Genomic DNA, 57,671 nt, shown 5'->3' with positions numbered 1-57,671 from the left:
GCTACTGGCGTCCGCCCCCGATACGGCGGAGCAGACCACCCTGCTGTGAGGACGCGTCGGCCCGGGACGGTTCACCGTCCCGGGCCGACGCGAGGCTCAGCTGCCCAGGGGGCATTCGATCGCCGGAGTGGCGATGTGCAAGCCGCATTTCAAAATATCGCCGCTCAGGTCGATGACCTCGGTCACCACTCCGCCGCCGGCTTCCTCGGCGCGCTCACCGGCTTCCTCGGTGCGCTTACCGAGATCGTTCTCCGGGGTGCGGCTCTCCGGTTCGTTCTCCGAATCACCCTGGTCGGCGAGCGGGAACTCACCCGGCGCCGCCGAGGCCACCGGCGCCGACAGCACCGCCGGGCCGACGGACAGGGCCACGGCTGCGGACACGGCGAAGAACGCGGTGCGCACAGATTTGCGCGGGGACATATCGCATCACATCCTCGGGTCGGACGATCGGTCGTACCAAGTAACGCACACGAACAGGTCTGACCTGGGGAATTGCCCCTCGGCACGCGGGAGCGAGCCGATCCGGCGGCGGCGCCTCCCGGCTCAGGCGGTGACCGGGGCGGTGACCGCGCCGGTCAACCGCATCAGATCGGTGGGCGCGACCTCGATCTCCAGGCCCCGCCGCCCCGCACTGCACAGCACCCGATCCCAGCCGAGCGCGGAGTCGTCGATCACCGTGGGATGACGTTTGCGCTGTCCCAGGGGAGAGATACCGCCCAGAACGTAACCGGTCCCGCGCTCGGCCCGGGTCCGGTCGGCCAGTGCCGCCCTGGGCGCTCCCAGCGCCGCCGCCGCGGCCTTCAGAGACAGCGTGCCGGGAACCGGCAGCACCGCGACCGCCAGCGCGCCGGTGGACAACTCCAGCACCAGCGTCTTGAAGATCTGCCCCGGTTCGACGCCGAGACGGGCGACCAGCACATCGACCGCTTCGCCACCGTAGGTGCCGGCGCGCGGGTCGTGGTCGTAGCTGTGCACGGTGTGCGCGGCACCGGCGGTGACCAGTGCCCGGATCGCCGGAGTGGCGGCTGCTGCCATGGGCCGGACCCTACCCGGGCGGCGCCGACCCGGTCTGTGAGGTGACTTTCCCATGGTCGGGGAACACTTCGCGGGCGCAGTGAGTTGTACGCGGCAGAAACAGCGCATCGGACGGAACAGGCGGTTCCGCTGGTGCGGCCCCGCGCACGAGTGAAGGAGTGACGGTGCCCGTTCTCGTCGAACCACGCCCGGTCCACCATGATCCGGCTCCGGCGCGCACGCGGTTCTTCCCGCAGTTCACGCTCCCGGTAGATTTGGCAGGTAAGCCGATCGAAGGGACACGTGTGACGAGCGAGGACGACGTGGCGACCGACACCGGCGCCGACGCGCGGCCTGCCGGGCAGCCGGAGACCGACGCCGAACTGGTTCAGCGGTTCGAGCGGGACGCGCTACCCATGCTGGACCAGCTCTACGGCGCTGCCCTGCGGATGACGCGTAACCCCGCCGACGCCGAAGACCTGGTCCAGGAGACCTATGTCAAGGCCTATGCCGGTTTCAAGTCCTTCAAAGAAGGCACCAACCTGCGGGCCTGGCTCTACCGGATCCTCACCAACACCTACATCAACTCGTATCGGAAGAAACAGCGCCAGCCCGCGCAGTACCCCACCGACGAGATCACCGACTGGCAGCTCGCCGCCACCGCCGAACACAGCTCCACGGGTCTGCGCTCGGCCGAGGTCGAAGCCCTCGACGCCCTCCCCGACGACGACATCAAGGCCGCCCTCGTGCAACTGCCCGAGGAGTTCCGGATGGCGGTGTACTACGCGGATGTCGAAGGGTTCCCGTACAAGGAAATCGCCGACATCATGGGCACTCCTATCGGTACGGTGATGTCCCGGCTGCATCGCGGACGGAAACAACTGAAGGGTTTGCTCGCCGATGTGGCGCGCGAACGCGGCTTCAACCGCAACGCGTCCGAGTCCGGCGATGCCGATACCGCCGCGGCGGTGCGCCAGGAGGTCAAGCAGTGAGCACCGAGCACGACCCCGATATGGAGCTCGACTGCACGGCGGTACTGGCCGACGTCTGGCTCATGCTCGACGGCGAATGTGACGACCGCACCCGCGAACGGCTCCAGCACCATATGGACCACTGCGCGCCCTGCATCGAGGCCTACGGCATCGAAGAGAAGATCAAGAGCATGCTGCACCGCAAATGCGGCGGCGACAAGGCCCCCGATTCGCTACGCGAACGGCTCACCGTGGAGATCCGCGCGGTGACCTTCCGGGCCGGCGATCTCCCCGCCGACCCGAACCGGGCCTGATCCCGGTCCACCACCCGAACGCCGAGCGGCCCGCACTTCCTGGGAAGTGCGGGCCGCTCGTGGTCTGTGCCCGGCCTCAGCCGGTCGGCTCAGGCGTTGGGACGCTTGCCGTGATTGGCGGCATTTCCCTTACGGCTGCGCTTCTTGCGGCCACGCTTACCCATCGGTAGCTCCCTCCTGGGGACATATCCCGCGACTGCGGGGAGTACATGTTGATCCCGGCCATTCTTCCATGTGTGGTTGGCTGTACCGACGGCGGTACAGCGGGCACGGCCCCGATACCGGAACGAACCGAGCGAACGGGGTGTCATGGCGGAAGAAGTACGGGCGGAGATGGTGTCCACGGTGCTCACCGTCGAGGTCGAAGTCGGAGACCAGGTGGCGATCGATCAGACCCTCGTTCTGCTCGAATCCATGAAGATGGAGATACCCGTGATCACCGAGATCGGTGGCGAAGTCGCTTCCATCGCGGTCACCCCGGGCCAGGTACTCCAGCAGGGCGACCTCATCGCCGTCGTGCAGTAGTTTCGGCGCCGCCGACTGCGGTGCGGGTGGGGGCTCGGGAAAGGTTTCGTGGGGGTGAGGCACGGTTCGCGACGGTGACGTTCGGGCTCACCTGTGAAGTGAGTAGTTGGCTTGCTCGCGAAGGTGAGTGGTGGGCTTGCTTGCGGGGGTGAGTGGTGGGCTTGCTCACGGACGTAGGAAATGTGAACTCACTCGCGAAGGTGCTGTGTTTTTTGGCGGCGCCTTCGGCGCCGCGGGGTCGAGGCCCCCTTGGTCTCGCCGTTTCGGCCTCGAGACTCGCGGCTTCGCCGCATGCGCTTTCGAGGCCGAAACGGCGAGACGGGCCTCAACCCTTTGAGGTGTCTCGTAAGACTCGACGCATGGGGTTGTGTCGGCATTCGAGGTCCAGACACACATGCGGACCTGTACGCACCATGAAGGTCGTTGCCGGAATGCATCTCTCGGGCCGGCGCTCGATGCCGGCCAAGGGGTCACACCCGAACCTCTTGAATGCTCGGCCAACGCTGCGTCTCTGTTTGCCCTTCGCTGATTGCCTCGCCGCCAGTTCGCCGGGCCCGGGCTCTCGTATGGCCGGCGAAACCCCGGTCTGATCACCTTTATGAACAGTCCACGCTGCTCGGCGCCGAGTCTTACGAGGCCCTGAAAGGGTCGAGGCCCGTCCCGTCGTTCAGGCCTCGAAGTGCATGCGCCGCAGGCGCGAGTCTCGAGGCCTGAACGACGGGACCGAGGGGGCCTCGACCCCGCGCGCCGAAGGCGCGCCAAAATTACAGTATGTCGACACTGAGTGATCTGCTGGCCGAGCACACCGATCTGCCCGGGGTGGGGGTGGATCATCTGCAGCGGGTGGTCGGGGACTGGCAGTTGCTCGCCGACCTGTCGTTTTCGGATCTGCTGCTGTGGGTGGGGGCGGGGCCGGTCGGTGACGGCGCCGATATCGTATGTGTCGCCCAGTGCCGGCCGACCACCGCGCCGACCGTGCATCTGGAGGATCTGGTCGGGACCACGGCCCGGTATTCCGAGCATTCGCAGGTGTTCGAGGCGCTCACCCGTGGGGAGATCGTGCGCACCGATACCGAGGGGGAGGCGCAGGGGGTTTACCATCCGCATCCGGTGCACGCGATCCGGGAGGCGATTCCGGTGCGGTGCGGCGACGATGTGATCGCGGTGCTCAGCCGGGATACCGACCGGCAGCGTTCGCGGGTGCGCAGTGGGCTCGAGATCGCCTATGTCGCCTGTGCCGACGATCTGTGCCAGATGATCGCCGACGGGACGTTCCCGACCACGGAGGACCGCGCTGCCACCCATTCCAGTCCGCGGGCGGGCGACGGGTTCATCCGGCTCGATACGGAGGGGATCGTCACCTATGCGAGCCCGAACGCGCTGTCGGCGTATCACCGCATGGGGTTGCAGGCCGATCTGGCGGGCCAGGATCTGGCCGTCACCACCCGGTCGCTGATCACCGACCCGTTCGACGCGCAGGAGGTGGTGGGGGATATCCAGGCCGCCCTGGCGGGTCGTACCGGGCGCCGGATGGAGGTGGAGGCGCGGGGGGCCACTGTGCTGCTACGCACCCTGGTATTGCGGCCGCACGGGCAACTGGCGGGCGCGGCGGTGCTGGTCCGTGATGTCACCGAGGTCAAACGCCGGGACCGGGCGCTGCTCAGCAAAGACGCCACCATCCGCGAGATCCACCACCGGGTGAAGAACAACCTGCAGACGGTGGCCGCGCTGCTACGGCTGCAGGCCCGTCGTACCGAGAACGAGGAGGCGCGGGTGGCGCTCACCGAATCGGTGCGCCGGGTCACCTCCATCGCGTCGGTGCACGAGATGTTGTCCATGTCGGTCGACGAGGAAGTCGATCTGGACGAGGTCGTCGACCGGCTGCTGCCGATCATGGCCGATGTCGCCACGGTGCACACGGCCCGAATCACGGTGCGGCGGGCCGGTTCTCTGGGTGTCTTCTCCGCGGAACGGGCGACTCCGCTGGTCATGGTGCTCACCGAATTGGTGCAGAACGCCATCGAGCACGCCTTCGACGGCGGGCAGAACGGCACGGTGACCATCCGCGCGGAGCGTTCGGCACGCTGGCTGGACGTGATCATCAGCGATGACGGGCGCGGGCTGCCGGAAGGATTCAACCTGCAGTCCTCGGACAGTCTCGGCCTGCAGATCGTGCGCACGCTGGTGACGGCGGAACTGGGCGGAACCATCGGCCTGCATCCGGGGGCCGATATCGGCACCGACGCGGTACTGCGTGTGCCACTGGGGCGCCGCTCGGCACGGTGATACCTGACGGAAACTCGCCGGTATCAATTATGCACACCCGTGATCATCTGTGGTCGAAAACACCCCGAGGATTTCCGGGGCTGTATTCCGGCAAAGTCCGGTGCCCGTGCCGGCGGGCCGTAGAAAAGATTCAGCCCGGCACCAGAATGCTGGTGCCGGGCACTCGCGACTCCCCGGACCGGGCTGGGTCCGGTAATCGCTTCCCTGCGCTCTAGACGGCGGTCCGAGTGCGGGTGCGCGCATTGCGGCGCTTGAGCGCACGCCGCTCGTCTTCACTCATTCCGCCCCATACGCCGGCGTCCTGCCCGGATCCCAGAGCCCAGGACAGGCATTCGGCGGTAACAGGGCAGCGAGCGCAGACCAGCTTGGCATCGGCAATCTGCGCGAGCGCAGGACCACTGTTGCCCACCGGGAAAAACAGCTCAGGGTCCTCGTCGCGACAGATGGCCTTATGGCGCCAGTCCATTCCTTCTGCTCCTTAGTAGGGCGCCGCTGCCGGGCGCCGATTCGGTTGGTGGGTCGTTCACTTGTGCGAACTGAATGTTTCCGCACGGTTGCTTGTGAATGCTTTCACGAACACCGTAGATGTCAATAGGTATCCGATGCACCGTGGGGAAGCTCACGCACTGAAGTCCCGCATCGGGGACCTGCCGCAGTCCTTTGTACTCGCCTACGCCGGTTTCTGCAGCACAACGAGATGTATTTCCCGAATGCGTCAGTTCAAACCGGTCGCGGGGCGACCACGTCCAGGACGTTGGGTACAGCGGTGAAATCCACCACGTCACGTTCGCCGATGAAGTCGCCGTCGATTTGCAGACCGATGGGATCGGTGCTGGTGATGCGTACCGACGGCACGTCGTCGTCCCGGAACAATTTCCGCGACTTCGGCTCGGAGTGCGGCGACAGCAGTTGTGTCGCCAGGCGCAGTGTAGGCAGTAACGCCAAGGTTCGCACGGCGAACACACCGAGTCCGGTTTCGAACCGGGTACCCGGATTGGTACACACCGGAGTCGCGTTCAGATAAGTCCAGGGACTGGTATTGGTCACAAAGGCGTAATGAACACCGGAAACGGGTTCGTGGCCGGGCACGTGCACCGTGACTTCGGGCCGGTCATGTTTGACGCGGAAGAATTGACGGACGGTCGTGCGCACATAACGCGCCGGTGTCGCGGCATGCCCCTTGGCCCGCGCCGTGTCGATCGCGGCACACACATCGGCGTCCAAACCGACGCCCGCACTGAAACAGAACCAGCGATCATCGGTGAGTCCCAACCCGATTCGGCGGTCGGAGTCACCGGCCTTGAGCAGATCGATCAACTGATTGGTGGCCGCCACCGGATCCGGCCGGATAGCGAGCGACCGCGCGAACACATTGGCCGAACCGCCGGGAATTATGCCGAGCCGCGGCCGCCACACCTGCCCGTCGTCGACCTGCGGCAGCGGTACGAAACCGTTGATGGTCTCGTTGACCGTCCCGTCCCCGCCGTGCACCACGATCAGATCCATCTCATTGGTCGCCGCCCACTGCGCCAGCTCCGCGGCATGCCCGCGATGCTGGGTGTGCGCCACCGTCAGCTGGGTCCGGCTCTCGAGCGCGTGCGCGAGCAGATCTCGCGTGGCCGCCGTGGTAGAGGTCGCATTGGGGTTGACGATCAACAACGTCCGCACCTACGCACCTTAATGGAACGAGGTGTGCTCATGGCGCCGCCTCCGGCGCCGCGGGGTCGAGGCCCCCTCGGTCCCGCCGTTCGGCGCCCGGGACTCGCGGCTTCGCCGCATGCGATGTGTGGTGGGCCGTCCATAGAGCACGACCGTTGAGCACCTTCGGCCGAAGGCGGGACGAGCCTCGACCCTTTGTCGGCCTCGCTGAACTCGGCGCAGGCGGGCGCGGCGGGTCGTCGAGGGTCTTTGATGCCGGGTGCTCGCCGTGGTGGGTCGGGGAGCGATCACGTGACGCTGCGGCGGGTGTGGCGGAATGTCCGCCTAAGCTGGCCGGGTGGTCGAGCGAAAAGACGTCGGTGGTGTGCCCGGGACGGTCCGTGGAGCCGGGGGGTTGGTGACGCTGGAGGGCGCGGTCGCGGTGATCGTGGCGGTGGTGCTGATCGTGCGGGCGCTGCTGGGGCATCGGGAGGACGAGATCAGCGGCTACGGCACGGCCATGTGGTTCGGGATTCTGGGCGGTGCGGTGCTGGCTTCCGGGATCGGCCTGCTCTTCGGGCAGCGCTGGGGACGGGCGATCGCGGTGATCACCCAGCTGCTGCTGTTGCCGGTGGTGTGGTCGCTGCTGTTCGGATCGGGACAGCCGCTGTACGGGACCGTGCTGGGAGTGGTGGCGCTGGGAGCGCTCGGCCTGTTGTTCGCGCCGCCGACCTCGCGCTGGGCAGCACAGGAGTACGGGGTGACCGGCGAGGAATGAGCGGCGCCGCGATTCACCGGTCCGCGGCGGTCTCCGCGGTATCGGCCAGTGCGGTGAGTGCTTCGCCGGCGAGCCGGTAGCCCACCCAGTCGTCCTGGACGCGCGCGCCGAGTGATTCGTAGAACCCGATCGAGGGCGTGTTCCAGGTGAGCACCGACCAGCTCACTCTGCTGTAGCCGTGGGTCCGCGCCTCGTGGGCGAGCGCCGCGAGCAGCGCCCGGCCCAGACCACTACCGCGGGCCGCGGGGGTGACGTACAGATCCTCGAGATAGATCCCGTGCACGCCGTCCCAGGTGGAAAAGTTGCGGAACCAGATGGCGCAGCCGCTGATCACGCCGTCCAGCAGCGCCACATGGGCGAAAACCGCGGGCTCGGGACCGAACAGCGCGGTGTGCAATTGTTCGGCCGTGAGCGTGCATTCGGCCCGGGCCTTCTCGTATTCGGCCAGGCCGTAGACCAGATCGACCAGGGCGGGCACGTCGGCGGGAGCGGCACGGCGGATGAGCGGGGCGGAGGTCACGGGCGCGGAATCCTTGTCTGATCGCGGGCCGGGGGCCCGGCGGGGAAGCGTGGCGGGCAGGCTGCCCGCGCGGAATCATTCGAGGGCGTCGGCATGCAGATTGTGCGCCCACAACGTCGGGTCCTCGTGTTCGTGGCCCAGGACGCTCACCGCGGCGGTGGTGAGCGCGAACCGGCGTCCTTCCCGGACCTCGAACCCCAGCCAGCGGGCGATGAGGGCCCGGGAGAAATGCCCGTGCCCGACCAGGACCACATCCCTGGAGCCGAGAGCGGCGGCCGCCCGGCGCAGCACCCGGTCGGCGCGGGCGCCGACCTGTTCGGCGGATTCGCCACCGGGGATCGTGCCGGTCCACACCGTCCAGCCCGGGTCCCGGGTGCGGATCTCGGCGGTGGTGCGGCCCTCGTAGTCGCCGTAGTCCCATTCGGCGAGGTCGGGATCGATCTCCGGATCGGGTAGCCCGGCCAATTCGGCGGTGCGCCGGGCGCGCACGCGGGGACTGACGTATACCAGCGGATCGCGCAACCGCAGCGCGGCCAGCACCCGGCCGGCGGCGGTGGCCTGCCGGGCGCCGGTATCGGTGAGCGGTAGCTCGGTGCGGCCGGTGTGACGGTGCCGCACCGACCAATCGGTTTCACCGTGGCGCACCAGCACCACACGGGCGTCGTCGGAGCCGGGCATACGGTCCATCATGCCCGGCCGCCGGGCGATCGCGGCGATCCGGGACCCCGCCGGTGCTCGGCGTCAGGTGGCCAGGGTGAGCACCACCAGCGGCACCGGATGGTCGGTGGTGGCCTGAAAGTCGGCGAGCAACGGATTGTTCGCCAGTACCCAGGCCGCGAATTCGTCGTATTCGGCGCCGGTGAGCACCCGGGCGGTGCCGTGGTACACGTGATCGCCCAGTTCCACGATCACCGCCGGATCCGCGCGCACATTGTGGTACCAGGCGGGATAGCCGCCCTCGATAAACGAACTGATGTACAGGGTTTCACCGCGGTACAGCGCACCCAGCGGGACCACATGTCGTTTACCGGTCCGCGCGCCGGTGGTGGTGAGCAACAGCAGTTCGGCCTCCGCATAGGCTCCGCCGACCCGTCCGCCGTTGGCCCGGAACTCCCGGATCACCTCGGTGTTCCAGTCGGCCGGGCTTTGCTCGGAGTACTGGTTCCACGGGGCGTCGGGATCGTCGTAACGGAGACGGTCGGCCACGGGGGCCGCGTCGAGAGGTCGCGCTGCTTCGGTCATGGCGCGCAGTCTGCCGGAGGGCACCGACAGAAAGCGGTTCACCGCAATGGTTTTGCGGGCCGCTCGGTATCGCTGCGCGGTGCGTCGACGGTCGCGGGGTCGGCGAGGGCCACGAGTTGACCGTCGCGGTGTTCGAGCACTGTGGTGCCGAGCACGCCGAGCGAGATCGGGCCGCCGCCGTAATCGGGCCGCGCCACCGGAATGCGGTTCGTCTGGGCGCCGGTGGCCGGGTCGAGGGCGGCGATCGCGCCCGGCACCGGGAGGAGCAGTTTCCCGGCCATCGGTACCGGTGTACCGAGGGCGTCCGCCGCGGTCCACATCGGTTCGAAGGTAGTCGCCTGCAGGGCGATCACGCTGTTGCCGGTGAACACCAGGAACGCCGAGGCGGTGCGTACGGTCGCGGCGGTCCGGTCGAGCGGGGCCGAGAGTTCCTGCACCACCAGGGGATTGCCCTTGGCGTCGAGGATCGTCAGTCGCGGCGCCTCGGGTTCGGGTCCGTCGGTGCCGGGCTGGTAGACCGCGATCCGGTTGTCCGACACCGCGATCACCCGCGCGTCGGCGGATGCGGCGCCTGCGCCCTCCAACAGTCGTGACCCGTACTCCTCCGGCACATTGTCGTCCTTGGGGGCCGGCGCCAGCACGGTGATCCGGTCCGCCGGCTCGCCCGGGCAGCGTTCCAGTACGACCAGCCGGGACGGGCTGGAGGCGGCCGACAGCAGCGCGCAACCCTTCCGTGGCTGGGTCTTCCAGTTCTCCTTGGCGTCCACATGGCCGTACTCGAGGGTGCGCACCAGATCCGACCGCCAGACCTCCAGCCGATCGGGACCCTGGGCGAGGACGTAGGTGCCGTCGACCGACAGTCGCACCTGACCGTCCATATAGCTGCTGCGGGCGGTCCGGCGTTGCCCGTCGGCACCGGAGACCATGGTCGTCTCGCTACAGCCGCGGTCGGTGCGGTAGACGGCGACGACCATGCCGAACTGGGATTCCACTCCGCACAGCGGCAGCTCGCGGGTATACCGCCACACCTGTTCGCCGGTCCGCGGATCGTGCCCGGTCACACTGCCGTCCGCCCCGGTGACCGCGACGCCCTCGGCGGTGAGCGCCCGGCCGGTCGCCGTATCGGGCGCGCGCCACATCTCCTGGAGCTTCCCGGGTAGTTTCGCGGCGGGCTGCGGCGGCCGGGCCGGCTCGTCGGCGACGACCGACTCGGTGTTCGCCACCCCGCTGGTCGCCCACGCCACGATCACCGCGACCACCACGAATACGGCGATCGCGGCTGCGGTGATGACGTCGGCGCGCGTTCGCCGCTCGGGTGCGAGCACGTAGGCGAGCGTAACGGATGGCAGGTACCGCACCCCACGGTGCTCGGGAGCCCCCGGGCCGGTATCCCGACTCCGGATACACCACGAGCGCCGGCGGTATCGGTCACCGCCGGCGCTCGTGGTGCGTTCGTCAGGCCTGTGCCGCCGCGTTCTCGGTCACCGGCGCCGGGCTGTCGGCGGTCTCGGCGCGCGGGGCGCTATCACCGCCGTTTTCGGCATCGGCCGGTTTGCGGCGCCGCCGGCGGCGGGCGGGCTTGTCCGCCTTGTCCACGCCGCTGTCCCCGGCCTCGGCCGCCGCGGTCTCGGACTCGGCCGCCGGCGTATCGGATCCGGCCGAACCATTGTCCTCGGCTGCACCGGACTCGGTATCGGCCGGACGCCGCCGCCGGCGTCGCCGCCGCGCGGGTGCCTCGGCCGGCTGTGCCTCGTCGTCCGGGCCGGACCCGGTCGGCGCGTCGGTCTCGGTGGTGGTCGTGGTCGCGTCCGCCTCGACCGGTTGGCCGCCGCGGGTGCGCCGGCGGTTGCGCTTGCGCGGTGCCCGCTCGGGCCGTTCCACCACCACGGCATCGGGATCGCGCTGGGGTTTGTGCGCGCCGACGGTGCCGGTGACGCCCTCCGGGATGCCCAGATCGGCGAACAGGTGCGGGGACCGCGAATAGGTTTCCACGGGGTCGGGAATGCCCAGCCCGAGCGCGGCGTCGATGGACGCCCAGCGGGTCAGTTCGTCCCAGTCGATCAACGTAACCGCGACACCGGTGCGTCCGGCCCGGCCGGTGCGGCCGATCCGGTGCACGTAGGTCTTCTCGTCCTCCGGGCACTGGTAGTTCACGACATGGGTCACATCGTCGATATCGATACCGCGTGCCGCGACATCGGTCGCGACCAGGACATCGATGGTGCCCTTCCGGAATTTCGTCAGGGCCTTCTCGCGCGCGATCTGCCCGAGATCGCCGTGCACCGCGCCGACCGCGAAACCGCGTTCGGCCAATTCGTCGGCGACCTTCTGCGCGGTGCGTTTGGTGCGGGTGAAGATCATGGTGGCGCCCCGGCTCTCGGCCTGCAGCACCCGTGCGACCAGTTCGCTCTTGTCCAGCGCGTGCGCCCGGTACACGAATTGCGCGGTGCGATCGTGTACCGCCGAATCGTGCGGTTCCTCCGCGCGGATGTGGGTCGGGCGGGTGAGGAAAGTGCGGGCCAGGGTGATGATCGGGCCGGGCATGGTCGCCGAGAACAGCATGGTCTGCCGTTTGTCCGGCACCATGCCGAGAATGCGCTCGATATCGGGCAGAAAGCCCAGATCGAGCATTTCATCGGCCTCGTCCAAGACCAGGACGCCCACTTTGCCGAGGATCAGATGCTGCTGATCGGCCAGGTCGAGCAGGCGGCCCGGCGTACCGACCACGACATCGACGCCCGCGCGCAGCGCCGCGATCTGCGATTCGTAGGGGCGCCCGCCGTAGATCGAGGTGACCCGCAGCGGACCCTTCTGGTTCGTGAGGTATTTCGCCGCGTGCTCCAGGTCCTGGGTCACCTGGATGCACAGTTCGCGCGTAGGCACGATGATCAGGGCACGCGGCGTACCGTCCAGCGGCGTGGTACCGGATTCGGTGGTGCTGATCCGGTGCAGCAACGGAACTCCGAAACCGAAGGTTTTACCCATACCGGTACGGGCCTGGCCGATGAGGTCCTCGCCGGCCAGGGCGAGAGGCAGGGTGAGTTCCTGGATTGCGAAAGTGCGTTCGATACCGATCTCACCGAGCGCGCGCACGATTTCGTCGCGTACTCCCAATTCGGTGAAAGTCGGCGCGGTGTGTGCGGAGTCCAACTCGGCTGTCAGCAGCGTCTCCGCCAGACCGGGTTCCGGTTCAACTGTGATCTTGCTCAGGATCGTGCCTTCCCTCGTTATCGCGCTACACGCGCACGAGGCGTGGGGCGGACCGGCCGGTCCGCGACGACCACGGATCCGCCCTGCGATACTCACCCGGGCCGCCGCCGGATGTCGGCAGGCGCCCGGATGAGGGCAGCGAAGCTCGGACATCGGCGCAGCGCATCGGTGATGCGGATCTGGTGCGCGCACATTTTCCGTGGACCCCGGAGAATTCTTCGCCACCGCACGGCGCACCCGGGGTGCGCGACTTTCGGCGCTGCCGGTTCTCATGGATCGGCTGAATTCTTCCGTTGTCCGTCGCGATTGTAGCGTGCTATTGTTCCGCGCTCCGAAAGGCGCTCGCGCAAATCCGCTGGACGTTGTTCTTTTCGGTGGCCTCTTCCGCTGAGCCGTCCTGCGCGGCAGAGCGTTTCGCCCGGTGTGGCAGGTATGCGTACCGACCCGGAAACCGTCGCCCGCGAGAAGTGATTCGGCACACACCCGGCCGGTCGGCCGCGGGCATAACTGGTACCGCCGTATACGTCTATGAGAGATTCGTGCCGTGAGCATCGCAGACCGAGGTATCGCCCTGGCCGATCGCGCCGTCCGGGCGGTGGACCCGGACGGCGAACTGTCCAGGACCGTCGAGCGGGCCGCGCGCAACGCCTGGGCGCTGACGTTCGGTGACGGTGTGGAAGGGCGCCGCCCGACCCCGGCCTCGGTGCTGTGGGACGAACCGCATCGGCTGCTCCGGCGTTACGAACCTGCCCTGCTCGCCGGCACGGCCGAACCGTCGGCGGCCGCGGTACTGCTGGTGCCGCCGCTCGCCGCACCCGCGAGCTGCTTCGATCTGCGCCCGGGCCAGAGCCTCGCGGAGTTCCTGCTGGAGACCGGTCGCGCGCCGTATGTGATCGACTACGGCGAGATCACCTACGCCGACCGCCGGATGGGCTTCGACGACTGGGTGTACGACATCCTGCCCGAGGCGATCCGCCGCACCGCCGCCGATCGGGCCGCCGCCGGCGGCGCGCCGGAGGTCGATCTGGTCGGCTGGTCGCTGGGCGGCACCATGGCGCTGCTGACCGCGGCAGCGGACAGTGAGCTGCCGGTGCGGTCGATCACCGCGGTCGGGGCACCGCTGAACTACCGGGCGATGCCGATGACGCCGCAGCTCGCGGCGGCCGCCCGGCTCACCGGTACGGGCGATGCCGTGGGCGCGGCACTGCGCGCGGTCGGCGGGGTTCCGGCACCCCTGACCCGGCTCGCGTACCGCATCACCGCCTGGGACCGCGAGGTCAAACGACCCTGGTTCGTGGCCAACAATCTCGCCCGCACCGAATCCCTGGCCCGGATGGAGGCCATCGACCGCTTCATGGCCGATATGCCCGGCTATCCGGGCCGCATGTACCAGCAGCTGTGGAACCGGCTGGTGTTGCGCGACGAAATCGGCCGCGGCGTGGTCGATTTCGGGCGTGGACCGATTCGACTGGCCGATATCGGCGCCCCGGTACTGCTGGTCGGCGGGCCCGCCGATGTCATCACCCCGGCCCGTGCGGTCGAGCACGGCCTGCGCACGCTCACCGGCGCGAAAGCGGTGCACTACGAAACCGCGCCCGGCGGGCATCTGGGCATCCTCGCCGGCGCCACCGCTCGCGCGACGACCTGGACTTATCTCGACAAGTTCCTCACCACACCGGTGTGAGCGCGGCGTCACGTCACGGTGGCGTACTACGCTGGAGTTCCATGGGAGCACAGTCACCGGCCGGGCTGGGTGTTACACCGAGCGATCCGTCCGCTTCGCCGATTCCGGCCGATCATGCCGGCGTGACCGACCTGTTCGCGGTACTCGCCTACGGTGAGATATCCGCGTTCTACCGGTTGAGCGAGGAAGCCACACTGTCACCCACGCTGCGCGGCAAGGTCGCGGTGGCCCGGATGGCAGCGGCCGAACTCGCGCATTTCGAACGGCTCGACGCGGCCCTGACCGCGCGCGGCGCCGATGTGTACGCGGCCATGGCCCCGTTCACCCGCGCGCTCGACGACTACCACCGCTCCACCGACCCGTCCACCTGGCTGGAGTCGATGGTGAAATTCCATGTCGGTGACGGTATCGCCGCCGATTTCTACCGCGAGATCGCCGGTGCGCTGAGCCCGGACGTGGCGGCCGTGGTGCGCGATGTACTCGCCGACACCGGCCATTCGGAATTCGTCGTGGAAGAGGTCCGGCGGGCGGTCGCGGTCAGTAGATCCGAACGCGATCGGCTCACCTTGTGGGGCCGCCGGTTGCTCGGCGAAGCGATCACCCAGGCCCAGTACGTGATGGCGCAGCGCGATGAGCTCACCGAACTGGTACTGGCGGCCACCGGGGATCTCAACGGGATCGCCACCCTGTTCGAACATATGCAGAGCGCCCACGCCGAACGGATGGCGGTACTCGGTCTCTGACGTTTCGACGCGGCCGGACGATAGTGACCCAGGCCTCCCCGACCCGCGGCGCCGGAGGCGCCGCCATAAACACTGTTCGCTGACAGCGCACCCCGTCGTGTGTGCGGGCCGCGGTGGCTCAACTAGCCTTACTGGGACAGCACAGGACTCTAGGTTCGGAGGTTGGCCGTGGAGGTCAAGATCGGTATTTCGGATAGCCCGCGTGAACTCGTCATCGCCAGCGCGCAGAGCCCGGATGAGGTCGAGGCTCTGGTTTCCGAGGCGCTGGCCGCCACCGGCGGGGTCCTGGCGCTGGCCGACGAGAAGGGCCGCAAGTACCTGATCCAGGCCGGCAAGGTCGCCTACGTGGAGATCGGGGCCGTGACCGGCGGCCGGGTGGGTTTCGCCGCGGTCTGAGTACCGGGCCCGGACGAACGGAAGCCCCTGCCGATCCGGCAGGGGCTTCGTCGTGTTCCGCTCGGTGGCGGATCAGCCGATCGGGTGGAGAGGGACGTGTTTGAGGCCGCCCCAGGCCAGTGCGACCGTGGTGTCCACGGCTTCGTCCTTGGGGATGGGGCGGTCGGCTTCCAGCCAGTACCGGGCGGTGAACTGGCTCGCGCCCACCAGGCCGACCGCGAGGATGCGGGCCCGGTAGGGGTCGAGGCCGGAATCGTGGGCGACGAGGTCGTAGACCGCGTCCACGCAGGCTTCGGTGGCTTGTTCGACGCGGCGCTGGACCTGGGGCTCGTTGGTGAGATCGGATTCGAAGACCAGGCGGAAGCCCTGCATCTCGTTGTCCACGAAGTCGTAGTAGGCCGCGACCGCCGCGCGTACGCGCTGCTTGTTGTCGGTGGTGGAGCGCAGCGCCTGGCGCACGCTCGACACCAGCATGTCGACATAGTTCTGCAGGACGGCCAGGTACAGCTCCAGCTTGCTGGTGAAGTGCTGATACAGCACCGGTTTGCTGACGCCGGCGCACTGGGAGATCTCGTCCATACCGGCGGCGTGGTAGCCGCGTAGGACGAAGATCTCGCTGGCGGCCGCGAGTAGTTGCTGGCGCCGCTCGTCACGGGGAAGCCGGGTGCCACGTTTGGGGGCGGTGCCGGACGACGAGCGGGACGTCATCCGGTCCACGAGGTCGGTCATATTCGGATCTCCCAGTCGATTCCCCGGCAAAGGGGTGTGTACCGGGTCTTTCGAGCACCATACTCGCTTACGATGCTGTTGCCGACCCGGGTTGGTGAACCCGGGACCGGCCCCGATCCGCGTGGTGCCCTTCGGGAATGCCGGAAAGTGGCTCGCGCGGTACCGGGGGCATGGGTGCCGGGGTACTTCCATTGTGGCCGTTACGGCGGGTTGTGAGAGTGTGGAGCCGTGACCGACCGACCGGAAAACCCCTCCGGCGGCGGGCGCAGCGCGCACCGCCCCCAGGATTCGGATCTCGCGGTCGCCGCGCGGGCGACGACGGAGATATCGCACGGCGACCGATCCCGGGAGCCGCTGCGTGCGCGCCGGGACCCGGAGGGTGATCCGCCGCCCGCGGCCCGCCTCGCGGCCGGGCCGCGAGGGCGGCGGCTGCGAGTCGTCGTGTCCAGGTACGGGTGGCGGGTGTACGCGTTGCCGGTGCTGCTGGTGCTGACGGTGTTCGTGGTGGTCGACGCGGTGCGTACCGGCCGTGGGGGCCCCGCGGAACCGATCGATCCCGGTTTCGGGGCGCTCGGTCCGCCGCCGGCCAGTGCGGGGGTCATCGGCGCCCCGCCGGGCGACGGGACCTTCCCGGAGGATCTGCCGATCGGGGCGCTGCCCGCCGGCGGGAAGTTCACCGAGAACGGTAAGGGCACCTGGCGGATCGTGCCGGGCGCTTCGGCCCGTGCCGGCGCGGGCGAGCAGTACACCTTCACCTACACCGTCGAGATCGAGAACGGGATCGACACACGAAATTTCGGTGGCGACGACTCGGTGGCCCGGATGGTCGAATCCACTCTCGGCAATCCGAAGAGCTGGGTGCACGACCGCAAGTTCGCGTTCCAGCGCATCGATCGCGGGGAACCGGATTTCCGGATCTCGCTCACCGCCCGCGCGACCACCCGCGATGTCTGTGGTTTCGATATACCGATCGACTCCTCGTGCTACAACTCCGATCAGGCCCGGGTGGTGCTGTCGGAGGCGCGCTGGGTGCGCGGGGCTCCGGCGTTCGACGGCGATATCGGCTCCTACCGGCAGTATCTGGTCAACCACGAGGTCGGGCACGCTATCGGCTACCACGAGCATCAGCCGTGTGAGAGCGAGGGAGGTCTGGCCCCGGTGATGATGCAGCAGACCTTCGGCACCGCCAACAACGAGATCGCCGCCCTGGATCCGCACGGGGTCGTCCCGATGGACGGCAAGACCTGCCGCTTCAACCCCTGGCCGTATCCGCGCGGTTGAGCGTGGGCCCGGGCGTACGGGCCGGGTCCGGCGGCGGGACCCGGGGCCGGCCCGGGAAGAATGACCCTCGCGCCGGCGTTGTACAGGGAACCTACGCCGGTGTGGGTGTGGGTCACAGCGGCCACGGGTCACCGGCTGTACGCACCCCGCACACCGCATCCGGCTATTTCGATACGAGGAGTTCGAAGACGTGTCAACACCGCAGTCCCTGCCCCCACTTGTGGAGCCCGCCGCCGAGCTGACCAGGGACGAGGTCGCCCGTTACAGCCGTCACCTGATCATCCCCGACCTCGGGATGGACGGGCAGAAACGGCTGAAGAACGCGAAGGTGCTCGTGATCGGGGCCGGCGGGCTGGGTTCTCCGGCGCTGCTGTACCTGGCCGCCGCCGGCGTGGGCACCCTGGGCATCGTCGAGTTCGACGAGGTCGATGCCTCGAATCTGCAACGGCAGGTCATCCACGGAGAATCCGATATCGGCCGCCCCAAGGCCGACAGCGCCCGCGATTCCATTCTGGAGATCAATTCCGGGATCGACGTGCGCTTGCACAAGATCCGGCTGGAGCCGGATAACGCCGTGCCGCTGTTCGCCGAATACGACCTGATCGTGGACGGTACCGACAACTTCGCGACCCGCTACCTGGTCAACGATGCCGCGGTGCTGGCCGGCAAACCGTATGTCTGGGGTTCGATCTATCGGTTCGAGGGCCAGGTCTCGGTGTTCTGGGAGGACGCCCCGGACGGTCGCGGGATCAACTATCGCGATCTGTACCCCGAGGCCCCGCCGCCGGGAATGGTTCCCTCCTGCGCCGAGGGCGGCGTGCTGGGCGTGCTGTGCGCGTCCATCGGCTCGGTCATGGTCACCGAGGCGATCAAGCTGATCACCGGTATCGGCGATCCGCTGCTGGGCCGGCTCATGGTGTACGACGCACTCGATATGAGCTACCGGACCATCAAGCTGCGCCGGGATCCCGCGCGGCAGCCGATCACCGAACTGATCGACTACGAGGCATTCTGCGGTGTGGTGTCCGAGGAGGGGCAGGCCGCGGCCGCCGGTTCCACGGTGACCGCGCGTGAGCTCAAGGAACTGCTGGACGCCGGTGATGTGGAGTTGATCGATGTGCGTGAACCGGTGGAATGGGACATCGTGCACATCGAGGGCGCGACGCTGATCCCGAAGGACCGCATTCTGTCGGGGGAGGCGCTGGCCGAACTGCCGCAGAACCGCAAGATCGTGCTGCACTGCAAGACAGGTGTCCGATCGGCCGAGGCGCTGGCCGCGCTCAAGCGGGCAGGTTTCGCCGACGCCACACACCTACAGGGCGGTGTGATCGCCTGGGCGCATCAGGTCGACCCCTCACTGCCGGTGTACTGAGCCTTCGAGCTCGCGGTAGGCCGCTGACCTGCGCGTGAACCGCGCGCGGGCGGCCGGTCCGGTCTGCGCGCGCGGTGTGTGACCGGGCCCGGTAACGGTGTGTCGCGGCAGTGCTACGACACGGTGTGGCGCGATACCGGGGCCCGGTGGCGGGAGTACGGTACGGCCGTGACCACCACTGTCGAACCCCCCGAACATGTGCGGGCCACGTACGGTCTGCGGGAACTGACCCCCGTCGCTCTCGGTGACTGGGAGGGCGGCTGGCGCCTCGGCGATGTGGTGCTCAGCCCCGTCGCCGACCATGCGCGTGCGGCCTGGTCGGCGAAGGTCCGGGAGAGTCTGCGGGTGGACGGGTTGCGGCTGGCCCGCCCGGTGCGGGCCACCGACGGCCGGTACGTGGTGTCGGGCTGGCGGTGCGACACCTTCATGACGGGCTGTCCGGAACCACGCCACGACGAGGTGGTCTCGGTCTCGCTGCGACTGCACAAGGCCACGGCCACCCTCGAGCGGCCCCGTTTCCTCTCGCAGCCGCCGGTCACGCCCTGGCTGGATGTGGACGTCTTCGTCGCCGCGGACCGGGCGGCGTGGGAGGCGGTGCCGTTGCGGACGCTGCGTGCGGCGGGCGCGGTGATGGAGAACTCGCCCGACGGACGGCACAGCCTCGAACTGATCGGTCAGCTGGCCACCCTGCGCAAACCCGTGCGGACGCCGCCGCAACTGGTGCACGGTGATCTGTTCGGCACCGTGCTGTTCGCGGGGGCGCAGACGCCCGCGCTCACCGATCTGACCCCGTACTGGCGCCCACCGGCGTGGGCGGCGGGTGTGGTCGTGGTGGACGCGCTGTCGTGGGGCGGAGCCGACGACGGGCTGCTGGAGCGCTGGTCCGATCTGCCGGAATGGCCGCAGATGCTGTTGCGCGCGGTGATGTTCCGGCTGGCGGTGCATGTGCTGCACCCGCGCTCCACGCCGGAGGCGTTGCCCGGTTTGGTCCGGACGGCGGATATGGTGCGATTCCTGCTGTGAGTCCGGTGAGCTTCACCGAGATCCGGTATCGGGAGGGCCCGGCCGGTATCGGACCGGCCGGGCCCCTGCCGCGGATACGGAACCGTCAGACGTTGGCGTACGCCAGCGACGGCACCCGGCCCACCGCGAACGAGGCACGGCGGTAGAACCACCAGGTGACCCCGGCCATCACCAGGAACGCGGCGGCGTAGGCCCAGAACGCGGGCGCCATGGTGCCGAAATTGGTGTTGGACAGTCGTAGTGCCTGCTGGAGTACGAAACCGCCGAAGGCGCCGACCGCTCCGATGACCCCGATGGCCGCGCCCGCCTGCCGCTTCGCCGAGGCCGCCCCTTCCGCCGGCTCGAGGCCGTGCTCGGAGGCGTACTTCTTCGCCTGGGCGCTGAAGATGGACGGGATCATCCGGTAGGTCGAGCCGTTACCGATACCGGTGAGCACGAAGAGCATCAGGAAGGCCAGCAGGTAGAGCGGGAAACTCTTCATCTCGAGCGCGGCCATGATGAGTGCGACCGCACCGGCCATACCGCCGAACACGGCGACGGTGATCTTCGCGCCGCCGCCCAGTTTGTCGGAGAGCCAGCCGCCGAACGGGCGGGAGAAGGAGCCGACCAGGGCGCCGAGGAATGCCAGATTCCCGAGGGTGGTGATCCAGCCGATGCTCGCCAGATCCGGGAAGTTGGCTTTGATGAGCGTCGGGAAGGCGAACGAGAATCCGATGAACGAACCGAACGTGCCGATGTAGAGAAACGCCATCACCCAGGTGTGGTGGTTGGTCAGCGCGGGTTTGTAGGAGCGCCCGTCGGATTTCGCGGTGGACAGGCTGTCCATGTACCGCAGCGCGCCGAACGCGGCGGCCAGGATGAACGGAATCCACACCAGGACCGCCAGAGTGATCCCGAAGCGGTATCCGGCCGCGTCCTTCGCGGTGAGATGAGTGCCGAGGGTGATCAGCAGCGGCACCAGCAGCTGGGTCTGCGCGACACCGAGATTGCCGCCCGCGGCATTGATCCCGAGTGCGGCGCCTTTCTTCCCGTCCGGGAAGAAGAACGAGATATTCGCCATCGACGAGGAGAAATTGCCGCCGCCGAAACCGGACAGTGCGGCCAGGACCACGAATACCCACATCTGGGTTTCGGGCTGGTTGACGAAGAAGACCAGGCCGAGGGTGGGGACGAGCAGCATGGCGGCGCTGAACACCGTGAAAGCCCGCCCGCCGAACCGGGGGATGGCGAAGGTGTAGGGGATGCGCAGGGTCGAACCGACCAGGGTGGGGATGGAGGTGAGCAGCAGGGCATTGCTGACCGCGGTCGGGTCACCTTTGCCGAGCCCGTCCAGGAATGTGAAACCGGCAGCGCCCATTCCGGTGACGACACTGGCCCACAGGACCCAGATACTGAAGCCCAGGTTCTCCGCGAATACCGAGAACAGCAGGTTCTTCTTGGCCGTGCGGTCGGCGCCGGATCTCCAGAACCGTTCGTTGTCCGGTTCCCACCGGTCGATCCAGCGACCTCGGCGCTGGTGAACGAAAGTTGTTGCGGTATCGGGTGTTCGTCGGCCGGTGTCGGCTGTCGCGGTCATCGGCGCCCCTCTCGTCGTTACTCGACGCCCCCGGACCGGGGCGTCCCGGCCGCGGCGGCCGGGCGGTCGAGTGCGGTGTTGTGACGTGAGAAAACGCTAGGATCCGGGTGTTTCCACCAGGTGGCGTGCAATGACGATCGCCACAAATCCCGCTCACGGCGGAGCGACATCCGGGTGATCGGTCCGTAACCTCCAGGGAACCCGGCCAGGACTACACCCGATGGCGGTGTGCTCGAAGTGCGGCAGGTGGACGCGCACCGGATGGAGCCCGGGCGCGGGTAGGCCTAGTGGTCGCGGTAATCGGCGAGCAGGGTGTCCAGGAAACACCGGGTGGTGCGGGCGGCCTTTTCGGCGTCGCCGTCGATGATGGCCTGCACCAGTTCGCGATGTTCGGCGGCGTACCAGCTGTCGATACGGTCGGTGCGCGAACGGATCCCGGACTCGATATAGCCGAGCACCGAGTCGTAGAACTCGATGTAGACGGCGTTGCCGCTGGCGAGCACGATCGCCCGGTGGAGTTGGACATCGGCCTCGATGGCCGCGGCCCGGTCCACCCGCCACAGCCGGTTGCGGTCGTCGAGTAGCCGGCGGAGGGTGGCGATATCGGTGTCGTCGCGCCGGTGGGCGGCCAGCGCGGCGGCGGTGGCCTCGAGTCCGTGGCGTAATTCCAGGACATCGCGTTCGGCGGCTTCGGCGAAGTATTTGGTCAGTGTCCCGCCCACCTCGGAGGTGGCTATGACGTAGGTACCGGAACCCTGCCGCCGTTCCAGCATGCCGGCATGGACCAGCGCCTGGACGGCCTCGCGTAGGGTGTTGCGGCCGGTGCCGGTGAGTTCGGCCAATTCGGGCTCGGTGGGGATCCGCGTCCCGATCGGCCAGCGTCCCGAGCGGATATCCTCTTTGAGTTGCTCGGTGACCTGGGCGATGAGACTGGTGCGGCGCACGCTTTGCACGGCAACAGAGTACCGCCCATCACAATATTATTGCCCCGGTCATAGGGTCATCCTATGATTTCCCGGTGACTGCTGCGCTGCCCGAGACCTCCCAAGCGGCCGATCCACCTCTCGAGCAGCGGAAACGCAAACTGATCGAAGGCCGTTTACTGGTACTCGCGGCCATTGTGATGTCCGCGCTCGTGCTCCGGGTGGCCGTCACCGCGTTCACACCGCTCGCCGAGGACATCGGGCGCGATATCGGCTACTCCACCGCCATCGTCGGTGTCTTCGGGATGATCCCGACCCTCATGTTCTCGGTGACCGGGCTGCTGGCGCCGATCCTGGCCCGCAGACTCGGTCTGGAACGGACCGTCCTGCTCGCGATGGCGGCCGCCGGGACCGGCATGCTCGTGCGGGTCCTCGTCTCCGGGACAGTCGAACTGCTGCTGTTCTCCGCCCTCGCGCTCGGCGGTATGGGGATCGGCAATATCGTGGTCCCCCCGCTGGTCAAACGCTATTTCCCGGACCGGCTCGCCACGGTGAGCGCGCTCTACATCACCATGGTGCAGATCGGCACCGTACTGCCGGCGCTGGTCGCGGTGCCGCTGGCGGAAGCGCACGGCTGGCGCGTCTCCCTGGGGGTGTGGGCTCTGCTCGGCTTCGCGGCGGCCGTCCCCTGGATCGGGGTACTGCGCACCCGCCGCGCCCGCGCGGCGGCGGATACGACAGGTCTGCCGGATCCCGGGAGCGCCCCGGCTCCGCAGGTGTGGCGCTCGCCGCTGGCGTGGGGGATGGCGGCCACCTTCGGGATGACCTCGCTGACCACCTACTCGGTGTTCACCTGGCTGCCGACGATCCTCGCCGACGCCGGTGCCGACGCGGCCTTCGGCGGCTCGATGGTCGCCCTGTTCGCCCTCGTCGGACTGGTCGCCGCCCTCACCGCACCCACGGTGGCCGCCCGGCTCACCAACCCGTACCCGGTGGTCGTGGGGTGTGCCGCGTGTTTCTTCGTGGCCTTCGCCGGGCTGCTCTTCGCACCCATGAGCGCGCCCATCCTGTGGGTGGCGATCCTCGGTCTCGGCCCGAGTACCTTCCCGATGACGCTCACCCTCATCAACCTGCGCACTCGGACCCCGGCCGGTTCGGCCGCCCTGTCCGGCTTCACACAGGGCGTCGGTTACGCGCTGGCCTGTGTGGGACCGCTGGTGTTCGGCATGCTGCACACGGTCACCGGCGGCTGGGCGGCCCCGTTCGCGCTGCTCTGTGTCTCGGTGCTGGTGCTGCTGACCGGCGCTTGGCAGGCGTGTAAACCGCGGATGCTCGAGGACTCCGTTTCTCCGCGCTGAACCGGCCATGGGGGACCGGCGCCCGGAGTTGCGCGGGAAGGTGACGCGGGTCATCATCGGCTCATCCCTCACCGCGTTCCGCAGCGGATATGGGCACTTCGTCACCGGCGGAAATGCCGACGACACAACGAAGTAACATCGGCGGCCTGCTCACCTGCGCGCCGCGAACCGCGTGAGAAACCGTTGATTCGACGGTCATCTCGGGCAGCATTTTCGCAATACCGGTTTCCTACCGTGGGGTCGAACCACGTTGGGAGGCCCTTTTGAGCACGCAGACCGAAAGCCGCGGCGACGCCCTGTCGGCGATGTGGCGGCGGCCGAAGCTGGAGCGCTGGGACGCCGAGGACACCGCGGCCTGGGAAGCCGGCGGTAAGAAGATCGCCACACGCAATCTGATCTGGTCGGTCGTGGCCGAGCACATCGGATTCTCGATCTGGTCCATCTGGTCGGTCATGGTGCTGTTCATGCCGGTCGAGACCTACGGGATCGACGCGGCGGGCAAATTCTTCCTGGTCGCCGTACCGACACTGGTCGGCGCGATCCTGCGGATCCCGTACACGGTTGCCACGGCCCGGTTCGGCGGTCGTAATTGGACGGTGTTCAGCGCCGCCGCACTGCTGGTGCCGGCCGTTCTCACCCTGTATTTCGTGAACCAGCCCGGCACCTCCTATACGACCTTCCTCGTCGTCGCGGCGTTCGCCGGTCTGGGCGGCGGTAATTTCGCCTCCTCGATGACCAATATCAACGCGTTCTACCCGCAGCGGCTCAAGGGCTGGGCCCTGGGAATGAACGCCGGTGGCGGCAATATCGGAGTCCCGGTGATCCAGTTGTTCGGGCTGCTGGTCATCGCGACCCTCGGTAACGAGTACGCCTCGGTCATCTGCGCGACCTATCTGGTGCTGGTGGTCCTCGCCGGACTCGGCGCGGCGCTGTTCATGGACAACCTGCCCAACCAGAAGGCCGATCTGTCCTTCATGCTCACCGCATTGAAAGTGCCGCAGTCCTGGGCGGTGTCGTTCCTCTACATCGGCACCTTCGGTTCCTTCATCGGGTACAGCTTCGCGTTCGGGCAGATCCTGCAGATCAGTTTCGTCGCCGGTGGGGACACCGCGGCCCAGGCCACGCTGCACGCCGCGCAGATCGCTTTCATCGGACCGCTGCTCGGGTCGATCGCCCGCCCCTACGGCGGCAAACTCGCCGACCGGATCGGCGGCAGCCGGGTCACCCTGTTCACTTTCGCGGCCATGATGGTCGCGGCGATCGCGGTGGCCACGGCCTCCACAGTTGCCGACGGCTCGCACAAGGGCTTCTCCGGGCCGGTGCTGGGCGCGCTGGTGGCCGGTTTCGTGGCGCTGTTCATCCTGTCCGGACTGGGCAACGGATCGGTCACCAAGATCATCCCGTCGGTTTTCGACGCCAAATCGCGCAGCCTGGACACCGGTCCCGCCGAACGTGCCGCCTGGGCGCAGAACACCTCGGGCGCGCTGATCGGTTTCGTCGGCGCCATCGGCGCCCTCGGCGGTGTCGGCATCAACCTGGTGCTGCGGTCGTCGTACTCCTCCACCCAATCCGCGACCACCGCCTTCTGGGTGTTCACGGTGTTCTACATCGCCTGCGCGCTGGTCACCTGGGCGGTGTTCCTGCGCCGCCCCGGCGCCCCGGTGCGCGACCTCGAGGTGGTCGCGGCGGCCGAGGCCCTGGTCCGGCGGGCCGAATCCGGTTCCCGCAAACCCCAGCCCACCGAATCCCGGTCCGCCCGGTCGTCGGCGACCCTCTGACCCCGGATCCCCACGGAGGACACCATGAACGCACAGCGCAGAACAGTCGTCGTCGCCGGTCACGGCATGGTCGGGCACCGGTTCGTCGAGGCCGTCCGCTCCCGGGACGAGTCGGGCCAGTGGCAGGTCGTCGTCCTCGGCGAGGAGAAACTGGCCGCCTACGACCGGGTCGGCCTGTCCTCCTACGTCGGCAACTGGAACGCCGCCTCGCTGGCGCTACCGGGTAACGAGTACGCCGGCGACGAACTGGTCGACCTGCGCCTCGGCCAGCGGGCCGAGGCGATCGACCGGGACGCCCAGAAGGTCACCACCACTTCCGGTGAGGTGCTCGACTACGACGCGCTGGTCCTGGCGACCGGTTCCTACCCGTTCGTACCGCCCGTGCCGGGGCACGAACACCAGGAATGCTTCGTCTACCGGACCATCGAGGACCTGGACGGTATCCGGGCCGCGGCCGACGCGGCCGGGCCGGGCGCCCACGGCGTGGTCGTGGGCGGTGGCCTGCTCGGGCTGGAGGCCGCCAACGCGCTGCGGCTGCTCGGGCTCACCCCGCACGTGGTCGAATACAACGACCGACTGATGCCGGCCCAGATCGATGAAGGCGGCGGCGCGATCCTGGAGAAACTGGTCACCGACCTGGGGCTGCGGGTGCACACCGGGGTGGGCACCGCCGGGATCGAACGCGACGCGGACGCCGGCCCGGCCGAGCGGCTGCGGGTCACCCTGTCCGACGACACCGTGATCGATGCCGCGCTGGTGGTGTTCTCCGCGGGTGTCCGGCCGCGGGATCAGATCGCCCGCGACGCCGGGCTCGAGGTCGGCCCGCGCGGTGGCGTGATCACCGATCTGGGGCTGGCCACGTCCGATCCGAACATCTACGCCATCGGCGAATGCGCCGCGATCGAAGGGGTCTGCTACGGGTTGGTGGCGCCCGGCTACAGCACCGCCGAGATCGTGGCCGACCGCCTGCTGGGTGGTGCCGGTGAGTTCCCCGGCGCCGATATGTCCACCAAGCTCAAACTGCTCGGCGTGGATGTCGCCAGCTTCGGCGACGCGCACGGCACCACCGAAGGCGCACTGTCGGTGGTGTTGCACGACGCCGCCCGGGGTACCTACGCGAAACTGGTGATCTCCGATGACGCGCAGACCCTGCTGGGCGGCATCCTGGTCGGCGATGCCACCCAGTACGCCGCGCTGCGCCCGCTGGTGGGCCGGCCGCTGCCGGCCGAACCGGCCGCGCTCATCTCCCCGGCCGGGGCGGAACTGGGCGCCGACGCGCTGCCCGACGAAGCCCAGATCTGCTCCTGCAACGATGTGAGCAAAGGCGCCATCTGCGGCGCCATCGGCGAGGGAGCCTGCGATATCCCGGCCATCAAGGCCTGCACCAAGGCCGGCACCTCCTGCGGCGGGTGTGTGCCGATGATCAAGAAGGTGCTCGAACAGTCCGGCGTCGAGATGTCCAAGGCGCTGTGCGAGCACTTCGACCAGTCGCGCGCCGAGCTGTTCCAGATCGTGCAGGCCGCCGGTATCCGCACCTTCTCCGAACTCATCGCCCGGCACGGCCGGGGGACCGGTTGCGATATCTGCAAGCCGACGGTCGCCTCGATTCTGGCCTCCACCTCCAGCGATCACATCCTGGAGGGCGAACAGGCCGCGCTACAGGACACCAACGACCACTTCCTGGCCAATATGCAGAAGAACGGCACCTACTCGGTGGTGCCGCGGATGCCGGGCGGCGAGGTGACCCCGGAACAGCTGATCGTGATCGGTGCGGTCGCCAAGGAGTTCGGTCTCTACACCAAGATCACCGGCGGGCAGCGGATCGACCTGTTCGGCGCGCGGGTGGAGCAGCTGCCACTCATCTGGAAGCGCCTGGTGGACGCCGGTATGGAATCCGGCCACGCGTACGGTAAATCGCTGCGCACGGTGAAGAGTTGCGTCGGTTCCACCTGGTGCCGGTACGGCCAGCAGGATTCGGTCGGCATGGCCGTGCTGCTGGAGAAGCGTTACCGCGGGCTCCGGTCGCCGCATAAATTGAAATTGGCCGTGTCCGGTTGCGCCCGCGAATGCGCCGAGGCCCGCGGCAAGGATGTGGGCGTCATCGCCACCGAGAACGGATGGAACCTCTATGTGGGCGGAAACGGCGGCCTGACCCCCAAACACGCGGTGCTGCTCGCGGGCGACCTCGACGACGAGACACTCATCGCCTATATCGATCGCTATCTGATGTTCTACATCCGCACCGCGGATCGGCTGCAGCGCACCGCGCCGTGGCAGGAGGACCTCGGTATCGACTACGTGCGCGAGGTGGTGTGCGAGGACAGCCTCGGGGTCGCCGCCGACCTGGAGCAGGCGATGGCCGACCATGTGGCCGGTTACCGCGACGAGTGGGCCGCGGTCCTCGACGACGAGGAGAAGCTGTCGCGGTTCGTCTCGTTCGTCAACGCCCCGGCCGAGGCCGACCCGACCATCACCTTCGACGACAGCGGTGAGCGCAAGGTCCCGGTACTCCTCGGCCTGCCCGGTATGCCGGGAGGAGGCAGCGGAGCGTAAACCCGCCGGGCCCGCCGGACAGGCGGTAATGGAGACAGCCTGCCCGGTACGCCAGGAGGAGGGAGCAGAGGGGGACCACGCAGGGCGTGCCGGAGGGCCGGATGGGCACAGCCCGGCCTGCTGCGCAGCCGGCGGAGCGCCACCGCGATCGAGGTAGCAGCACACCGGTCGCTACGCACGAGAAATGACGGCTTAACCGTCAGGAAACAGGCCGCCGGTACCAATAGGTAACGGCGTGTGGAGGAGACACCGATGATGCGATCCCTTCGCCTTCGCTTCGGTCTCCGCGGACCGTATGTACCAGCTTCTGAGGAGGCGCTATGACCGTGATCGATACCCCAGTAATTGTTCCGGCCATCACGGGATGGACCCGGGCGTGCCCGCTCGAGTACCTGATCCCCGGCCGCGGCGTGGCGGTGCTGCTGCCCGGCGGCGCCCAGGCGGCCCTGTTCCTGTTGCCCGAGGGCACGTTGTACGCGGTCGGCAATATCGATCCGTTCGGCCGGGCGGCGGTGATGTCGCGCGGGATCGTCGGCGACCGCGGCGGTGAGCCGGTGGTCGCGTCACCGCTGTTGAAGCAGGCCTTCTCCCTGCTCGACGGCCGGTGCCTGGACGACGCGACGACGAGCCTGCCGGTATATTCCGTGCGCGTGGACGACGGACAGGTGTCGATCTCGGACCGGCCCGTGACGGTGGCCCCGGACGGCTGCCCGGTATGACGGTTCCGGAGACGAATGCCTCGCTGGCCGGTTTCACGATCGGTCTCACCGCGGCCCGGCGGGCCGAGGAATTCGCCACCCTGCTCACCCGGCGGGGTGCGTCGGTCGTATCCGCACCGGCCATCCGGATCATCCCGCTCGCCGACGACACCGAACTGGAACGGGTGACCGGTGAGCTGGTCGCCGATCCACCGCAGATCGCGGTGGCCACCACCGGTATCGGTTTTCGCGGCTGGATGGAGGCCGCCGAGGGCTGGGGCCTGGCCGAACAGTTGCGTGCGACCCTGGGCGGCACCCGGATGCTGGCCCGGGGCCCGAAGGCCAAAGGCGCGATCCGGGCCGCGGAACTGCGTGAGGAGTGGTCGCCGGCGTCGGAGTCCTCGGCCGAGGTCCTGGATCATCTGCTCGCCGAAGGCGTCGAGGGCGTGCGGATCGCGGTCCAGCTGCACGGCGCCACCACCGAATGGGAACCGATCCCCGACTTCTGCGAAGTACTGCGGTGTGCGGGCGCCGATGTGGTGCCCGTACCGGTGTACCGGTGGGAGCCGCCCGCCGACCGCGGTCCGATGGATCAGCTGATCGAGGCCGTCGTGACCTCCGCGATCGACTGTGTGACCTTCACCAGTGCCCCGGCCGTGGCCTCGATGCTGATGCGCGCCAAGGAGACCGGGGTCCTGGAGGGGGTGTTGCACGCGCTGCGCAGCCGGGTGCCGGCGGCCTGCGTCGGCCCGATCACCGCGGCCCCGCTCGAGGAACTCGGGGTGCCCACCACGATGCCCGGCCGGGCCCGGCTGGGCGCGCTGGCCCGCCATGTCGCCGAGGAACTTCCGCGCCGGGCCGGGCGGATCAATGCCGCCGGCCACACCATCAGCGTGCGCGGTGCGTGCGTGGTGGTGGACGGCACGGTGAAACAGCTCGCCCCGGCGCCGATGGCGCTGATGCGCTCTTTGGCCCGGCAGCCGGGCCGGGTGGTCTCCCGCGAGGACCTGCTGGCGGCGCTGCCCGGCGGCGGCGACGATACGCACGCGGTGGAGACCGCGATCGCGCGGCTGCGGGCGGGTCTGGGGACCCCCAAGGCGATCCAGACGGTGGTCAAGCGCGGGTACCGGCTGGCCATGGATCCGGCCGAATGTAACGACAACAATGCCGATACGGCGCCACCGGCCCCGGTGCGCAACACGCGCTATGTCCGGACGGTGGTGCCGGGGTGAGGCGGCCACCGCCCGCGCTGGTGCTGGTAGCGCACGGCACCCGCAGTGCCAAGGGCGTGCAGATGATCGCCGCACTGGCCGAAGCGGTCGGGCACGAACTGGACCGGCGGCCCGGCACCCCGGAGACCCGGTGCGGCCACTCCGGCGCGCCGGGTTCCGCCGGCCGCCGCGCGGCCGCGCCCGGCTACTCGAACTGCGGTTGTACGCCCGAGCCGACAGCGGGACCGGCCGCGGACGACTGCGCGAACCCGGCCGTGCGTACCGCGTTCGTCGATGTGCTCGGGCCCTCGCCCGCCGAGGTACTGCGGGATCTGGCGACCCGGGCCGTGGTGGCCGGTGGCTCGGTTCCGGCCGTGGTGGTGCCGGCCTTTCTGGCCTCCGGATACCACGTCTACCAGGATGTGCCCCGCGAGGTCTCCGACAGCGGCCATCCCGCGGTGACGGTCACCGCCGCGATGGGTCCCGACCCCGCACTGGCGAGCATCATGGCCGTCCGGCTGCGGGCGGCCGGTTGGCGGTCCGGCGACGCCGTGGTCTTCGCGGCCGCGGGCTCCTCGGATGCGCGCGCCCGCGCCGATGTGCGCCGCGCCGCCGCCATGCTCACCGCACAGCTCGCGACTCCGGTGCGCACCGCCTACGTCGCCACCGGGGCGCCCCGCGTTCCCGAAGTCGTGGCGCGGCTGCGCGAGGCCGGGCGGGAGCGGGTGTTCATCGCCTCCTATCTCCTCGCGCACGGGCTGTTCCACGAGCGGCTGCACCAGGCGGGTGCGAGCGGGGTGGCCGAGCCGATCGGAGTCCATCCGGCCGTGGTCCGGTTGATCGCGGACCGCTACCGCAGCGCGGTCCGGGACGCGGACCGGCAGCGAGTGCGCTGACCACTTCGCCGCGACCCCCGCGCCGTTCGTCAAGAATCGAGGCCGACGGATCCGTCAGCGCGCGTTGCGCAATCGGATGCCGCTGAAACCCAGGGTGCCGACGGCCAGCGCCTGCCAGAAAGGCGCCAGTTCGGGTAGTACCCGTAGCCGGATACCGGCTTCCTCGTGCAGTGGGAGGAGGTCGCCGACCGGGTCCGGCGGAGCGAGCGGTTCGACTGCTTCGGTGGAGAATCAGACCCGGTACCAGACGAACCGGTCCTTGCGGGTCGGGCCGTACCGGTCGATCTGGTCGAACAGCAGGGCGGCCGGTTCCACGACCGCGCTGCGGCCCTGGGCGTCGTCGTAGGCCACCAGGATCCCGACGAACGCGGCGTGCCCGTCGGCGGTCTGGCGGTACACCACCGCACCGGAATCGCCGGCCTCGGCGCCGAGCGCGTTGGTGGCGTAGAGCCACTCCTCATTGGCCTCGGTGATCGATCCGCACGTCCAGCCGGTGGTTGCGCCGATCTTGCAGATCTCCTGTCCGAGCTGCGGTTTCATATCCACCGTGGACAGCCCGAAGCGGCCCATGGACGCGGCGACGCCGATTCCGTCGTACAGGCGGATCAATCCGAAACCGAACTTCAGGCCCTCGTCCGGTCGATGGGTTTCGAACCAGCCGATCGGGTTACCGACTTTGTCGGTGACGATTCCCTGGTGGTAGCAGTGGCCGGCGGTCACCGCGTACTGGGCCGAGCCGATCGAACCGGTGAGACCCACGGTGCAGCGGGTGGTGACCGCCTTCCCGTTGGCTATCTCGGTGTGCCGGATCTCCATGCCCGGGTACACCGTCACGGTGGGTGCGGCCGCGGTGGGTGCGGCCACCGCCGTGCCGGGGATCAGCGCCGTACCGAAGGCGGCGACTACCGCGCACACGGTGACGGATAGGGGACGCCGGCTCCGCCGCCGCCGGAAAACGCTGAACATCGCGTACCTCGAATTTGCTCGAGCGACCGCCGACGCGGTCGGATCGGGCAGTAAGCGTAGACGATCGGGCGCCACTCTGCCCTTCCGACTCTTCCCAGTCGGTGGAAGTGCGAATCCGGATACGCCGGACCGGTGGAGTGTGGGTGACGGCGGCCACTCCCGCATGTGTAAACAAATGTAAACCACTGGAGAAGCGGCGATTTCCGAAATTTCACCGTCGCTGCCCGGACGGTCCTCCCGGCGGCCGGATCCGGCGTGTCGCCCGATGTTTTCCCAGGAGATCGGCCGCCGCCGCGACTGCGCGCATCCGCGTGCCGTGACAACCGGATTGCGGTGACCTCACAGCTCACCGACCTGCGCTTTTCGATGTGAGAACGGGGTTTGGCCAGGTCGGGCGGCGTCCCTACAGTCGGAACATCAGCTCGATTTCACCGCTTGCAGAAAAGGGGGCGTCGTGGTCGTCTCACGCACTCCGGGCTCGGCGCACACCACTGCGGAACAGCACCCCGGGGCACCGGCGGCCGGGGACGCACTGCTGCGGCTGGGCAAGTATTTCCAGCGCGGCGAGGTCTCCGCGGACCACCGCACCGTGCACAAGGTGGGCGGCCGCGGCGCCGACGAGTTCTATCGGGACCGCTGGTCGCACGACAAGGTGGTGCGCTCCACCCACGGGGTGAACTGCACCGGATCGTGCTCCTGGAAGATCTATGTGAAGGACGGGGTGATCACCTGGGAGTCCCAGCAGACCGACTATCCGTCGGTCGGTTCGGACAAACCCGAATACGAACCCCGCGGCTGCCCGCGCGGCGCCTCCTTCTCCTGGTACACCTACTCACCGGCCCGGGTGCGGTACCCCTACGTCCGCGCCACACTGCTGGAGTTGTACCGGGAAGCCAAGACCAGACTGAAGGACCCGGTACTGGCGTGGGCCGATCTGGTCGAGGACCCCGAACGCGCCCGCCGGTACAAGGCCGCCCGCGGCAAGGGCGGTTTCGTGCGCGCCGAATGGTGGGAGGCCGCCGAGATCGCGGCCGCGGCCCACGTCCACACCATCAAGAAGTACGGACCCGACCGCGTCGCCGGATTCTCCCCGATCCCGGCCATGTCGATGGTCAGTCACGCGGTCGGCGCCCGGTTCATCTCGCTGCTCGGCGGGTCGATGCTGTCGTTCTACGACTGGTACGCCGATCTGCCGGTGGCCTCGCCCCAGGTATTCGGCGACCAGACCGATGTCCCGGAGTCGGCGGACTGGTTCGACGCCGCATACCTGATCATGTGGGGTTCCAATGTGCCGGTGACCCGTACTCCGGACGCGCACTACATGACCGAGGCCCGCTATCGCGGTCAGAAGGTGGTGGTGGTCTCCCCGGATTACGCCGACAACACCAAGTTCGCCGACGAATGGGTCGCCGCCCGGCCCGGAACCGACGCCGCGCTGGCCATGGCCATGGGTCATGTGGTGCTGCGGGAGTTCTTCGTCGATCGGGAGACGCCCCGGTTCCTGGACTACGTCCGCAGATACACCGATCTGCCCTTCCTGATCACCCTGGACGACGGCGCGGACGGGGTGGCGGTGCCCGGGAAGTTCCTGACCGCCGCCGATCTGGGCAACACCGACGAGGGCGCGGAGTTCCGGACCGTCCTGCTCGACGGGGCGGGCGTACCGGTGGTGCCCAACGGTTCGCTGGGGGACCGGTTCGGTGAGAACGGCACCGGACGCTGGAACCTCGATCTCGGGGGTGTCGAGCCACTCCTGACGCTGTACGGCCGCACCGACGACGCTGCGGCCGTACAGTTCCCCCGCTTCGATACCGATGCCGCGGGCGTCGTGACCCGCGGCGTGCCGACCGCGACGGTCGCCGGGAAACGGGTCACCACGGTGTTCGATCTGCTGTTGGCGCAGTACGCGGTGGGCCGGCCGGGCCTGCCCGGCACCTGGCCGGCCGGCTACGACGACGCCACCGAGCCCTACACCCCCGCCTGGCAGGAAGCCGTCACCGGTGTCCCGGCCGCGCAGGCCCGGCGGATCGCGCGGGAATTCGCCGACAATGCCGACCGGTCCGGTGGCCGCTCCATGATCCTGATGGGCGCCGGGACCAATCACTGGTTCCACTCCGACCAGATCTACCGGTCCTTCTTCACCCTGACCCTGCTCACCGGCTGCCAGGGCGTGAACGGCGGTGGCTGGGCGCATTATGTGGGCCAGGAGAAGTGCCGTCCGGTGACCGGCTGGTCCACCCTCGCGTTCGGGCTGGACTGGCAGCGCCCGCCACGCCAGATGCAGGGCACGGTGTTCTGGTATCTGACCAACGACCAGTGGCGCTACGACCCGTTCACCGCCGACGTTTTCTCCTCACCGCTGGGGAAGGGGAAGTTCGCGGGCCGGACGGCGGCGGACAATATCGCGCTGGCGACCCGGCTGGGCTGGATGCCCTCGTACCCGACGTTCGATCGAAACCCGCTCGACCTGGCCGACGAGGCCGAAACGGCCGGCCGGACCGCGGCCGAGCATGTGGTGGACGGACTGAAATCCGGCGAGCTGCGGTTCGCCTGTGAAGACCCCGACGCCCCGGAGAACTTCCCGCGCGTGCTCACCGTCTGGCGGGCCAATCTGCTCGGCTCCTCCGGTAAGGGCAACGAGTACTTCCACCGGCATCTGCTCGGCGCGGATTCCAATCTGCAGACCACCGACACCACCGGGGTGCGGCCGGAGGAACTGGTCTGGCGCGAGGAAGCGGCCACCGGGAAACTCGATCTGCTGCTCTCGCTGGACTTCCGGATGACCAGCACCACGCTGTTCTCCGATATCGTGCTCCCGGCCGCCACCTGGTACGAGAAATACGATCTGTCCTCGACGGATATGCATCCGTTCGTGCACGCCTTCACGCCGGCCATCTCGCCGCCGTGGGAGGCGAAAACCGATTTCGAGGCATTCCACCGGATCGCCCGCGGCTTCTCCTGGCTGGCCGAGAAACATCTCGGGGTGCGCAAGGACATCGTCGCGGTGCCGCTGCAGCATGATTCACCGGATGCCATGGCCCAGGCCGGGGGACGGGTGCTGGACTGGAAGGCCGGGGAATGCGAACCGGTCCCGGGCAAGACCATGCCGAAACTGGTGGTCGTCGAACGGGATTATTCGAAGATCGCGGAGAAGATGGCCGCGCTGGGACCGCTGGTGGAAACCCTCGGACTCACCGTCAAGGGCGTCACCACCCATCCCGGCGCCGAAGTGGAATACCTGGCCGGGGCGAACGGGACCGTGGTGTCCGGGGTGGCGCAGGGCCGGCCCTCGCTGGCCCAGGACAGGCATGCCGCCGAGGCGATCCTCGCGCTGTCCGGTACCACCAACGGGCGGCTCGCCGTCGAGGGCTTCCAGGCCCTGGAACGCCGCACCGGTACCGAACTCGCCGATCTGGCGGCCGAACACGAGGGCAAGCGGATCACTTTCGCCGATACGCAGGCGCGGCCGGTACCGGTGATCACCTCACCGGAGTGGTCGGGCAGCGAAACCGGCGGGCGCCGCTATTCGCCGTTCACCATCAACACCGAACGGCTCAAGCCGTGGCATACGCTCACCGGCCGCCAGCACTTCTATCTCGACCACGACTGGATGATCGAACTCGGCGAACAACTGCCGACCTTCCGGCCGCCCCTGGACATGACCGCACTGTTCGCCGAACCCGCCGTCGGCGATATCGGCGACCGCGGGGTCACCGTGCGCTACCTGACCCCGCACTCCAAATGGTCGATCCATTCGGCCTACCAGGACAACCTGCATATGCTGACCCTCTCCCGCGGCGGCCAGACCATCTGGATGTCGGAGAAGGACGCCGCCAAGATCGGGGTGGCCGACAACGACTGGATCGAGGCGATCAACCGCAACGGTGTGGTGGTGGCCCGGGCCATCGTCTCGCACCGGATGCCCGAGGGCACCGTGTTCATGTACCACGCGCAGGACCGGGCCGTGGACGTCCCGCGGATCGAGGGGACCGCGGCGAAGGGCGAAACCTTCACCGGTAAAGGCAAACGCGGCGGTATCCACAACGCGCTCACCCGGATCATGATCAAACCCACGCATCTGATCGGCGGTTACGCCCAGCAGTCGTTCGCGCTGAACTATCACGGCCCGACCGGTAATCAGCGCGACGAGGTCACCACCATCCGCCGCCGCAGCCAGCAGGTGGAGTACTGACGTGATCGGGTCGAGCGCGGAGGCGGTAGCGCAGCGTAACCACGTAGCGCTCCTGATCACGTCGAAAGAAACACTGATGCGCCGCCACCACGAGCTACCCGCGACCCCGGAGGACTGATATGCGAGTGATGGCGCAACTGGCCATGGTCATGAACCTCGACAAATGCATCGGCTGCCACACCTGTTCGGTCACCTGTAAACAGGCGTGGACCAACCGCGGCGGGACCGAGTACGTCTGGTTCAACAATGTGGAGACCCGGCCCGGCCAGGGTTATCCGCGGCAGTACGAGGACCAGGAGAAGTGGAAGGGCGGCTGGACACTCGACAGACGTGGCCGGCTCACGCTGAAATCGGGCTCCCGGCTCAAACGGCTGCTCAATATCTTCGCCAACCCCGACCTGCCGACCATCGAGGACTACTACGAGCCCTGGAGCTACGAGTACGACAATCTGCTGTCCTCCCCGGCCATCGACACCACCCCGGTGGCGCGGCCGAAATCGCTGATCACCGGGGACGATACGAAGGTCACCTGGGGTGCCAACTGGGACGACGATCTGGGATCGGGGCCCGACCAGGTCGGCCGGGACCCGCTGCTGGCCCGGGTCTCCGAACAGGTGAAGCTCGAATTCGACAAAACCTTCATGTTCTATCTGCCGCGGATCTGCGAGCACTGCCTCAATCCGTCGTGCGCCGCGTCCTGCCCGTCCGGGGCGATCTACAAACGATCCGAGGACGGGATCGTCCTGGTGGACCAGGACAAATGCCGCGGCTGGCGGCAGTGCACGACCGGCTGCCCCTACAAGAAGATCTACTTCAACCACAAAACCGGTAAAGCCGAGAAATGCACCTTCTGCTATCCGCGGGTGGAGGTCGGTATCCCGACGGTGTGCTCGGAGACCTGTGTCGGCCGGCTGCGCTATATCGGCGTGATGCTCTACGACGCCGACGCTGTCCTCGCGGCGGCGTCGGTCACCGAGGACCAGGATCTGTACCCCGCCCAGCTCGGCGTCTTCCTGAACCCGCACGACCCACGGGTCGTCGCGGAGGCCGAACGCGCCGGTATCTCCCCGGAATGGATCCAGGCCGCGCAGGACTCGCCGGTCTACAAACTCATCGTCGACTACCAGATCGCGCTGCCGCTGCACCCGGAATACCGCACCATGCCGATGGTCTGGTACGTCCCGCCGCTGTCGCCGGTGGTGGACGTGCTGGCGGAGACCGGGCACGACGGTGAGGATCACGCCAACCTCTTCGGCGCGATCGACGCGCTGCGGATCCCGGTGGAGTACCTGGCCGAACTATTCACCGCCGGCGATATCGGCCCGGTGCGGGCGGCGCTGCAACGACTGGCCGGAATGCGCGCGTTCATGCGCTCGATCAACCTCGGTCAGGAACCCGATCCGGCCATCGCGCCGTCGGTCCGGCTGGAGCCCGAAGAGATCGAAGCCATGTACCGGCTGCTGGCCATCGCGAAATACGAGCACCGCTATGTGATCCCGACCGGCGCGAGTGCGCGAGCCCACGAACTGGATTCGCTGGCGACCGGATGCAGCCTGGACACCGACGGGGGTCCGGGGATGACAGCGTTCGACCAGATGGTGGAGAAATTCCACCTCACCGATACCAACGGCGCCGCGCCGGAGGCGAAAACCGGCCGGATCAACCTGTTGAACTGGGACGGGCAGAGCACCGACGGGCTGGTGCCCGCCGGTGTGAGCGGCTCGACCGGCGCGGCGAATGAGGGCGGTATCGGCGACCGAGGCGCGCGCCGAGGTACGAACGGACACCGCTCGAACGGGCGGGCGGCAAACGGAGACGTCGCGAGCGGGCAGGCGGACAACGGAGTCGGTGCGAATGGGCGGACGGCGAACGGAGTCGGCCCGGACGAGCGGACGGCGAACGGAGTCGGCGGAAGTGACCGCAACGGAACCGACAGCTCCGGCGGACCGAACGAGAACGATCCCGGTGTGTCGGCGAACGGTGACGCGGCGGCCTCCGAACCCACGGAGGTCCGGCGATGAGGCGATACCTCCGTGGCTTTGTTGAAACTGCGCCGACGGTGTGGAACTGCTGCGAGGAGTGGTCGGTGGCTTTGTTGAAACTGCGCCGACGGCCCGAACCGGCACTGGCGATGAGCGAACGGGACCGGCGGATCGTCTGGCGCACCGCCGCGCTGCTGCTGGACTACCCCGGCCCCGGGCTGCGCTCGACGATGGACGGGATCGAGGCGGCGATTGGGGAACTACCGGAGCCGGTGCGTACGCAACTGCTGGATTTCTGTGACCACGTGCGCGCCACACCCGAACTCGAACTGGCCGCCCGCTACGTCGAAACCTTCGATATGCGGCGCCGCGCCAGCCTGCACCTGACCTTCTACGCCTACGGCGACACCCGCAAGCGGGGGATGGCGCTGCTGCGTTTCAAACACGCCTACCGGCACGCCGGGGTGGAACTCGGCGACACCGAACTGCCCGATCATCTGCCCGTTCTCTTGGAATTCGCGGCCACCGTCGATCCGATCGGCGGCGAACGCCTGCTCGGTGAACACGTGCCGGTGCTGGAACTGTTGCGCTTGTCGCTGGCGGACAATGCTTCCCCCTACGCGTGGGTGCTGGCCGCGGTCGTCGCCACCCTGGCCCCGCCCACCACGGCGGATCGGCGCCGGATCGCCGAACTCGCCGCCCAGGGACCGCCGGAGGAAGAGGTCGGGCTCGAACCCTTCGCCCTGGATCCGACGATGCCCGAACAATCGGAAGGTTCGATACCTCCGCCTGCGCTACGGCCTCCGCGGACCGTATGAGCCTGCTCGGAGGAGAAACCCGATGAGGCGATACCTCCGCCTGCGCTACGGCCTCCGCCGGCGATACCCCCGCCTGCGCTACGGCCTCCGTCGACCCCATGAATCTGCTCGGAGGAGAACCTCATGACTACCACCCTGTGGCTGACCCTGCCCTTCGTGGCGTTCACCTCCTTTGTGCTCGGCCATATCTGGCGGTACCGCACCGACCAGTTCGGCTGGACCACCCGGTCCTCGCAGATCTACGAATCACGCCTGTTGCGGATGGGTAGCCCGCTGTTCCATTTCGGCATGCTCGGGGTGTTCTTCGGCCATGTGCTCGGCGTACTGATTCCCGAATCGTGGACCGAAGCGGTGGGTATCAGTGAGCACATGTACCACCTGATCGCGGTCGGCGCGGGCACCGTGGCCGGGCTGATGGTCCTCACCGGTATCGGCATCCTGCTCTACCGCCGGTTCACCGTCCCGGCGGTGCGCAAGGCGACCACGGCCAACGACAAGTTCATGTACTTCCTGCTCGGCGGCGCCCTGATCACCGGTCTGCTCAACACCGTGGGCAGCAATCTGCTGTGGGGTACCTACAACTACCGGGAAACCGTATCCCCGTGGTTCCGGAGCCTGTTCACCGCGAGCCCACAGCCCGAACTGATGGTCGGCACCCCGTGGACGTTCCAGGCGCACGGCCTGTTCGTGCTCGCGCTGCTCGCGGTATGGCCGTACACCCGGTTGGTGCACATGTTCTCCGCCCCGGTCGGCTACCTGGTCCGGCCGTATGTGGTGTATCGCAGCAAGGAGGTCGCGGGGCCGGACACACGCCGCTACGCCCGCGCCTGGGACGCGCCGGTCACCCCGGACCGCTGGAGCTGAACCCGCAATCCCCGAGCCGGGGCTCGATGAAACTCGACTTCCTGAGGAGCGCCGTCGTGCTCGATCCACGCGCACCGCAGACGCTCGGAGTGGCGGTAGGATACCGGAAAGTGCTGAGGGAGAAGGGGTCACATGAGTCGCCCGTACAGTCCGCCTCCGCAACAGCCGGGAAATCCGGCGCCCCTGTGGAACTGGTCGGCGCCCCCGCCCAATGGCTACCCGATGCCGGCACCCGGCTTTCCTGGTCCCCGCTACGACACGCCCGGCGGTGACAATCGCCAGACCCCGCCGGGTGGGTGGACCGGAATCTCCGCCGGAATACTCGCCCTGCTCGAAGGCGCGGCCGGAGCGGCGGCAGCCATTGCGAAGCTCCTGCTCGATTTCGGCCCCGTGGGCGTCGCAGTGGGGACTGCGTACGGTGTACTGGCAATGGTACTGCTGATCGGCGGTGGGCTTCTGCTCCGTCGCAGCAATGCCGGACGCCTGCTGATCATCTGTGGATGCGTCGCTGCGATCCCCCTCTCGGTCCTCGGTCCCGGCCCGGTCGCAGGCATCGTGGGCATAGCCCTCACCGGTATCGGCCTTGTGATCACGTTGATTCTCGCCGCGCTGAGTTCCACCAAGCGGTGGATCGCTTCCGAACGCACGCCTGCGGTGACGGCCACCGGTGCGCCGTATAGGTACCGCTGACGGCGCCCCTTCAGCGATCTCGATCACACCGAGGCACTACACCAGGGCGATGAACTCGACGTGGTCGTCGTCGCGGGCCCCCGCGGGCACGATGACCAGGCCGTCGCGGTCGATGAGACCGCCGAGATGGGCGGTGCGGATCGCCGGATCGCCCACCCAGCCGCCGCCGGGCCGGGTCGCGTACCGGGCGGGCACGATCCGCGCCACCGGGCCGGAGATCTCGCCCGCGTTGCGCAGTGGTCCGCGGGCCCGGCGAGGTGCGGGGGCGCCGGTACGGCCGCCGACGATCGCGGGTACCAGGGCGAGCAGGGTCGCGATCGCCGCGTAAGGGTTGCCGGGTAGGCCGAGAACCGTTGTTGTGGAGGAGAGTTCGGCGACGACGGTGGAACCGCCCGGGCGCAGGGCGAGCCGGGACACCAGGAGGCGGGCCCCACAGCGGTCGATCGCGCCACGGAGCTGATCGGCGGCGCCCCCACCGGTCGCACCGACCACGACCACGAGATCGCAGTCGGCCGCAGTGGCCAGCACCTGGTCGAAACCGTGGGCGGTATCACGCAGATGCACCCGGTCGAGCACCGGGACGCCGTGGGTGGCGAGCAGATCGGGCAGGATCGGGCCGATCGAATCGCGGGTTTGCCCGGCCTGCAGAGGACCGCTGCTGCGGATCTCGTCGCCGGTCATGACGATACGCGCCCGGACCGGGCCGCGAACCGTGGCGGTGGTGATCTCGACGGCCGCGGCGGCCGAGACGAGCGCGGGGGTCACCGCGGTGCCGGCCGGTGCGATCTCATCGCCGGGAGTGCGGTCCTCGCCGCGGCGGCGGATATCCGAGCGCAGCGGGGTCTCCGGGAGCCGGTGCAATACGCGGTTGTCGGCGATCCGGGCGAATTCATCACGCAGTACCAGGGTAGTGCCCTCCGGGACCTGGGCGCCGGTAGCGATCCGCACCGCTTCACCCGGACGCAACCCGTCGGGTCGTTGCCCGCCGGCGAAACCGATATCGGCGCGCAGCTCCCACGGACCGTCTCCCGCGACGGCATATCCGTCCATGGCCGAGACATCGAAGCGGGGTAGGGCCTCGGCGGCGATGAGCGGTGCGGCGAGGGCGGCCCCGCGTGCCGCGTGCAGATCCGCCTCTCGTTCGGGGAGCCGGGACAGGCCGGCACGCAGCAGCTCCCGGGCCTCGTCGAGTGATACCGCCGCGATAGCGGCCCGGGGAGCGGCGGGCACGGAATCGCCGGTGCCCCGGTCGCCGAGTGCGCTGCGGGCGGCGGCGATCTCGCCGGGGGTATCGCAGTCGTCGACCCCGGGCAGTTCCACGATATTCGTGCGGCGCGGAACCAGGGCCTTCATCGGCTGGTTGAGCACGCTGTCGAGTTCGGCGAGCCGGGTCGCGAGCGGTTCGGTCCGCCATACACCGATCAGATACTGGGGGCGTCCGGAAGGGTCGGCGGCGAACACCGCGTCGAAATCGGCACTCTGCCGCACCAATTCACCGATCGCCGCGTCGGTCAGGAACGGGAGGTCCGCGGCGAGGACGACGATCCGGGGCGCGGGTTCGGCACCGAGCGCGGCCAGGCCCGCCGCGACCGCCGCGACCGGGCCCGAGCCGGGCTCCGGCTCCCGGGTCTGCACGATATGCGCGGCGAGCTCCGGGCGCGGCGGCCCGACCACCACCGTCCGCCCGAGGGAGGCCACCGCGGCCAGGGCCGTCTGCAGCATGGACCGTCCACCGACCACGAGGCCCGGTTTGTCGACGCCGCCCATCCGGCTGGCCCGCCCCCCGGCGAGCACGATCACGTCCGGGGCCAGCGGAGAATTCGGCATACGGTCATGCTATTCGCCGTCTGGGACGATGGGCGTTCCGGAGGCGCTGTCCGCCGGTTTTTCCGGGCCGGTGAGGACCACTCCGCGTCGCCGGTCCGCCCGGCGCCGGACCCCGGTGCGCACTACTCTCCCTCCCGAGGACCGGATTCCGGTTCCGTCCGACATGAGGGGGTCGCCGATGCGACAAATACTCAGGGGGATGGTGCTGTCCCTGCTGCTGGTGCTCGCCGGGGCCACGCAGGTGGGTGTGGCGACGGCGCAGGATCCCGACCGGCCGGTGGTCCGGGTCGGCACCGAGGGCACCTATCCGCCGTTCTCGTTCCACGATCCGCGCAGCCGGCAGCTGACCGGTTACGACATCGAGGTGATCGAGGCGATCGCCGACCGGGCCGGTTGGGATCTCCGATTCGTCGAGACCCAATGGGACGCGATTTTTCCCGCGCTGGACTCCGGCCGGATCGACGTCATCGCCAACCAGGTCTCGGTCAACGACGAGCGCCGGGCGAAATACGGCCTGTCCGATACCTACACCTATTCCCACGGTGTGATCGTCCGGCGCACCGGCGACGAGCGCATCCGGACCCTGGACGATCTGGCCGGCCGGACCACCGCGCAGTCGAGCACCAGCAACTGGGCCCGGGTGGCGCGCGACGCGGGAGCCGAGGTCGAAGCGGTCGAAGGGTTCACGCAGGCGGCCGCGCTGCTCACCCAGGGCCGGGTCGACGCGATCGTCAACGACAACATCGCCGTGCTCGACTACCTGGCCGGCACCGGGTCCACGGATATCGAGATCGTCGGTGACGCCGGGGCGGAGACCAGCGAACAGGTCCTCGCCTTCCGCGAGGACGACTCGGCACTGCTCGATCAGGCGAACCGGGCGATCGCGGCGCTGGCCGCCGACGGGACGCTCACCGCCATCTCGCAGAAATACTTCCGGGCCGATGTGTCGGTACCCGACGGCGGCAGCGCCGACCTGTCCGAGGGGCGCGGCCACCGCGACACCTGGGAAGTGCTGCGCGGCGCGGCGTGGCCGATGTTCGTCGGGCTGGTGAAGGTGACGATCCCGCTGACCGCGCTGAGTTTCGCGATCGGGCTGGTGCTCGCACTGCTGGTCGCGCTCGCGCGGATCTCCTCCTACCGGCTCCTGGCCGGACCGGCCCGCGCGTTCATCTCGATCATTCGCGGTACACCGCTGCTGGTCCAGCTGTTCATCGTCTTCTACGGGCTGCCCCAGATCGGGTTGAAATTCGATCCGTTCCTCGCGGCCGTGATCGCGTTCAGTCTCAATGTGGCCGGCTACGCGGCCGAGGTGATCCGGTCGGCGATCCTGTCCGTGCCGAAGGGACAGTTCGAGGCGGCGGCCACCGTCGGCCTCGGCTACGCGCAGACGCTGCGCCGCATCGTCCTTCCACAGGCGACCAGGACCGCGGTGCCGCCGCTCTCCAACACCTTGCTCTCACTGCTCAAGGACACCTCCCTGGGCTCGGTGGTCCTGCTGACCGAACTGTTCCGGGAAGCTCAGCTCGCGGCGGCCGAGAGCAATGAGTTCCTCGCGCTCTACACGTTCGCCGCGCTGTACTACTGGGTGATCTGCGTGGCCCTTTCCGCCGGTCAGAAACGACTGGAGACCCGACTCGACAGGTATGTGGCCAAATGACCGACACCACCGACCAGAACACCGAGCCCGCCCGGATCCGGGTGCGTGGCCTGGAGAAGTCCTTCGGCGACCGGCAGGTGCTGCGCGGTATCGACTTCGAGTCCCGGCGGGGGACCGCGACCGTCCTGCTGGGCCCTTCGGGGTCGGGTAAGACCACGGTGCTGCGCTCACTGAACGTGCTGGACACGCCGGAGCGGGGAGTGGTCGGCATCGACGATGTGGAGATCGACTTCGCCCGGCTGCCCCGCGGCCGGGCGGGGCGCCGGGAGGCGAGCCGGTTGCGCGCCCAGAGCGGAATGGTCTTCCAGTCGCACAATCTCTTCCCGCACCGCACGGTGCTGGAGAACATCGTCGAAGGTCCGGTCGTCGCCCAGCGGCGGCCCCGGGAGGAAGCGGTCGCCGAGGCACGAACCCTGTTGGCGCAGGTGGGTCTGGCCGACCGTGCGGAGGCCTACCCGTTCCAGCTCTCGGGAGGCCAGCAGCAGCGGGTCGGGATCGCGCGGGCCCTGGCGTTGAAACCGCGGGTGGTGCTGTTCGACGAGCCGACCTCGGCGCTGGATCCCGAACTGGTCGGTGAGGTGCTGGCGGTGATCAAGGACCTGGCCACCCAGGACTGGACGATGGTGATCGTCACCCATGAGATCCGGTTCGCGCGGCAGGTGGCCGATCAGGTCCTGTTCCTCGACGAGGGCGTCATCGTCGAGCGGGGCCCGGCGGACCAGGTGATCGGCGAGCCACGGGAAGAGCGGACACGGCGTTTCCTGCAACGCGTGCTCGAACCCGGCTGACCGGCCCGGCGCCGCACGCGGTTCAGTCGAACCGGTGACGGGCGGTACGCAGCGTGACCCGGCCGTCGGTGACGGCCACGCCCTCGGCCGCGAGCAGTCGCAGTTGCCGGTCGGCGAGGTGGGCGGCCGGTCTGCCAGAGGCGCCCAGCACCCGGTGCCAGGGCAGATCGGCGGCGTCGGTGCGCATGATCCAGCCCACGGTCCGCGGGGTCGACAGTCCGGCCGCCGCGGCGATATCGCCATAGGTCGCGACCCGGCCCGGCGGAATCGCGGCGACCAGTTCGCGGACGCGTTCGATCTGTTCGTCGCTGGTGACCATCAGAACGCGGCTCGGATCAGCGCCGCCGTCTCGCGCGGCAGGATCTGGGCGACCATATGCTCGCAATCCCATTCGTGCACGGTCAGTGCCTCGCCGAGCCGGCCGGCCAGGGCGGCGCGGAGTTCCGGTGTGACGAACGGCGGATCCACCTTCGTGGCCCGGACCAGCGCGGTGGGCAGACCGGGCTCGGGAAGTACCAGGTCACGCGCGAGTTGACCCCAATACGCGATGAGTGCCGCCGTATCCACCCGCCAGCGCATCCGGCCGGCCGCGGCGGGCACCAGGTGCTCGTCGAGTTCGGCGCGCAGCAGCTCCGGCGCGACCGCGCCCCAGCCCGTCGCCAGTTTGTCCATCCGGGCTTCGTCCGCATCGGTGTAATCGGGCGAGCCGAGGGTGGCCTCCGCGATCTCGTGCAACCACGCCGGATCCAATGCGACGGCCGGATCGAGCAGTACCAGACCGCGGACCAGCTCCGGGTGCCGCCGCGCCAGATGCAATGCGCACGCCCCGCCGAAGGAGTGGGCGGCCACCACCACCGGCCCCGCGGTTTCGGCGGTGATCAGCGCCACCAGATCGGCGACGATCGTTTCGAGGTCCCAGGGCGGCAGTGCGGTGGAACGGCCGTGTCCGCGCAGGTCGGGGGCGATCACCCGGAAATCGGGCAGGAACTCGGTGGCCAGTGCCTCCCAGCGTTTCCCGTGGCCGGTCAGGCCGTGCAGGGCCAGCACCACCGGGCCGGTCGCCGGGCCGAAACGGTGAACATGCAGTGTGGACACAATGACATTCTTATCCGAGCGCTCCGACACCGCGGCGGGTGCGGTTCCGACGTGGTATCGGCGGTGTCGGCCCCGTCTGTTGCAATAGCCGTCGTGGTGCGTTCGGATAAGCCGGTGCGGCTGGTGCGCCGGAAGACGGCGGCTCCCCGGGCTCGGACCTGGGGAGCCGATGTCGGCGCGCTGTTCGCCGCCCCGCCGTCCGCTACCGCCGCGCAACCCGACCCGAACCGGATCTGGCGGGTGCTCGGGGGCCCCGGCACCGGGAAGACCGCTCTGCTGATCGATGTGGCCGCGACGCGGATCGCGGCGGGTGCGGACCCGGAGTCGGTGCTACTGCTCACCCATTCCAAACACGCGGCGGCGACCGCCCGGGACGCGCTCACCGAACGGCTGGACAACTGGACGGTATGCGCCCCCGTAGTCGCGGCCGCTGCGTCCGCGGGGGGAGCGGTACGCGCCGCCGAGCCGGCGGCCGACCCGCTGTTCGCGCTCGCCGGGCCGGCGCGCCCGCCGGCCGCGGTGCCCGGCGTCGCCGGCGCGACCCGGGAGCCGCTGGCCCGCACGATCCACTCCTATGCCTTCGGGGTCCTGCGCCGGCAGGCCGCCCGGTACGGGAATCCGCCGCCGCGGCTGCTCACCGGTGCCGAACAGGACGCCGTGCTACGCGAGATGTTGCGCGGCGATATGGCCGATATCGCGGCCGGGGCCGGTGACCTGTGGCCGCGGCGGTTACAGCCCGCCCTGGGTCTCACCGGGTTCGCCGACGAACTGCGCGATCTCATGCTGCGGGCCACCGAACGCGGTCTGGGCCCGGAGGATCTGATCGATCTCGGCCGGCGCCGGGACCGTCCCGACTGGATCGCGGCCGGCGATTTCGCGGCCCGCTACGAACAGGCGATGCTGCTGCGCTGGTCGGTCGGGGTGGCCGCGCCCGAGGCGTCGGCGCCCGCCCTGAACGCGGCCGAACTCGTCGGCGCCGCCCTGGACGCATTGGCCGGAGATCCCGAACTGCTGGCGGCCGAACGGGCCCGGTTGCGCTGTCTGCTGGTCGACGACGCCCAGCACCTGGACCCGCAGGCGGCGCTGCTGGTGCGAGTGCTGGCGGCCGGGGCCGGGACGACGATGATCGCCGGTGATCCCGACCAGGCCGTATACACCTTCCGCGGCGCCGATTCGCGGTTCCTCACCGAGGACTCGCCGCCGGGGCGGCGCATCGTCCTCTACGACAACCACCGGTCCGGTCCGGCGATCACCACCGCCACCGCCCGGATCGCGTCGCGGCTGCCCGGGCGCGTCCCGCATCGCACCACCCGGGCCGACCTCGGTCCCGCGGAACGCGGGGAGCTGTCCCCGGATACCGGCGCCGAACCGCCGGTCCCGGCCGAGGTTCGGGTGCGGGTACTCGGCAGCCCCGCCAAGGAAGCGTCACTGATCGCCGACCATCTGCGCCGCGCGCATCTCACCGAGGGCGTGCCCTGGTCGCAGATGGCGGTGATCGTGCGCTCGGTGCCACTGCTGCTGCCGCCGCTGCGCCGGGCCCTGCTGGCGGCCGGGGTGCCGATCGCGCAACCCGCGAACGATATCCCGCTGGCCCGCCGCCGCGGTGCCGCCTGGATGCTGCTGGCGCTGCGGGCAGTGCTCGCCGGCGAGGCCACGCGACGGGGCACCGGGTCGACCGAATCCCTGTTCGGTCCCGACGAGGCGCTCGACCTCCTGGCCGGACCGTTGGGCGGAGCCGATGCGATCGGCCTGCGGCGTCTGCGTCGCGGTATCCGCCGCGCCGCGGTGGAACTCGGTCGTGCCCCGAACCCCACCGCAGCCCCGGGGCCGGACTCTGCCGGTGCGCCCGAACCGGACACTGCCGCCGCGCCGGGCCCGGACGTTGCCGGTGCCCCGGATCCGGACCTCGACGCCACGCCGGTCCCGCACCTTGCCGACACCTCGGGGCCGGGCCTTGCCGGTGCCTCGGGGCCGGACCTCGCCGACGCCTCTGGACCGGACCTCGCCCACTTCCCGGACTCCGACCCTGCTCGCATGGCCGGCCCGGACTTCGCCGCGTCACCGGACTTCCCGCCCGAGCCGGTGCGCGAACCGCCCGTCTTCGACACCTACCGGGCCGAGGATCCCCTCGACGAGCTCCCACTCCGAGATCTCTTCGCCGATGTCAGCCGGCACCGGGCCGACGCGGATTGGTACGGGATCGACGAGGAGAGCTTCGGTGACGACCCATGGGACGGTCTCCCACCGGAACCTCCGGTGGACGAAGAGAATTTCCCGCCGGAGCCGTACCCCGATGACGGCGAGGAGCCCGAGGTGGCCCTCGGTGCGGAAGCGGCCGATGGAACGGATCCCGATCCCCGGCGATCGGGCCCGCGCGGCTCCGCCCCGGACCGGCCTTCGGTGGAAGTGTTGCGGGAGCTGCTGCTCGGCTCGGGCGACGACCGGATCGTGGCCGGTCTCACCGAGGTCGAGATCGCCCCGCTCGAGCGGGCGGTCCGCGCGCTGGACCGCGCCCGCCGGGTCCGGCGCGAGGGCGGCGGCCTCGAGGAGGTGCTGTGGGCATTGTGGACCGGGTCGCGGCTGGAACGGCGCTGGCTGGCGCAGTCCCGGCGCGGGGGAGCGGCGGGTATGCAGGCCGACCGCGATCTCGACGCCGCCGTCGCGCTGTTCGACGCCGCGGCCGCCTACACCGACCGCCTACCGGGTGCGACCATCGAGGGCTTCGTCGAATACCTGCTCCAGCAGCAGATCCCGCAGGACCGGGCGGTGCGGACGCAGCGGGAGGAGGCGGTGGATCTCCTGAGCGCCCACGCGGCGGCCGGCCGGGAGTGGGAGGTCGTCGCGGTCGCCGGAGTTCAGGAGGGGATCTGGCCGGACCCCCGCCCGCGCGGGACACTGCTGCACACCGAGGATCTGGTGGACGAGGTCGCCGGCATCACCGAACGGGTCAGCCGCGCCGCGCCGGTCCTGGCCGAGGAGCGCCGGCTGCTGTTCGTCGCGTGCAGCCGGGCCCGCCGGTCGCTGCTGGTGACGGCGGTGGAATCGGTGACCGGCGAACGGGATCTGGTGCCTTCCCGGTTCCTGGCCGAATTGCTCGGCGGTGATACCGGCGGGGAACCGGGTGCGCTTCCGGTCGCCGAACCCGGCCGGGTACTCGCCCTGCACGCGCTGATCGCCGAACTCCGCGCGGTGGTCTGTGATCCCGGCGCCGGGGACGAACGCCGCCGCCGCGCCGCCCGGCAACTGGCCCGGCTCGCGCTGGCCGGGATTCCCGGTACCGCGCCCGACGACTGGTACGGGGTTCCCGGACTCAGCTCCACCGAGACCCTGTGGGACGACGACGCCCCGATCGCGCTGTCACCCTCGACGGTGGAGCTGCTGCGGACCTGTCCGCTGCGGTGGGCGCTGGAACGCAACGGCGGGTCCGACGGCGAAAATCCCCACGCGGTCAAGGGAACCCTGGTGCACACCCTGGTCCAGGCGCTGGCCGGCCGGGTGCCGCTGGATCAGGTGCGCGCCGAACTCGCCCGGAGCTGGTCCGGTATCGACCCCGAGACCAGTTGGTACTCCAGGCAGGAACTGCGCCGCACCGAGGCCATGCTGGATGCGTTCGTCGCCTGGGTGCGCACCACCCGCGGTGAACTCACCCAGGCCGGGATCGAGGTGCCGGTCGACTGTGTGCTGCCCGCTCCCGGCGACGATGCGCCCGAGGTCCGCATCCGCGGCCGCATCGACCGGCTGGAACGGGACGCCACGGGCCGTTTCGTGATCGTCGATGTGAAGACGGGGAAGAATCCGGTCAGCGAAGCCGACGCCGCCCAGCACGCCCAGTTGGCGACCTACCAGGTCGCCGCCGCCGCGGGCGCCCTGGAGGAGAGCGCCGGTGATCCCGAACCCGGCGGCGCACGACTGGTGTACGTCGGATTGCCGGCGGCCGGGGGGGTGGCGAAGGAGCGGGTCCAGCCCGCCCTGGATGCCGAAGCACTGGAAACCTGGCGCGAGACCATCCACGCCGCGGCCGCGAGCACCGAGGGCCCCGGTTTCCTGGCGATCCGTAACGAGGGTTGCCGGCACTGTGCCGTGAAGAACAGTTGCCCGGTGCAGGATGCCGGGCGCCAGGTGACCGACGAGTGAGCGCCCGGGTCTCGCCGGGACAGCTGGCCGACGCACTCGGGCTCCCGCCGCCGACCGCGGAACAGGCCGCGGTGATCGCCGCACCGTCCGGTCCGGCGCTGGTGGTGGCCGGTGCGGGTGCGGGCAAAACCGAAACGATGGCGGCCCGGGTGGTCTGGATGGTGGCCAACCGGCTGGTCACGCCGGAGGAGGTGCTCGGGCTGACCTTCACCCGCAAGGCGGCCCAGCAGCTCACCGCCCGGATCCGCACCCGGCTGGCCCGGCTGGCCGGGTCCCGGTTGCTGCGCGATCTCGACCCCTCCGGCGAACTGCGCGCCACCCTGGCCGGTGCCGAACCCGAGATCAGTACCTACCACTCCTATGCCGGCCGGCTGCTGAGCGAACACGGCCTGCTGCTGCCGGTGGAGCCGTCGGCGGCGCTGCTCACCGAAACGCAGCTGTGGCAGCTCGCCCATCAGGTGGTGCGCGGCTGGGACGGTGATCTCGATACCGACCGTTCACCGCTGACGGTCACCGAGGCGGTACTGGCGCTGTCCGGGCAGCTGGCCGAACATCTGGTGGAACCGGAAGAACTCGCCGAGGCGCACACCGAACTCGAGAAACTCGTGCACACGCTGCCGGCCGGTCCGCGGCAGCGCGGCGGGCCGAACAAGGGCCTGCTGTCGATCCTGCGCGCACAGCGCGAGCGGGTGGCGCTGCTGCCGCTGGTCCAGCAGTTGCGGGAGACCCTGCACCAGCGCGGCGCCCTGGATTTCGGGGCCCAGATGTCGCTGGCGGCGCGCTTGGCCGCCGAGCACCCCGATGTCGCCACCGCCGAACGTGCTCGCTTCCGGCTGGTGCTGCTGGACGAATACCAGGACACCGGCCACGCGCAGCGCATCCTGCTGTCCGCGCTGTTCGGCGCCGGTTACCCGGAGCAGCGCGACCCGCGGTCCAGTGGTGCGCGGCGGCGCGAGCTCGCGGTGACGGCGGTCGGCGACCCCATGCAGTCCATCTACGGCTGGCGCGGCGCCTCGGCCGCCAATCTCCCGCGCTTCACCACCGACTTCCCGGTCGCCCCGGGTATCCCGGCGCCGGTGTTGCCGCTGCTCACCAGCTGGCGCAACCCGCCCGAGGCGCTCGATCTGGCGAATATGGTCGTGGAACCACTCCGCGCGGCGGCCCGGGACAGCGGCGGCGTCACCGTCGACCCGTTGCGCCCGAAACCCGGTGCGGAACCGGGTGTCGTCGCGCTCGCGCTCACCGATACCGTCGCGAGCGAACGCCGGTGGATCGCCGAACGGATCGCCGCGCACTGGGCCGAGGCCCGGGCGGCCGAGCGGCCACCGCCCACCTCCGCGGTCCTGATCCGCCGCAACGCCGATGCCGCCGAACTCGCCGAAGAGTTGCGGGCGCAGGGGTTACCGGTCGAGATCGTCGGTCTGGGCGGTTTGCTGTCGACCCCGGAGGTCGCCGATATCGTCGCCACCCTGCGCCTCGTCGCCGACCCCGCCGCCGGCAGCGCCGCGGTCCGGATCCTCACCGGTGCCCGCTGGCGGATCGGGAGCGCCGACCTGGCCGCGCTGGCCCGGCGGGCCCGGGAACTGTCCATCACCCGCGACCCCGGTGGCGATATCACCGACTCCACCACCCTGGCCGCGGCCCTGCACGAGGTGGCCCCCGAACCCGCCGAACGGGCCGGCCTGGCCGACGCCATCGCCGACCCCGGTCCGCCGGACCGTTATTCGGCGGCCGGATACCGGCGGCTGACCGCGCTGGGGCGGGAACTGGCGATGCTGCGCGAACGCGCGGCGCAGCCGCTCACCGAACTGGTCGCCGATGTGGAACGCACCATCGGTGTCGGCGTCGAGAGCCAGGCCCGGCGCGCGCTCGCGGGTTCCGGTGCCGGCCGCGAACATTTGGACGCCTTCGCCGAAGTGGTCGCCGGCTTCGCGAACGACACCGGCGCCACCCTCGGCGGCCTGCTCGCTTTCCTCACCGCCGCCGAATCGGTCGAGAACGGTCTGGAACCCGGCGAGGTGGAGGTCGCCCCGGACCGGGTCCAGGTGCTCACCGTGCACGCCGCGAAAGGATTGGAATGGGAGGTGGTCGCGGTACCGCACGTCACCCGGGATGTGTTCCCGTCCACCCGGGGCGTGAACACCTGGCTCGGTGCCCTGGCCGAACTGCCCACCTCGCTGCGCGGCGACCGGGCCACCGCGGAATCCCCGGACGGTGTCCCGGTTCTCGATCTGTCCGAGGTCACCGACCGCGCGGAGTTGCAGCGCGGCCTCACCGCGCACAAGGAAGCGCTCGCGTGGCGCCGGCTCGACGAGGACCGCCGGCTGTTCTATGTCGCGCTCACCCGGACCGAGCGCGTCCTGCTGGTCTCCGCGCACCACTGGCCCGAAACCGGCGACAAGCCCAAGGGCCCGTCGGAATTCCTGCTCGAGGTGAAAACCGCCGCCGAGCAGCCCGGCAGCGGGGTCGAGATCGCCTGCTGGGCAGCCGATCCCGAACCCGGCGAACCGAATCCGCTGGCGGCCGCCCCGGTGACCGCGTCCTGGCCCGGCGATCCGCTCGGCGCCCGCCGCGACGATATCGAAGCGGGCGCCGCGCTGGTGCACGCTGCACTGGCGGAATTCGCCGCGGGGGCGGACGCGCCCGAATCCGGCGACGATCCCGACGGCTGGATCGCCGATGTGGATGCGCTGCTCGCCGAATACCGGGCCGGTGCCGACGCCGTGGCCCAGGTCGAGCTGCCCACCCAGCTTCCGGCGACCGCGCTGGTCGAGATGCGCGCCGATCCGGGCCGGCTCGCTGCCCGGCTGCGCCGTCCGCTGCCCTATCCGCCCAATCCGCTGGCCCGCCGCGGCACCGCCTTCCACGCCTGGGTGCAGCGCTGGTTCGCCACCGATCAGCTGCCCGGCCTCGACGATCTGCCCGGTGCGGCCGACGCGGGGGCGGCCGCCGACGCCGAACTGGCCCGGATGCAGGACGCGTTCCTGTCCTCGCCCTGGTCGGCGCGCCGCCCGGTGGAGATCGAAGTGCCGTTCGAGACCACCATCGCCGGCGTGGTGATCCGCGGCCGGATGGACGCGGTGTTCGCCGAGCCCGGCGGCGGCTGGACCGTCGTCGACTGGAAGACCGGCGCCGAACCCGGCCCGGCCGACGAAGCCGCGGTAGCGGTGCAGCTGGCGGTCTACCGGCTGGCATGGGCGCGGCTGGTGGCGGCGCGTACCGGCGAAACGGAACAGCGGATGCTGGACCGGATCGGCGCCGCCTTCCACTATGTGCGCAGCGGCCGCACGGTGGCGCCCGAGCGCTTACCGGGGCCGGAGGAACTGGTGGCGCTGCTCACCGATTCGACCCGGCGGGACGGGGACGAGAACTAGGGCTCGGCAGCCCGCCGGATCGCAAGCCGCTCTCCGGTGCTCCTGCCGGCACCGAGCCGAGCGGTGGCCGCCGGCCGCGCGGTGCCGGTCGCTAGTCCTGCCGGGACCGGCGGCTCACCGCCAGCGCGCTGGTGATCATCGGCCACTGCAGCGGCAGCCGCAGCACCGAAACCGCTTTCAGGATCGACGGTGCCTTCGGGTTACGCACCGAATCCGCGGCGAACTGGATATTCGCCGGGAATACCGCGAGGAACAGCAGTGCGGCCAGCCGGCCACCGAGGCGCCGGGTACGGGGGACCAGCAGCGCGGTTCCCACGCCGATTTCGGCCACCCCGGACCAATAGGTGTAGGAGCGCGCCTTTCCGGGCAACTGCGGAGGGACGATCGAGTCGAACGGTTTGGGGGCGACGAAATGCAGGACGCCGGCGCCGAGGAGCAGCGCGGCCAGTCGAAGCGCCGGGGTGCGACCGGAATCCGGTGCGTCCGCCGGGGTGATATCTGCCATGGCACCACCATAGATACCCGTCACGACCGCGTGTCCGACGTGACGGCGGGTGAACGGGTAGGCTCCCGAGCTGTGTCGGAGGGACTGACAGTGACCGGTGTGCGTGATGACCGGACCGGTGAAAGGCGTCGCCGGTGAGTTCGCGGTTCGCCGATCTCGGGAGCCGGGCCCGCGGCGCGGCCGAACCACCGGATTTCGCGCTGGTCGGGCTGCTCCGTATCCCGGAGGTCCAGAACAGCCCGTGGATCTCGCTGTTCCGGCGGGTGCTGTTCGCGATCGGGCTGCTGTGCGCCGCCTCGTTCGTGGTGTATCTCGGCCGGGACGGCTACCGGGACGGCGCCGACGATACGGTGACCCTGCTGGACGCGTTCTATTACGCGACCGTCTCGCTGTCCACCACCGGGTACGGCGATATCACCCCGGTCACCCCGTCGGCCCGGCTGGTGAACATCTTCGTCATCACCCCGCTGCGCGTGCTGTTCCTCATCGTCCTGGTCGGCACCACACTGGCGGTACTCACCGAACGTTCCCGCCAGGCTCTGAAGATCCAGCGTTGGAGGCGCACCGTGCGTAATCACACCGTCGTCGTCGGGTACGGCACCAAGGGCCGCACCGCTATCGACGCCATGCTCGGTGACGGCGTGCAACCCGCCGATATCGTCGTCGTCGACATGGACGCCGTGAGCCTGGAAGCGGCGTCGACCGCCGGGCTGGTCACTGTGCACGGGTCGGCCACCCAGTCCGATGTGCTGCGGCTGGCGGGTGTGCAGAACGCATCCTCGGTCATCGTCGCCACCAACCGCGACGACACCGCGGTCCTGGTCACCCTCACCGCCCGGGAACTCACCAAGAAGGCCAAGATCGTCGCCTCCATCCGTGAATCGGAGAACACCCATCTGCTGCGGCAGTCCGGCGCCGATTCGGTGGTGGTGTCGTCGGAGACAACGGGCCGGCTGCTCGGGATCGCCACCACCACGCCCAGCGTCGTGGAGATGATGGAGGATCTGCTCACCCCGGAGCACGGTTTCGCGGTCGCCGAACGCGAGGTCGAACCCGGTGAGGTCGGCGGGTCACCACGGCACCTCAGCGATATCGTGCTCGGGGTGGTGCGGGCCGGTGAGTTGGTGCGTGTCGGCGAGCCGGCGGTCGACGCCCTGGAATCCGGGGACAAACTCCTCTACATCCGTCGCGCCCGCTGACTCCGCCACGGCCGTTATCGAGCCGCGATAGTCTCGCTATGTGGCCGTTTTCCGACTCAACCAGATTCCCCTGCTGTCCCGTTCGGCGCTGGATCGCGCCGACCATCTGCGCGCCGACGAACAATCGTTGAAGGAAGGCTGGCCCACGGCCCGGCTGCTCCGGGTGGGCCCGCGCGGCGCGGTGCGCTACGAGTCGGAGGCGCTGGTCTGGGAAGCCGCGCTCGAGCTGTCCCCCGATCCGAGCCCCGACGCGGTGTTCCTCGGCGTACAGGACGGGGTGCATCTGTGGGCGGTACGCGACGAGGCGCTCACCGGCACCCTGCGGGACCTGCGCCGGCTCGCCGACGCCTCGATCGACGATTTCACGGCCGGGGTCCTGTCCACGGCGCTCGCGCTGATCAACTGGCATGCCGGCGCCGCCTATCACGGTGCGGACGGCACACCGACGATGCCGGCCAAGGGCGGCTGGTCCCGGGTGGCCGAGGACGGGCGCGAGGATTTCCCGCGCACCGACCCCGCCGTGATCTGTCTCATCCACGACGGTGGCGACCGGGTGCTGCTGGCCCGTCAGCACAGCTGGCCGGAGACGATGTTCTCGCTGCTGGCCGGGTTCGTGGAGGCGGGGGAGTCGCTGGAACGGTGTGTCGAGCGGGAGATGCGCGAGGAGGTCGGGCTCGACGTGCGCGATATCGAATACCTCGGGAGCCAGCCCTGGCCGTTCCCGCGCTCGCTGATGCTCGGGTTCTCCGCGCAGGCCGACCCCGACCAGCCGTTGCTCTTCACCGACGGTGAGATCGCCGAGGCGCACTGGTTCACCCGCGACGAGGTGCGCGACGCGCTGGCGGCGGGCGGCTGGCGGACCCGGCCGGAGGCGGGCGAGACCGCCCCGTCCGGCGGAGCGCGGCTCCTGCTGCCCGGCTCGATCTCGATCGCCCGGACGATCGTGGAATCCTGGGTCGCCGCCGGGTAGGGGTTCGGCAGGTAGCGGTCGCACCGATATCCGGTCGCTCCCGGCACGACGATGTTCACCCAGCGCGAAGACGGTCCAGGGAGGCGGACCGGGCGGTTCGCCGCGCCTACTATGGACGACATGCAGCTTCACGAAGCGCCCGACGACGGTGCGCGCGCGCTCCCCGGACACCACCCGGACGCTATGCCGGCGGGTGAGGCGGAATGAGTGACCTCCCGTTCGGCTTCTCGCACGGCGACGACGACGATCGCGGCCGCGGCGACAAACCGGGCGGCGGCGGTAACGACCCCTTCGGTTTCGGTGCCGGCGGCGCCGGGTTCGATCCGGCGGCACTGGGCCAGATGTTGTCCTCGCTGGGCCAGATGCTGAGCGGGATGGGCCAGGGTATGACCGGTGGGGGTGGTGGCGGTCCGGTCAACTACGACGTGGCCAAGCGGCTGGCCCGCCAGCAGCTCGGGAAGACCGTTCCGCCCGTGTCCAGCGGTACGGCCGCCGCGGTCGCCGACGCCGCGCACCTGGCCGAACTGTGGCTCGACGACGCGACCACCTTCCCGGCCGGTGCGACGAGCACCGTCGCCTGGACCGCCAACGACTGGATCGAGAAAACCCTGCCGACCTGGCAGCGGCTGTGTGATCCGGTGGCCCAGCAGATCTCCGGTATGTGGACCGCCGGGCTGCCCGAGGAGGCCCGCGAGATGGCCGGCCCCATGATGGGGATGCTCGGGCAGATGGGCGGGCTGGCCTTCGGCTCCCAGCTCGGCCAAGCGCTCGGCCAGCTGGCCAAGGAGGTGCTGACCGGCACCGATATCGGCCTGCCGCTGGGCCCGGCCGGTACCGCCGCCCTGCTGCCCACCGCCATTTCGGAGTTCAGCGAGGGACTCGAGCAGCCGGAGAGCGAGATCATGGTGTTCCTCGCCGCCCGTGAGGTCGCCCACCAGCGGCTTTTCGTTCATGTGCCCTGGTTGCGCCAGCAGGTCCTCGGCGCCGTCGAGGATTACGCGCGCGGAATCACCATGGACTTCTCCGCCCTCGAGGACGCCGCCCGCAATCTCGATCCCTCCGCGCTCACCGATCCGTCCAAGCTCGAGGAGATCCTCGCCCAGGGCAGTTTCGAGCCGCAGACCACGCCCGAGCAGAAACAGGCGCTGGACCGGCTGGAAACCCTGCTCGCCCTCATCGAGGGCTGGGTCCAGGTGGTGGTGGCCGCGGCCGTGGGCGATCGGCTGCCGGGTGCGGGCGCGCTCGCCGAAACACTGCGCCGTCGCCGGGCCACGGGTGGTCCCGCCGAGCAGACCTTCGCCACGCTGGTCGGTCTGGAATTGCGTCCGCGCAAACTGCGCGAGGCGGCCACCCTGTGGCAGCGACTCACCGACGACGCCGGTATCGACGCGCGTGACGGGGTGTGGGCGCATCCCGATCTGCTCCCCGACGCCGCCGATCTCGACGCGCCCGCCGGGTTCATCGATTCGGTGATCGGCGGTGGCGCGGGCGCGTTCGACGACCCGCTCGCGCAACTGGCCGCCACCGAGGCCGCCGAACGCGAGGCGGCGAAGACCGAGGGTGAGAGCGACAAGGGCGGCGAGCAACATCCAGAATCCGATCCGGAGGATCCGGAATCGGGTAAGAAGTAGCGGATCGACAGGCCCCGGGGTAATTCCGGGGCCTGTTCCGTACGACTTCCCGCGGGCGTCCGCGCAGCTGTCGCGGACACCTGCGCACCTCGGGAAACGGAGTTGTCCACAGGGCGAAAGCCTGTGGATAACCCGGTGTGCGAACCCGTTGTGCCGCAATGGCGCTCGCATACTTCCGGTATGACGATGCTCCGGCCCCGCGGCCCCCTGCTGCATCCCCGGGTGCCGATCCTGGTCCGATCCACCGGGCAGGTCCAACT

At 69.4% G+C, this 57,671-nt stretch carries 49 protein-coding genes and 1 pseudogene (2 of these 50 cut by a window edge); 31 read left to right on the top strand and 19 right to left on the bottom strand.

Going from position 1 to position 57,671, the window contains the following annotated elements; translation table 11 throughout:
- A protein-coding gene (locus IG75_RS0123780; protein WP_030523382.1) for an SOS response-associated peptidase crosses the window boundary here: on the top strand, positions 1 to 49 show its 3' end. Its footprint begins 797 nt before the window's first position; 49 of the gene's 846 nt are visible here — the last part of the coding sequence; its start codon lies beyond the left edge, outside the window; the stop codon is at positions 47 to 49.
- A gap of 47 nt (positions 50 to 96) precedes the next feature.
- Here the strand turns inward: IG75_RS0123780 and IG75_RS0123775 are convergent, their stop codons facing one another.
- Together IG75_RS0123775 and IG75_RS0123770 are read right to left on the bottom strand one after the other, a co-directional pair.
- Complete coding sequence (locus IG75_RS0123775) at positions 97 to 420, bottom strand: hypothetical protein (RefSeq protein WP_030523383.1); 324 nt, start codon at positions 418 to 420, stop codon at positions 97 to 99.
- Positions 421 to 543: 123 nt separating this feature from the next.
- Complete coding sequence (locus IG75_RS0123770) at positions 544 to 1,035, bottom strand: YbaK/EbsC family protein (protein WP_030523384.1); 492 nt, start codon at positions 1,033 to 1,035, stop codon at positions 544 to 546.
- Positions 1,036 to 1,319: 284 nt separating this feature from the next.
- Here IG75_RS0123770 and IG75_RS0123765 point away from each other — a divergent pair, with 284 nt between their 5' ends.
- The gene (locus IG75_RS0123765; RefSeq protein WP_373863767.1) at positions 1,320 to 2,006 is read left to right on the top strand and encodes a sigma-70 family RNA polymerase sigma factor; all 687 of its coding nucleotides are present in this window, start codon (positions 1,320 to 1,322) and stop codon (positions 2,004 to 2,006) included.
- A 20-nt stretch (positions 2,007 to 2,026) separates the two neighbouring features.
- Positions 2,027 to 2,299, top strand: a complete 273-nt coding sequence (gene rsrA / locus IG75_RS0123760) for a mycothiol system anti-sigma-R factor (RefSeq protein WP_051714882.1) — start codon at positions 2,027 to 2,029, stop codon at positions 2,297 to 2,299.
- An 89-nt stretch (positions 2,300 to 2,388) separates the two neighbouring features.
- On the opposite strand, the gene IG75_RS40925 is transcribed toward rsrA, so the two are convergent.
- Complete coding sequence (locus IG75_RS40925; RefSeq protein WP_022597109.1) at positions 2,389 to 2,463, bottom strand: 50S ribosomal protein bL37; 75 nt, start codon at positions 2,461 to 2,463, stop codon at positions 2,389 to 2,391.
- A 145-nt stretch (positions 2,464 to 2,608) separates the two neighbouring features.
- On the opposite strand from IG75_RS40925, the gene IG75_RS0123755 reads away from it, so the two are divergent.
- Positions 2,609 to 2,824, top strand: coding sequence for a biotin/lipoyl-binding carrier protein (locus tag IG75_RS0123755; protein ID WP_030523387.1), 216 nt, complete (start codon positions 2,609 to 2,611; stop codon positions 2,822 to 2,824).
- Positions 2,825 to 3,595: 771 nt separating this feature from the next.
- Entirely contained in the window at positions 3,596 to 5,110 is a 1,515-nt protein-coding gene (locus IG75_RS0123750) for a sensor histidine kinase (protein ID WP_030523388.1), read from the top strand.
- A 211-nt stretch (positions 5,111 to 5,321) separates the two neighbouring features.
- Here IG75_RS0123750 and IG75_RS38460 read toward each other — a convergent pair whose 3' ends face one another.
- Complete coding sequence (locus IG75_RS38460) at positions 5,322 to 5,576, bottom strand: WhiB family transcriptional regulator (protein ID WP_033243220.1); 255 nt, start codon at positions 5,574 to 5,576, stop codon at positions 5,322 to 5,324.
- A 254-nt stretch (positions 5,577 to 5,830) separates the two neighbouring features.
- Positions 5,831 to 6,778, bottom strand: a complete 948-nt coding sequence (locus tag IG75_RS0123745) for a diacylglycerol/lipid kinase family protein (protein ID WP_030523389.1) — start codon at positions 6,776 to 6,778, stop codon at positions 5,831 to 5,833.
- 328 nt (positions 6,779 to 7,106) lie between these two features.
- Between IG75_RS0123745 and IG75_RS0123740 the strand changes: the two genes are divergently transcribed.
- On the top strand, positions 7,107 to 7,526 hold the full coding sequence (locus IG75_RS0123740) for a hypothetical protein (RefSeq protein WP_051714858.1): 420 nt from the start codon (positions 7,107 to 7,109) through the stop codon (positions 7,524 to 7,526).
- Positions 7,527 to 7,539: 13 nt separating this feature from the next.
- On the opposite strand, the gene IG75_RS0123735 is transcribed toward IG75_RS0123740, so the two are convergent.
- From IG75_RS0123735 to IG75_RS0123715, 5 genes are all read right to left on the bottom strand, one after another.
- A complete protein-coding gene (locus IG75_RS0123735; RefSeq protein ID WP_030523391.1) occupies positions 7,540 to 8,046 on the bottom strand; it encodes a GNAT family N-acetyltransferase in 507 nt (168 codons plus the stop codon).
- Positions 8,047 to 8,121: 75 nt separating this feature from the next.
- Positions 8,122 to 8,724, bottom strand: coding sequence for an acid phosphatase (locus IG75_RS0123730; RefSeq protein ID WP_030523392.1), 603 nt, complete (start codon positions 8,722 to 8,724; stop codon positions 8,122 to 8,124).
- 63 nt (positions 8,725 to 8,787) lie between these two features.
- Positions 8,788 to 9,288 (bottom strand): nitroreductase/quinone reductase family protein, encoded by a 501-nt coding sequence (locus IG75_RS36545; protein WP_030523393.1) that lies wholly within the window; start codon positions 9,286 to 9,288, stop codon positions 8,788 to 8,790.
- A 38-nt stretch (positions 9,289 to 9,326) separates the two neighbouring features.
- Complete coding sequence (locus IG75_RS0123720; protein WP_063834186.1) at positions 9,327 to 10,613, bottom strand: Rv3212 family protein; 1,287 nt, start codon at positions 10,611 to 10,613, stop codon at positions 9,327 to 9,329.
- Between the two features lie 130 nt (positions 10,614 to 10,743).
- Positions 10,744 to 12,519 carry a DEAD/DEAH box helicase gene (locus IG75_RS0123715; RefSeq protein WP_030523395.1) on the bottom strand — a complete coding sequence of 592 codons (1,776 nt, stop codon included), beginning with the start codon at positions 12,517 to 12,519 and terminating at the stop codon, positions 10,744 to 10,746.
- A 523-nt stretch (positions 12,520 to 13,042) separates the two neighbouring features.
- Between IG75_RS0123715 and IG75_RS0123710 the strand changes: the two genes are divergently transcribed.
- From IG75_RS0123710 to IG75_RS0123700, 3 genes are all read left to right on the top strand, one after another.
- On the top strand, positions 13,043 to 14,182 hold the full coding sequence (locus tag IG75_RS0123710) for an alpha/beta hydrolase (RefSeq protein WP_307687875.1): 1,140 nt from the start codon (positions 13,043 to 13,045) through the stop codon (positions 14,180 to 14,182).
- Positions 14,183 to 14,223: 41 nt separating this feature from the next.
- On the top strand, positions 14,224 to 14,925 hold the full coding sequence (locus tag IG75_RS0123705) for a ferritin-like fold-containing protein (RefSeq protein WP_030523397.1): 702 nt from the start codon (positions 14,224 to 14,226) through the stop codon (positions 14,923 to 14,925).
- Positions 14,926 to 15,093: 168 nt separating this feature from the next.
- Positions 15,094 to 15,321: a DUF3107 domain-containing protein gene (locus IG75_RS0123700; protein ID WP_030523398.1), complete on the top strand. Its 228-nt coding sequence runs from the start codon at positions 15,094 to 15,096 to the stop codon at positions 15,319 to 15,321.
- Positions 15,322 to 15,393: 72 nt separating this feature from the next.
- On the opposite strand, the gene fasR is transcribed toward IG75_RS0123700, so the two are convergent.
- A complete protein-coding gene (gene fasR / locus IG75_RS0123695; protein WP_030523399.1) occupies positions 15,394 to 16,050 on the bottom strand; it encodes an HTH-type transcriptional activator FasR in 657 nt (218 codons plus the stop codon).
- Positions 16,051 to 16,278: 228 nt separating this feature from the next.
- Between fasR and IG75_RS0123690 the strand changes: the two genes are divergently transcribed.
- From IG75_RS0123690 to IG75_RS0123680, 3 genes are all read left to right on the top strand, one after another.
- Positions 16,279 to 17,331 carry a DUF3152 domain-containing protein gene (locus IG75_RS0123690; protein WP_081877071.1) on the top strand — a complete coding sequence of 351 codons (1,053 nt, stop codon included), beginning with the start codon at positions 16,279 to 16,281 and terminating at the stop codon, positions 17,329 to 17,331.
- Between the two features lie 190 nt (positions 17,332 to 17,521).
- Positions 17,522 to 18,703 carry an adenylyltransferase/sulfurtransferase MoeZ gene (moeZ, locus tag IG75_RS0123685; RefSeq protein ID WP_030523401.1) on the top strand — a complete coding sequence of 394 codons (1,182 nt, stop codon included), beginning with the start codon at positions 17,522 to 17,524 and terminating at the stop codon, positions 18,701 to 18,703.
- 168 nt (positions 18,704 to 18,871) lie between these two features.
- On the top strand, positions 18,872 to 19,726 hold the full coding sequence (locus IG75_RS0123680; protein WP_030523402.1) for a TIGR02569 family protein: 855 nt from the start codon (positions 18,872 to 18,874) through the stop codon (positions 19,724 to 19,726).
- 85 nt (positions 19,727 to 19,811) lie between these two features.
- On the opposite strand, the gene IG75_RS0123675 is transcribed toward IG75_RS0123680, so the two are convergent.
- Positions 19,812 to 21,302 (bottom strand): MFS transporter, encoded by a 1,491-nt coding sequence (locus IG75_RS0123675; protein ID WP_030523403.1) that lies wholly within the window; start codon positions 21,300 to 21,302, stop codon positions 19,812 to 19,814.
- Positions 21,303 to 21,586: 284 nt separating this feature from the next.
- On the bottom strand, positions 21,587 to 22,255 hold the full coding sequence (locus IG75_RS0123670; RefSeq protein WP_030523404.1) for a FadR/GntR family transcriptional regulator: 669 nt from the start codon (positions 22,253 to 22,255) through the stop codon (positions 21,587 to 21,589).
- Positions 22,256 to 22,320: 65 nt separating this feature from the next.
- Between IG75_RS0123670 and IG75_RS0123665 the strand changes: the two genes are divergently transcribed.
- The 6 genes from IG75_RS0123665 to IG75_RS0123635 all read left to right on the top strand — a co-directional run bounded on the left by IG75_RS0123665 (position 22,321) and on the right by IG75_RS0123635 (position 30,719).
- Complete coding sequence (locus IG75_RS0123665; RefSeq protein WP_030523405.1) at positions 22,321 to 23,583, top strand: MFS transporter; 1,263 nt, start codon at positions 22,321 to 22,323, stop codon at positions 23,581 to 23,583.
- A 305-nt stretch (positions 23,584 to 23,888) separates the two neighbouring features.
- Positions 23,889 to 25,361: a nitrate/nitrite transporter gene (locus tag IG75_RS0123655; RefSeq protein WP_051714880.1), complete on the top strand. Its 1,473-nt coding sequence runs from the start codon at positions 23,889 to 23,891 to the stop codon at positions 25,359 to 25,361.
- Positions 25,362 to 25,385: 24 nt separating this feature from the next.
- Entirely contained in the window at positions 25,386 to 27,914 is a 2,529-nt protein-coding gene (gene nirB / locus IG75_RS0123650) for a nitrite reductase large subunit NirB (RefSeq protein ID WP_030523407.1), read from the top strand.
- Positions 27,915 to 28,234: 320 nt separating this feature from the next.
- The gene (nirD, locus tag IG75_RS0123645) at positions 28,235 to 28,633 is read left to right on the top strand and encodes a nitrite reductase small subunit NirD (RefSeq protein ID WP_030523408.1); all 399 of its coding nucleotides are present in this window, start codon (positions 28,235 to 28,237) and stop codon (positions 28,631 to 28,633) included.
- Positions 28,630 to 29,844 carry a uroporphyrinogen-III synthase gene (locus IG75_RS0123640; protein WP_030525952.1) on the top strand — a complete coding sequence of 405 codons (1,215 nt, stop codon included), beginning with the start codon at positions 28,630 to 28,632 and terminating at the stop codon, positions 29,842 to 29,844. Before nirD ends, IG75_RS0123640 begins: the two co-directional genes overlap by 4 nt.
- A gap of 62 nt (positions 29,845 to 29,906) precedes the next feature.
- Positions 29,907 to 30,719 (top strand): sirohydrochlorin chelatase, encoded by an 813-nt coding sequence (locus tag IG75_RS0123635; protein WP_051714879.1) that lies wholly within the window; start codon positions 29,907 to 29,909, stop codon positions 30,717 to 30,719.
- Between the two features lie 54 nt (positions 30,720 to 30,773).
- On the opposite strand, the pseudogene IG75_RS40775 reads toward IG75_RS0123635, so the two are convergent.
- Positions 30,774 to 30,935: pseudogene (locus IG75_RS40775) on the bottom strand (DUF6886 family protein); the annotation flags it as partial.
- 15 nt (positions 30,936 to 30,950) lie between these two features.
- Positions 30,951 to 31,685 (bottom strand): chymotrypsin family serine protease, encoded by a 735-nt coding sequence (locus IG75_RS0123630; protein WP_030523411.1) that lies wholly within the window; start codon positions 31,683 to 31,685, stop codon positions 30,951 to 30,953.
- Between the two features lie 454 nt (positions 31,686 to 32,139).
- On the opposite strand from IG75_RS0123630, the gene IG75_RS0123625 reads away from it, so the two are divergent.
- From IG75_RS0123625 to IG75_RS0123600, 5 genes are all read left to right on the top strand, one after another.
- Positions 32,140 to 35,877, top strand: coding sequence for a nitrate reductase subunit alpha (locus tag IG75_RS0123625; RefSeq protein WP_030523412.1), 3,738 nt, complete (start codon positions 32,140 to 32,142; stop codon positions 35,875 to 35,877).
- 119 nt (positions 35,878 to 35,996) lie between these two features.
- Positions 35,997 to 37,898 (top strand): nitrate reductase subunit beta, encoded by a 1,902-nt coding sequence (gene narH / locus IG75_RS0123615; protein ID WP_081877072.1) that lies wholly within the window; start codon positions 35,997 to 35,999, stop codon positions 37,896 to 37,898.
- 65 nt (positions 37,899 to 37,963) lie between these two features.
- A complete protein-coding gene (gene narJ, locus IG75_RS0123610; RefSeq protein ID WP_051714878.1) occupies positions 37,964 to 38,677 on the top strand; it encodes a nitrate reductase molybdenum cofactor assembly chaperone in 714 nt (237 codons plus the stop codon).
- 123 nt (positions 38,678 to 38,800) lie between these two features.
- Complete coding sequence (gene narI / locus IG75_RS0123605; protein ID WP_030523415.1) at positions 38,801 to 39,541, top strand: respiratory nitrate reductase subunit gamma; 741 nt, start codon at positions 38,801 to 38,803, stop codon at positions 39,539 to 39,541.
- Between the two features lie 222 nt (positions 39,542 to 39,763).
- A complete protein-coding gene (locus tag IG75_RS0123600; protein ID WP_030523416.1) occupies positions 39,764 to 40,231 on the top strand; it encodes a hypothetical protein in 468 nt (155 codons plus the stop codon).
- Positions 40,232 to 40,267: 36 nt separating this feature from the next.
- Here IG75_RS0123600 and IG75_RS0123595 read toward each other — a convergent pair whose 3' ends face one another.
- Complete coding sequence (locus IG75_RS0123595) at positions 40,268 to 42,058, bottom strand: NTP transferase domain-containing protein (RefSeq protein WP_030523417.1); 1,791 nt, start codon at positions 42,056 to 42,058, stop codon at positions 40,268 to 40,270.
- 199 nt (positions 42,059 to 42,257) lie between these two features.
- On the opposite strand from IG75_RS0123595, the gene IG75_RS38455 reads away from it, so the two are divergent.
- Together IG75_RS38455 and IG75_RS0123585 are read left to right on the top strand one after the other, a co-directional pair.
- Complete coding sequence (locus IG75_RS38455) at positions 42,258 to 43,715, top strand: ABC transporter substrate-binding protein/permease (protein ID WP_245713269.1); 1,458 nt, start codon at positions 42,258 to 42,260, stop codon at positions 43,713 to 43,715.
- Positions 43,712 to 44,503, top strand: a complete 792-nt coding sequence (locus IG75_RS0123585) for an amino acid ABC transporter ATP-binding protein (protein ID WP_030523419.1) — start codon at positions 43,712 to 43,714, stop codon at positions 44,501 to 44,503. The genes IG75_RS38455 and IG75_RS0123585 overlap by 4 nt, the downstream gene beginning before the upstream one ends.
- Positions 44,504 to 44,525: 22 nt before the next feature.
- Here the strand turns inward: IG75_RS0123585 and IG75_RS0123580 are convergent, their stop codons facing one another.
- Both IG75_RS0123580 and IG75_RS0123575 read right to left on the bottom strand, forming a co-directional pair.
- Complete coding sequence (locus tag IG75_RS0123580; protein WP_030523420.1) at positions 44,526 to 44,822, bottom strand: MGMT family protein; 297 nt, start codon at positions 44,820 to 44,822, stop codon at positions 44,526 to 44,528.
- Positions 44,822 to 45,598 carry an alpha/beta hydrolase gene (locus IG75_RS0123575; RefSeq protein ID WP_030523421.1) on the bottom strand — a complete coding sequence of 259 codons (777 nt, stop codon included), beginning with the start codon at positions 45,596 to 45,598 and terminating at the stop codon, positions 44,822 to 44,824. The genes IG75_RS0123580 and IG75_RS0123575 overlap by 1 nt, the downstream gene beginning before the upstream one ends.
- Before the next feature lie 96 nt (positions 45,599 to 45,694).
- Here IG75_RS0123575 and IG75_RS0123570 point away from each other — a divergent pair, with 96 nt between their 5' ends.
- Both IG75_RS0123570 and IG75_RS0123565 read left to right on the top strand, forming a co-directional pair.
- Positions 45,695 to 49,732, top strand: coding sequence for a PD-(D/E)XK nuclease family protein (locus IG75_RS0123570; RefSeq protein ID WP_030523422.1), 4,038 nt, complete (start codon positions 45,695 to 45,697; stop codon positions 49,730 to 49,732).
- Positions 49,729 to 53,106 (top strand): ATP-dependent helicase, encoded by a 3,378-nt coding sequence (locus IG75_RS0123565; RefSeq protein ID WP_030523423.1) that lies wholly within the window; start codon positions 49,729 to 49,731, stop codon positions 53,104 to 53,106. The genes IG75_RS0123570 and IG75_RS0123565 overlap by 4 nt, the downstream gene beginning before the upstream one ends.
- Positions 53,107 to 53,197: 91 nt before the next feature.
- Here the strand turns inward: IG75_RS0123565 and IG75_RS0123560 are convergent, their stop codons facing one another.
- Complete coding sequence (locus IG75_RS0123560) at positions 53,198 to 53,611, bottom strand: DoxX family protein (protein ID WP_051714857.1); 414 nt, start codon at positions 53,609 to 53,611, stop codon at positions 53,198 to 53,200.
- 134 nt (positions 53,612 to 53,745) lie between these two features.
- Here IG75_RS0123560 and IG75_RS0123555 point away from each other — a divergent pair, with 134 nt between their 5' ends.
- The 4 genes from IG75_RS0123555 to IG75_RS0123535 form a co-directional block, all read left to right on the top strand.
- Positions 53,746 to 54,810 carry a potassium channel family protein gene (locus IG75_RS0123555; protein ID WP_030523425.1) on the top strand — a complete coding sequence of 355 codons (1,065 nt, stop codon included), beginning with the start codon at positions 53,746 to 53,748 and terminating at the stop codon, positions 54,808 to 54,810.
- Between the two features lie 40 nt (positions 54,811 to 54,850).
- Positions 54,851 to 55,780, top strand: coding sequence for an NAD(+) diphosphatase (gene nudC, locus IG75_RS0123550; RefSeq protein WP_030523426.1), 930 nt, complete (start codon positions 54,851 to 54,853; stop codon positions 55,778 to 55,780).
- 203 nt (positions 55,781 to 55,983) lie between these two features.
- Positions 55,984 to 57,411, top strand: a complete 1,428-nt coding sequence (locus tag IG75_RS0123540) for a zinc-dependent metalloprotease (RefSeq protein WP_030523427.1) — start codon at positions 55,984 to 55,986, stop codon at positions 57,409 to 57,411.
- Positions 57,412 to 57,591: 180 nt separating this feature from the next.
- Positions 57,592 to 57,671, top strand: the 5' portion of a protein-coding gene (locus IG75_RS0123535) for a TOMM precursor leader peptide-binding protein (protein WP_030523428.1). It continues 784 nt past the right edge of the window; only the first 80 of its 864 coding nucleotides appear in the window; it begins with the start codon at positions 57,592 to 57,594; the stop codon falls past the right edge of the window.

This window comes from Nocardia rhamnosiphila NBRC 108938, assembly GCF_000720425.1.
Lineage (GTDB): Bacteria > Actinomycetota > Actinomycetes > Mycobacteriales > Mycobacteriaceae > Nocardia > Nocardia rhamnosiphila.
This window is presented reverse-complemented; position numbering and strand designations above follow the sequence as displayed.

Excerpts from the sequence above, each read along its gene's own strand:
- IG75_RS0123675 (WP_030523403.1), bottom strand. The coding sequence starts at position 21,302 with ATGACCGCGACAGCCGACACCGGCCGACGAACACCCGATACCGCAACA.
- IG75_RS38460 (WP_033243220.1), bottom strand. The coding sequence starts at position 5,576 with ATGGACTGGCGCCATAAGGCCATCTGTCGCGACGAGGACCCTGAGCTG.
- IG75_RS0123585 (WP_030523419.1), top strand. The coding sequence starts at position 43,712 with ATGACCGACACCACCGACCAGAACACCGAGCCCGCCCGGATCCGGGTG.
- IG75_RS0123655 (WP_051714880.1), top strand. The coding sequence starts at position 23,889 with ATGTGGCGGCGGCCGAAGCTGGAGCGCTGGGACGCCGAGGACACCGCG.
- IG75_RS0123775 (WP_030523383.1), bottom strand. The coding sequence starts at position 420 with ATGTCCCCGCGCAAATCTGTGCGCACCGCGTTCTTCGCCGTGTCCGCA.
- IG75_RS0123770 (WP_030523384.1), bottom strand. The coding sequence starts at position 1,035 with ATGGCAGCAGCCGCCACTCCGGCGATCCGGGCACTGGTCACCGCCGGT.
- IG75_RS0123640 (WP_030525952.1), top strand. The coding sequence starts at position 28,630 with ATGACGGTTCCGGAGACGAATGCCTCGCTGGCCGGTTTCACGATCGGT.
- IG75_RS0123600 (WP_030523416.1), top strand. The coding sequence starts at position 39,764 with ATGCCGGCACCCGGCTTTCCTGGTCCCCGCTACGACACGCCCGGCGGT.
- IG75_RS0123705 (WP_030523397.1), top strand. The coding sequence starts at position 14,224 with ATGGGAGCACAGTCACCGGCCGGGCTGGGTGTTACACCGAGCGATCCG.
- narI (WP_030523415.1), top strand. The coding sequence starts at position 38,801 with ATGACTACCACCCTGTGGCTGACCCTGCCCTTCGTGGCGTTCACCTCC.
- IG75_RS0123750 (WP_030523388.1), top strand. The coding sequence starts at position 3,596 with ATGTCGACACTGAGTGATCTGCTGGCCGAGCACACCGATCTGCCCGGG.
- narH (WP_081877072.1), top strand. The coding sequence starts at position 35,997 with ATGCGAGTGATGGCGCAACTGGCCATGGTCATGAACCTCGACAAATGC.
- IG75_RS0123755 (WP_030523387.1), top strand. The coding sequence starts at position 2,609 with ATGGCGGAAGAAGTACGGGCGGAGATGGTGTCCACGGTGCTCACCGTC.
- IG75_RS0123540 (WP_030523427.1), top strand. The coding sequence starts at position 55,984 with ATGAGTGACCTCCCGTTCGGCTTCTCGCACGGCGACGACGACGATCGC.
- nirB (WP_030523407.1), top strand. The coding sequence starts at position 25,386 with ATGAACGCACAGCGCAGAACAGTCGTCGTCGCCGGTCACGGCATGGTC.
- IG75_RS0123560 (WP_051714857.1), bottom strand. The coding sequence starts at position 53,611 with ATGGCAGATATCACCCCGGCGGACGCACCGGATTCCGGTCGCACCCCG.
- rsrA (WP_051714882.1), top strand. The coding sequence starts at position 2,027 with ATGGAGCTCGACTGCACGGCGGTACTGGCCGACGTCTGGCTCATGCTC.
- nirD (WP_030523408.1), top strand. The coding sequence starts at position 28,235 with ATGACCGTGATCGATACCCCAGTAATTGTTCCGGCCATCACGGGATGG.
- IG75_RS0123580 (WP_030523420.1), bottom strand. The coding sequence starts at position 44,822 with ATGGTCACCAGCGACGAACAGATCGAACGCGTCCGCGAACTGGTCGCC.
- IG75_RS0123595 (WP_030523417.1), bottom strand. The coding sequence starts at position 42,058 with ATGCCGAATTCTCCGCTGGCCCCGGACGTGATCGTGCTCGCCGGGGGG.
- IG75_RS0123635 (WP_051714879.1), top strand. The coding sequence starts at position 29,907 with ATGATCGCCGCACTGGCCGAAGCGGTCGGGCACGAACTGGACCGGCGG.
- IG75_RS38455 (WP_245713269.1), top strand. The coding sequence starts at position 42,258 with ATGGTGCTGTCCCTGCTGCTGGTGCTCGCCGGGGCCACGCAGGTGGGT.
- fasR (WP_030523399.1), bottom strand. The coding sequence starts at position 16,050 with ATGACCGACCTCGTGGACCGGATGACGTCCCGCTCGTCGTCCGGCACC.
- IG75_RS36545 (WP_030523393.1), bottom strand. The coding sequence starts at position 9,288 with ATGACCGAAGCAGCGCGACCTCTCGACGCGGCCCCCGTGGCCGACCGT.
- IG75_RS0123630 (WP_030523411.1), bottom strand. The coding sequence starts at position 31,685 with ATGTTCAGCGTTTTCCGGCGGCGGCGGAGCCGGCGTCCCCTATCCGTC.
- IG75_RS0123730 (WP_030523392.1), bottom strand. The coding sequence starts at position 8,724 with ATGCCCGGCTCCGACGACGCCCGTGTGGTGCTGGTGCGCCACGGTGAA.